The sequence below is a fragment of the Chromobacterium sp. CCUG 76385 genome (assembly GCF_059916625.1).
Map to the genome: position 1 here is coordinate 55,379 of NZ_JAUCGU010000004.1, position 57,671 is coordinate 113,049.

Genomic DNA, 57,671 nt, shown 5'->3' on the forward strand with positions numbered 1-57,671 from the left:
GATGACGGAGCTTTTCATTGGCGTTCTACTCGGCTTTGGCGTGCAGGCGGCATTTGGCGCGCTGTCCTTTGCCGGCCGCGTGCTGGATACGCAGATCGGTTTTGGGCTGGCGGGGGTGATCAGTCCGATGACCCGGCAGAGCGGGTCGGTGATTGGTCTTATGTTTGAGTTGTTGGCCGTGGCTTATCTGTATGCGGTGAACGGCCACCATATGCTGTTGCATGCGATGGCCCTGTTGCTGGAGAGCTTGCCGGTCGGCCAGGCGGCAAGTTTGCAATTGGCCGAGATGGCGGTGGCGCAATTTGGCGTACTGTTTCTGTTGGCGTTGGCCTTGGCGGCGCCGTTGCTGATCGCTTTGTTCGCTATTGATGTTGGGGTGGCATTGATTTCTCGCTCCATGCCGCAGTTTAACGCTTTCATCATGGCCATGCCGGTGAAGGTTGGCGTGGGTTTGGCGGTGCTGGCCGTGATGCTACCCCGGTTGGGGTCCTTCTTCGAGCGTTGGTTGGCGTCGGTGTTCGATTATCTGGCCAAATTCCAGGCGGGCTGAGAAATGGCCGAGCAAGAGCAGGATCGGTCAGAAGAGGCGACACCTCATAAACGCGAGGAGGCACGCAAGAAGGGGTCCGTCGCGCGCAGCCAGGACGTGTTGGCAAGCGCCGCGGCGTTGGCTCTGTTGGCGGCATTGGCCACCCTGGGGCCGCGCCTCGTCAGACAGTGCCTAAGTATTTTTTCCACGCTGTTGTCTCGTGCTGACGAGTGGTCATTCGCGCAAGATTCGCTGGCAGTCTGGCTGCGCGAATTGGTCATGGCCTTGATGCGGGCGGTAGCTCCGCTTTGGCTCCTGCTGGCTTTGGCCGCGATTTTGGCTGGCATGGCGCAGGCAGGCCTGGTGTTTTCGACTGAACCGCTCAAGCCAGACTGGCAAAAGCTGAATCCGGTCGAGGGTTTCAAGCGGCTGTTCACTATGCGCTCTCTGTTCGAGGCGGCCAAGTCCAGCCTGAAGTTCGTGTTTTTTTCGCTGGTGCTGTACGAGGTGGTGTGCAGCCTGTTGCCGGATTGGCTGTTGCTCACAGGAGCGGGGGCGGGGCAAGTTGCGGCGGCTACGGCTGACGCCGCGATGCGGGTGTTGCGTTACATGCTGCTGGCCATGCTGTTAGCGGCGGCAGCTGACTGGTTATTTGTCCGCCGGACGCTGAGCAAGAAACTCAGGATGTCCAAGCGCGAGGTGAAAGAGGAATACAAGCGGCGCGAGGGGGATCCGCGGATCAAGTCCAAGCTGAAGGAGATCCGCCTGCAGTTTCTGCAGAAAACCCAGGCCATGTCCAGGGTTAAGGAAGCTGATGTGTTGGTGGTGAATCCAACCCATCTTGCCTTGGCGATCCAGTATCGGCGCGGAGAGATGGCCGCGCCCCGGCTGCTGGCCAAGGGCGCGGGGGAGATGGCGTTGAAGATGAGGGAAATGGCCAGGCGGCACGGGGTGCCGATTCTGGAGAACAAAGCGCTGGCTCGAGGGCTGTTCAACGACGTCGGCGTGGATGAGTGGATTCCCGAAAATTATTTCGGCGCGGTTGCCAAGGCCTTGGTCTGGGCTTTCAAAGTGAAAAGGGGCGGCCCCGCCGGTCAGGCGGGCAAGGGGATGGGTGTGGTTGAATGAGTGGTTTGATCAGGTTGTTCAAGGAGGGCGCGAATATTTCGATCATTTTGCTGATGGTCGGTATTTTGTTCGTGTTGTTTACGCCGGTATCGCCACGCGTGCTGGATGGTTTGCTGCTGTGCAACTTCAGCCTGGCCCTGTTCGTCCTGCTGCTTACTTTTTATGTCCGCAAGCCGGTCGAGTTCTCTACGTTTCCATCGGTTTTGCTGATCGCCACATTGTTCCGCCTCTCCCTCAATGTATCTGCCACTCGTTTGATTTTGTCTGATGGCGATGCTGGCCATGTCATCGGCGCCATTGGCTCTTATGTTGTCGGCGGCAATTACGTAATCGGCGTAATCGTGTTTCTGATACTGGTAGTGGTGCAGTACGTCGTAGTGACCAGCGGCGCTCAGCGGGTGGCCGAGGTGGCCGCTCGCTTTACCCTGGACAGTATGCCTGGCCAGCAGATGAGCATAGACGCCGATCTCAATATGGGCTTCATCGACCAGGCTGAGGCGCAGCGTCGCCGCAAGGAACTAGAGAAAGAGGCAGGTTTTTACGGTGCCATGGATGGCGCCAGCAAGTTCGTCAAGGGCGACGCCATTGCCGGCATCATCATCATGTTGATCAACATCATTGGTGGCTTTGCCGTGGGCATGGCGCAGCATGGCATGCCATGGCAGGAGGCGCTGCAGACCTATACCTTGCTTACCATCGGCGACGGCATCGTTACCCAGGTTCCCGCGCTGGTGATCTCGGTGGGAACCGGCATCATCATCACCCGTTCGGCATCGGACGATAGGCTCAGCAGCGAGGTGCTCGGTCAGTTCACCTCCTATCCCAATATTTTGCTGATGGTAGCCGGCGCACTGGCTCTGGTGGGCATGAGCTTGGGCGCGATTTCCGGATCCCAACGTAGCGCCTATGCTGCCTTTCCTGCTTCCTCGAACCAAGCTGCGTACTGCTGCTCCGGGGTGCGGTAACCCAGGGATGAATGGCGGCGTTTTCGATTGTAAAACACCTCGATGTATTCAAAGAGGTCTTGCTTGGCATCCGCCCGCGTGGCGTAGTCTTCGTGGAAGACGCGTTCATTTTTCAAACTGTTGAAGAAGCTCTCCATCGGCGCGTTGTCCCAGCAATTGCCTTTGCGACTCATCGACGCCCGCATGCCGTATTCGGCCAGCAACGCCTGGTAATCATGACTGCAATACTGGCTGCCGCGATCCGAATGATGCAGAAGCCCAGAGGCTGGTTTGCGCCGAAAGCGCGCCATCCGCAGCGCGTCCATCACCAGCTCCCGCGTCATCCGGCCATCCATCGCCCAGCCGACAATCACACGGCTGTACAGGTCCATCACGACGGCCAGATACAGCCAGCCCTCTCGGGTCGGAATATAGGTGATGTCGGTTGTCCAGACTTGATCCGGCGCTCCCGCGTCAAATTGCCGATTCAGCAGGTTGGGAGCCACTGGCAATGCATGCTTGCTGTTCGTCGTCGCCTTATAGCGCCGCTTGTGCCTGGCGCGGATGCCGTGTAGCGTCATCAGCCGGCGGATGCGAGCCTTGCTGATCGGGAAACCGCGCGATTTCAGCTCCTGGTAAATCCTGGGTGAGCCGTAAGCGCCGTTAAACTCGGCGTGAACGCTGCGGATGAGCGCCAGAAGCTGGGCATCTGACAGCCACAGCGTCGGGCCGCCGCAGCCTTTCCAGTCGGCAAAGCCACTGGTGCTGACAGACAGCAAGCGGCACAGCGATTGCAAGGGGTAGGTGTCGCGCATCTTGTCGATCCAGGCGTACTTCACTGCGACTTCTTCGCGAAGTACGCCGTCGCTTTTTCCAGGATTTCGAGCTCCATCCTGAGGCGAGCGTTTTCGGCACGCAGGCGAGAGAGCTCCATCTGTTCGGGTGTGATCGGCTTGCCCGTGCCGCCGGTCAACTTGCCGGCCTTGTGGGCTTTGCGCCAGTTGGCGAGCGTCTGCTCGGCAATGCCCAGTTCACGCGCGACCTGGGCCTGAGGCTTGCCTTCAGACTCAACTTGCCGGACGGCTTCTTGTTTGAATTCGGCGGTGTAACTCTGCCGTGGAATCTTGTACATTGGTACCTCCGTATGCCAGTTTACCTGGCTACGCTTGGTATCCGAAATCTGCGCCCAACCTCAAACATCGCATTTCGCGAGCGAGTCCAGCTGTGGGGTTGTCAGTCCTATTATTTTCCGCCCTGGATTGCTGAGAGCATGCTGTATTCCTACCAAACCACTAGGCTATTCGATAACAGCTTTCCATATGAGCGCGGGCTCAAGTCACTGCTCAACGGAAATTCGAATGTGCTGGTCTCTGTGCCGGAACGAGCTCTACTGGAGCTGGCTAGCGATATTGGCAAGGGACAGTCGCTTGAAGAAGCGCGCAATATTGTGATGACCTTGCGCAATATCCGGCCGCAGGTGCTGGACGAATTTCTCTCGCATTGCCAGCGGGTAAAGGTAGTGAGGCTGGTGCGAGACCTAGGCTTGTGGAGTGAGTACCCCTGGGGGCGGAATCTTCAAAAGCATGTAGATCGACTTGGTACAGGAAAACGTTGGTCAAATAGGACTCGTGATGGTGAACGGCTCACTTTGAAGCCTTAGGTCTGAAATTTCTACTGAGCTACCATTGATTGCCACCGCATAGAAATGTCCAGCTACAGCCGGTATGGCTGGTCAGATTTACCGGAATCCACAGCATGGCATGCATTATCAAAAATATATTAGCAATCAGCCTATTTGTGTATTTAATGCCTGCCATGAGATAGACAAGATGACCCCGCCTCTGAGCGGTTTTTCTAGGCTGTCTACAGGTTGCCAGATTGGGATTGCATGCTCGTGCTTCTATCGGATTCTTTCCTTTGCAATTTGCCTCTTCTCTTCACAACCGTTGGTGCGAAATGCAGAGCAGCCAATGAAAGGTCCGTATTTGCTCTCCTTGAGCATTAAGTATCCTTGCCGGCATTGCGGGCAAGGTTCCGGCTTTTCAGTCTTTTCATCGAATTTCACCATATTTCGGTACTCTTTTCCTAAGAGTTCTAATACGAATGGTGAGGGCTGTTTCATTAGGGTGTAGAGGGTGACTTCCTCTTTGGCGCGGGTAAGTGCAACGTAGAAGAGCCGGCGATCTTCGGCATATAAAAAGGCTTCATGTTCCGCGAGGACTAGTGCGAGGAGAGGATCATCTTCAATCTCACAGGGAAATCCGTAGTATTGTGCTTGGAGGCTGTGTACGAGGACGTAATCAGCCTCTAGTCCTTTGGAACTGTGGACGGTATCAAGTGCTTCGAGAACTTTTTTGCCGTTCTTTTCTTTCTCTTTACGCATGATTGTCAGGCGACCTGCATAGTGGGCACACCACTCTTCAACGAGGGCCTCCGGCATTGCATCAGTAGTCTTGTATTTGTAACGGCCAAGAAGCATGACTGTAATCGTTCGATTTTCATTAAGTGCTTTTGCTGCCAGTGCCTCAAGTTTTGCTTTGATCTTCTGCTGTTGATCGGCGAGGTCGGAGAATTCAGCGACGCGTACGACGCCTTCTGTCTCTTTGCGTACCGCCTCAACATCTTTCGGTAGCTGTGCTGTATTTTCACTGACAAACTTGGCCGCGACCGTACTAATCCCTTGGTTGCTACGGAACGTCTTGCGGAGATAGTTTGTCTCAGTTTTTCCGAATTCCTCTTCAAAGTTACGCATGATTGAGAGGTCTGAGCCTGCGAAGCGATTAATGGCCTGCCAATCATCCCCAACCCCAAACAGCACCGAGTCCTGGTGCTGCGCTAGCATGGCTTGTACGAGCTTCGAGCGGCCGCGTGAAATATCTTGGAACTCATCGACCAAGATCAGCTTATAAGGGGATTCATATGCTCCCTGAGCAACTTGTGCCGCCGCTGTCCCAATCATGTCTGCAAAGTCAATTTGGTTACTTTGTTTGAGATAGGCTTGATAGCGCTCCCATATCGGGAAAAAGAGGGTGAGAAAGCTCTGTGCACGTACTTGATCACGGACACTGTTCGCGCGTGTGCGTAGTGCCTGTTCATCATACCCAGCTTCCTTGGCATGAGCTATTAATGCCCCTGTCAATCGGAAAAAATCCCCATGGGGGGCTACTTTGAGTACAGCCTCAATTTCTCCAGTAGACATGGGAGAGAAAGCCACCCCATGCGCTTTGAGCTGATCTTCCAGTTCAATAAACACCCGACCATTGCGAAAACCTGCACTCCAAGTTTCTATGAGTGCTGTCTTATGCTTTGCGTGAAGCCTCCGCTTTTCCTTGGCACCTTGGATATAGGATGCTCCAAAGGGCGAGCTCTCATCTTCCCGAAGTGCAAAGTGTTCGTGATAGAGTGTGCTACCGTCAGGGCGTGTGTAGCTGAAGTCCGGTTCATATTTATTCCAGCCAGTCTCTGCGATGTCGTGCGGATAGAGTATTTCGTACCGGTACTCCACCCCATGAACGTAGAGCCAGTTCGCGATAGCAAGTTCTTCAAAAGAACGCACATGCTCGCCACGCAATGAAGGGATGCCCCATCTTTCTTTGATTTTCGGATCACGTTTGCCCACTTGCCGGATATACGCCTCATACTCAGCAATTGAGCTAAATTCATGCACAGGCTCTGCTTTATGATGAATTGCATAATGGAGGTAAAAGTTTGTGCGGTAGTGAGCATCCTTTTGAAGTAGCTGCTCCAGTTGATTTTTGAGTGGAATAGCAGGGTGCCGGAGCAGCCCTTTTGGGCCGGTAGTCTTGAGAAGGATCTCTTTTCCCAAACTATGGAATGTTTGCGCTTTAATGGGGAGGCCTAAACGCTGCGTGAGTCGTTGTGATAGCTCTTTTGCTGCATCATTGTTAAACGCCAGAGCAAGAACTTGATGAGGTTTTACGTAATCTTTTTTGATTGCATACCCAACTTTTGCGACTAGTGTGGAGCTTTTTCCAGAGCCAGCAGCGGCAATAATACGATTACAATCTTCATGGACGATGGCACCAATTTGCTGCTCATCCGTAAGTTCTGTTTTTTCAACAGTCTTGAAATATTCACTCCATTGCTCTTTCTCTGTGATGACGAAGGCTTCATTGCGTTTTTCGAAGCCAATGTACGGCGGCGTAACGTGATAAAAAATCTCAAGTAGGAGTTGCCGTGCATCGGCATACGTATCGTGATCAAAGAAAGGGTGCGCAAGAAGTGTTTCAAGCTCTCGCAAAAGGTTAAGTTCGGACTTCCACTCGGCAAGGAAGTTAAGAATTAACGCCTTCCGAATATACCACGGCCCTTTGAGTAGGGTGTTGAGTGCAGCATTGAGCCGAGAGATAGGTTCGATCAGGCGTCTGAATTCTGTTTTGAGATGCTCTTCTTCCGCTTTGCGGAGAGCCTCTTTCTCGGCATGCAGTGTGCGTGCTACAGCATCGTCATGGAGCCGCTTAGCTTCCTTGAGAAGCTCATGAGCTCGATCATTTGTGAGGCCGGAAAGTATCTTTTTGCCAATAGTAAGGTCGGCCCAAATGAGACCTTCTACAACCCGTCCTGCTGCGATGGTTCCAGCAGTAAGGCTTGTAGGGTGCCCGGCATATGTAAGCGAAGGTGTGGGAGACGAGAAGCTAAGTGTCCAGGGCGGTGTGTTCGTGAAGAGACGACCGAAGAAGCCAGGAGAAAAAGTTGTATTCATGACTCAAGCATTTATTTGCAATTGGCATATTATACTGAACATTGCAGGTCAAATGGTAATCGCTAATCAAGTTTGCTGCTCAAAGTTCCCGCCACTACAGCCTCCCGCGGCCTAAGTCCGGAAGCCTTTGAACGCGCTTCTGCGTGAGGGAGGGATTATCTACGGTATCCGGACCAGTCAACACAGCATCATAGGGAAAACTTAGTACGTGTCTACTTGTACCCTTAGGTACGAATTGAATCGGAACGGGACATATTTTCAGCCGTAGGAAGGAAATTTATCGCCAAAAATCTGTCTCCAAATATTTATGGCACCCATATGGTCATTCTTACCGTTATAAGTCTTGCTCCACGCAAGTCGGCTCTTTTCAATAGCTGTATCAAAGCGTTTTAGTACCTCCCGACGATCCGAGTACGTCAGGTAATCATCAACAAACCCAAGCTCATGCCACAGTGGGGTTTCAAGCAGCGGTCGGGCTTTTTCGAAGAACTGGAAAACTTCCCACTGCGTATCATCCATATTTTCGTTGAAAATATTCAATGCCAAAACTTCGAGATGGTAGCTCTGAAGATAATTACTATGAATCTTATTCCAGTGCTTGATCATTTTAATGATCCGCCTGAAATTATATCCACAAGAAGAAGATTTCGATTCAATATTACTAGCATGTAGCTTTGGCCGTGAAGCAATCCATGTGTCCGTATTGCTATCAGGTACTTCGTAGTGAGAAACCGTGTTGTCATTATTGATAAACCGACTCACAGGGACAATGTCCACATTGGGCCATGTCTTGTAGTACAACGTCACAGCCTGCCCATTCTTACGCGCACCCGTCCGCCATTCAGCCAACACATTACGCACGTCTTGAAGAACCTGCGTTGGCGTCTTGCCCTTAATGTGCTTGCTATAGTGCAAAACCACCATGACATCCAAATCAGCGTGTGCCTTGAGCCCCGTGAACTTTGGGATCGATCCAGTAGAAAAAGACTCAACTATCTCGAACGTCTTAGACAGTACCGCCACAATGTTGTCGCGACGTGCATTCGCCGTTTGCCTATGATCACCACTCAAGTTAATGTTTTCATAGAACGAGTTGAAAGAGGCTTCTACGGTGTAAGCCATATAGGTTTTCCATATTCACATCGAGAAAATTTAGAATGCCACGCCACAAAGAAGGGTGAATTAAGATTAAATTCGGATTTTTATAGCCCCTCCGTTCTCAGCTTTTTTTGAGCTTCGGCCACCAATTTCTCTGTTGTGTATTGCGTGAGGTCTTCGTTTCGCGTCCGAAGCGTGCTATACAGCCAGTCGAACACGAGTGGGTTAGCCGCACGATGTCGGAAAATTGCGTCTTGCAACGCACGCGAACCAGCAGTCAGTTCACTAGACGATGCCCCGTTAAGTGCCCTCTCCCACAGCTTATCGATTTCGCCTTTTAGTGTCGTCAACATCTCGATGGTATCGTATTGCTTTCGGCTCTCTCGCAGAATAAAAGCAGCGAATGGCAACATTGGTAAATACAAGCTCAGAATTAATTCGTTTCCTGACAGATCGTGACAAAGACCCACCAACGTTAAGATCACGAAGAGGACTATCATGAAACCGGAAAGAATTCCTGCGTACGCATTACGCACACGCATATCATATGCAAAATTGGTTCGCTGGCAAATCAACCTCCCCACCGCCAAGGGGAGTCGAGAAATAGCTGGCTCATACCAGTCCAGAAGACGTTTTTGCTCCGCATCCGCCAGTGGCGTTGACGTAATGGCGCGAATATCTTCGGCATCGACTTTTCCGCCTGCGACCAGGCGATTCCAATCAAGCTTCAGCACCTCAGTATCGAACTGTTCCTGCACCTTTGCGCCTCGTTTACAGCACTCCCGTTGCTTGCGGGAGATAATTCCCACCTCTAGAAGCAATATCAAGATAGATCCGAATCCTAGAAAGGGCCGAATAGCCGGAAACCTCGTGCCAAATATCAAGCCGATTATCGGCAGTGCGAGAGCGAGTATGGAAAAAAAATTCTGATATACCTTTGCGCGGGAATAAAAGTGCCGCTGCGCACGCAGCAGTTCAATCATTTCGGGCTTATTTTGCTCAACGTCGATCTTATGTGAGGTGGAGAGGACTTCGTCTCTACTCCGCTCTATGCAGCAATCTTGTGGGCACGACTGATCAACCTGTTCGAAATCAGCAATCAACGTTTACCTCTCTTGCTCGCGAATCCCAGCGGTTTCTTCTTGCTGCAGGGTGATCCCCGCCTCCATTCCATATGCCAGTGGCAAGCCAATCCTCAAAGTACCACAGCCATTGCGTGGTCCAGGCAAGATACGTTTCAGCTAATCGCAGTTGTGGCGACCACTCTCGCTTCTTTGGGTGCCAGAGGCACAGGTGAATGCCAGGTCCCTTTCCCGGATAAATGTGGGGTATCAGCGCGTCACCCGCCAATGCAATCAAATCCGGTTTTAACACATACATTTCCGGTGCGATTGCACCAGGTTTTATGCGCAACTCACACTCGTACGTCCGACCATACTCACTTGGTATTAAATAAAACCTGTAGTGCAACCCACGCCCCGATAGAAACCTCAGGCTTGCGTCCCAAAGTTGGAGGTTACGAAGCTCCAGCGCCCGTTCGGCCAGAGTTGGAATCGAAACGAACGGATGCGTGCGCATGGTATTAGCCTCCGAAAAACGTGTGCGGGCGGGCCGAAACGCTGATAGGCATGGCTGTCGACGAAGCGAGCAAGATGGCTCGCCCGGCCTGTCGGCTACTTTCTTGACGGCCCATCTCTATTTGCTGGACAGCAGCAAACCCTCTAGATCCGAACGCGGTTTGAACGGCCTTGAGCAGCACGTCCATCCCTTGGTGGCTTTCGATCGCATCAAGGATGCGTTTGAGATCCATCAATAAACGACGGTGCCACTCGATGAACGCAACTTGTCGCGACGGATTATTCATACCAGCAGCAAGATTGTCAGTCGGGGCTGACGGATTGGGCAACTCCCACTCCTCAGATCCACTTGGCAATCTTCGGCGTACGAAGAGCGATGGCATGCGTTCAACGATGTCGAAAAGCAGTTCTAGCGGGCTGGAGTGTGGCAAGGGCGCCTCAACTGTATAGGCTATTGCAGCCAGAGTCGTTAGAAAGACCGATGTCGGAGCTAGGTCCTGGTCTTTTACGCTTCCAAAGGCAACATTTCTGTGTAATTTCAGAAGCTGGACCAGCCGACACAGCAGTCTGCCGAAGACTTCCTGTGCATCGGGTAGTGGAACGACATCTGCACGTTTTGCCAAATCAAAGGCCTCAGCGGAAATTTCCGAGAGAAGAAAGTTCGGAGAAATCATCGCAGCAAGATCAAAGTGTTTTGCGTACCCGCGCGGATTCGTCGAATTGAAAAGCCGCAGTTCACGGTCGGGGATCAGACCGTGCGTCTCCGCATGCGGACCGGAGAGCAACGGTGCGTCGATGACCGGGGCAATGTCAGCACACATTCCCCCCGCGTATTCGAGGGTGACACATCGCTCCCAACGATGTAACCGTAAGCCATGCGCGGCGGCATAACGAGAAAGAGCACTATACAGATGGTCAAGTAGAAGTACGGGCCCCCGGTCACCTTCGTACTTACGCTTCGCACTCGGGGCAAGTCGCGCGATCAGGTCAATATCGAAACCTTCGCGGGAGCCGTCTCGTGGCCGAACAATCGTCCCGAGTCGGCGCGAACCATGAGAATGGATCTGGACCAGCTGCCCACTAAATTCAGGGCATTCAGAAAGAAAGTCACCCGTGCTGTTATAGGAACGCTCAAGTGCCGCCAACTGTGACGCAGTGGGCTCGTGTGCCTGCGCAATTGCATCGACTAGATGAAAGAAGCGCGCCGACGATTGCGTGGAGGCCCTACGTTGAGGGAGAAGTTTAACTGGTTCGCGGATCATTGCAGTTCCTTACAAAGTAAGCGTCTCGACCCATCTAGCCGAGACCTTTATCTCTCGCCGGATCTACTCCCCCTCACGAGTCGGCACCAACAGGGTGCGTCCCAGCAGAGACATCCACGATTGATATCATCTTACATGATCATTTTGATCATGTAAAGCGATTGATTTTTATCCATATGACTCCGATTTCGAGTATAATTGACGCATGAATACCTTAAACACTGCTCGAGACCAAGCCCTCGCAGCACTGCCTCAAGCCCAGCGTGAACGGCTTGCATATATCGATTTCCGACTTTATTTTCTCGGCGAACTTCGACGAACTGACATTGCAGACCGATTCGGTACAGGTCCTGCGGCTGCCACTCGGGATATCGCACAATATCGCGATATAGCATCGAGTAATCTCGAGCTAGACAATTCAGACAAGACATACCGCCCAACAGATGAATTCGTTCCTCTGTTTGACCACGTACCGCAACGAGTGCTGACGGCCCTCTCTAGCGGGTTCGGCGAAGGTATTGGCGAAGAACTAGGACCCATGGTGCGATGTGAATTTCCCATTGCCTTAACCACACCCCAGATGTCAACGCTCGCCCCCATTACGCGAGCCATTCACCGAGGAAAGGCCTTGCGCACGACATATACGTCCATTGAAAGCGGGCGTACTGAGCGGGAGATCGTACCTATCGCGCTTGTAAACAATGGCAGTCGCTGGCACGTGCGAGCTTACGACCGTCGACGCAATGGATTTCGCGACTTCGTTCTTACTCGGATGGAAAATCCCGTCCTACTAGAGAACAGCCCAATATTGGACGAAGAAAGGGTTGACCAAGACGTTCAGTGGAACCGTATTATTGAACTGGAGCTCGTCCCCCATCCCAACTACCCACGACAAGAAGTGGTGATGATGGACTACTGGATGCCAGACGGCGTTTTACGAGTAAAGGTGCGTGCAGCCAACGCGGGATACATGCTGCGTCGCTGGATGATCGACTGTTCGCCCGACCATAGCTTGAAAGGCATTGAATTTGCGCTATGGCTAAGGGATCCTCTGTCGCTCTATGGCGCCAGCAGTGCCTATTTAGCTCCTGGATATAAGGATCCTAGGCGCGATGCTAAAATCACGCCAATCACAGCCATGTAGTAATAAAATTGCGACCTATGGTTGTTGTCTGCTAGGTCCGCTTACCAGCATCGAGGACGCGCGCACGAATTGTATCCAGTTCGGCGCTGATTGCATTAATAGCCGCCATGGCCGTCAACGGTGCCTTGCTCTCCAGTTCGCTGGCCAAGGCACCCAAGCGCTGCAAGGAGTCATCGATCGCGCTAGTCAGCGCATAGGCTTCGGCCACCCTGTCAAAGGTACCCAACTCTTCCCATGCCCAGTCGATGTAGACAAATAGGCTATCCACCGAGCCGTGCCCGGTAAACACCGCCACACGCTTCAAAATGGACCGGTAATCCGCTTCGATTAGGTACTGGCGATCCTTGCCCGGACTCTCCCGCATAAAGGCGTCCAGGTGGAGCGCCACCATGTTCGTGATGAAGCGATGTCGGAACATACTCATGCAAGTGCGCTGCGCGATGCCAGCGCACCGGGTAATGCGCTGAAAGTCCTTAGTCAGGGTCGCCTCCGGCATGGGAGCCCCCGTGCGGCAGGTGATGAATACGGCATCGTTCGGTGCAACATCCCGATCGCGTTGCTGTAATGCCATCACCAGGGCGGAGCGGTACTTCCGGATGAACAGTTCCAGCCGCACACACACGACACGTGCCAGCGGGATGATCCGTTCCGGATCCTCCGCCCGCCGCCGCTTCAGCGTGGTTAGGATGATTTTTCCGGTTGCCACGCAGGCCAGGCTCTTAGCCAATGACAGCCGAGCCAGCTCCCCTGGCCGGCAGCCAGTCGCATCCAGCAGGGACAGCATGAGTTCGCGCCTTGCGCGCAGGTAGTCGCGTTCAGCCAGCCATGCAGCACGCGATGGGAATCGCGCCATATAGCGGGTATTTTCAGTCGCCTCATCGCCCATCCTGGCTACGCCTTCCCACAGCTGCTGACGCAGCTCGCGCGAGATCGGACCCTTTGGATCGGGCGAGTCGGCGGTCAAACGAAACGCAAACGCCAATCGTCCCACCCACGGTTGACCATGCCTTCGGCCCGTCGTTTCCACACAGGTGATCTGCGGCCTCTGCTCTCGCGTCCCGATGATCTGCCGTTCAGGCATGATCGTGCGTTGCAGCCACAGCAGGAATTCGATCGTCTGAGCGATGACCCGGTTGATCGTATTGCGGTTTCGCTGCGGTGCAGTTGGATTGTTGACGGACCTTGGCTGCTGCAACCAGGCTATCATCTCGCGCAGTTCGTTGTCTCCAAGCTCCCACAAGTTGTGCTCGTATTGCCAGCAAAAGCGCAGCAGGTGGCTGAGATCAGCAGCGGCGACCTTGAGAGAGCCGCCATCATTTCGTCGCGTGGTCAGCCGGTACGACTTGTCGAGCAAGAACATCTCCGCATAGAGACACGGCGTCCCGTCCGGCCAACTCAGGATGAACACGGCGGGCAGCACTTGTTCGCACACCTGGGCTATGCCTAGTACGGGGTCGATGACGGTGTAGCCGGGCAGCGCCACATCACGCAGCAGACTGAACAGCTTTGCGCCGGGCTTCATGACGGAACCGGCCGGAGACCTAGCTCGACAAAGGCGACCTGATGGCGCCGTATCTTGCGTACCAGCTCAGCATCGCCACGGCCGGCCTGCTGTGCCAGCACCAGCAGATCCATATACGCGCGCATCAACAGGGCACGGCTGCGATGCACCTGATCCAGCTGCCGTTCCAGTTCATCCACCTGACACCGCAGCGCATCCTTGCTACCAGGCCGAGGAGCTAGTGAAGCCCCTCCTTCACCTGGCCGTAACTGTATGGCACGGCGCAGAGCCTCCATAGCAGTCCAGCCGTCGCTACCACCCCATGGCATACGCGCGGCGTGCACTTTGAGCGTGTTGAGGCTAATCGGCAAGATGCCAAGGTCTGGACGCTGCAGCGCGGCCAACGCCGTCTGGTTGGCACACGCTGCCTTCACAAAGCCCGGAGCCTTGCCTGGTGACTTGACCCATTTGGTCAGCAGCTTGAGGCGAGCTTCGATGCCAGGGGTGCTGCCCGTATCCCGTCCACGGCGCCTCATCATGACTTCTCTCCCTCACTGCGCCGGCCGATTCGAAATGCAATCTGCACCGCCATGTCTTCGGCCCCAATGATCGAGTACGGCTCGATGCGATAAATGCCTTGCAGGAAGGCCAGCTCCAGCCAGTCGCTCAGTTCCGGCGCCGGGATCAGACTGATCTCCCGGACTGCGAAATGAGCACAGACGGCTTGGTAAAGTTCGACGGTATTCATCGCTTCACCATATCCCTCGGCCTGAAAGTGCCATAGCTGCATTGCCGCGTATTCAGCTTCCAAATGGGGCAACTCGTCGCCGGGAAAATTTGCCTCAATATAAGCATACAGATCAGCGCCGTTAGTGTGCCCAGCGATCCATCGCGCCGCATCCAACGAGGCATAGCGGAAGCACCAGAAAAAGGTGATCAGGAAAGACTTGCGCAACTCGTGCACACGCACGTACCAGCGCCGCCCATACTCATCCGGGCTGAGCGCGACATAGTCGCAAAACCGGTTCAACAGCCGCGACAAATCGGTGGGTTCATAGAGCTTAGCCTTCAGCGAGGCATCCCGCACAAACGAAGGCAGATAGAAAATGCGCTCTCGGGCATAGGGATCATGGGAACGCAACAGTGCATCGACACCGTCTGACAATCGGACCAATGCACTCAACACCCGGGCCGTGATGGCCGGGATGGGCTTGGCCGACCGGCCATGGTGGTCGGCCACAACCGTTTTGGCAAGCATCTGCTCTAGCCAGTACCCATCGCCCGGTACGAAGCGTACAGCGTCCTTGCGCAGGCCCAGTATCTCCGACTCGCGAATCGGCTTAGTCATGCCCACCAGCACGATGGCTGCCCCCACCATGACCTGCATTACGTCATTCAAGCCAGGCCGCTCGCGCAGCTTTCGGAATGGTTCCGGCTGGTTTTTCGAGAACCAGCACGTCCAGCCGCAGATACCGAGTGGTCTGAGCGGCGCGGGACAATGCTCAACAACCCAACGATCCCGCTTTACCGACAAGACCGTATCGTGATCGACTGAGTCGGCCTGATAGCTGAACCATCCCTTGTGCTGAAATACACCGATCGCCTCAAGGTAGAATGCCACGACAACATCGGTATATTGCGCAGCCCAGCGCAAGGCTTCGCGCGTATACGCCAGGGCGGTCGTCAACGGTACCCAGGGCGTGTGCTGGCCCTTGTCTCCGGTATTAGCTATTCGGTACAGGGCAGGAAAATCCAGGGAGCTGGCCAGCTCCATGCTGCCGGAGAACTGCCGTGTCAAATCCTGTAACCTGCTCCAGACATTTACATGGTGGCGCAGGGCGGTTGCCCCATATAGCCCGCGCCGTACCTCATCAAGCGTTGGCGTTGTATGCAAGGGGGCTTCCGCCCCTCTGACGCCGCGCGCCGGTAGGAGCAGATGCGGATTCAATGCCAGCAAGTCCGGTTCGAACTGGCGGATAAAGGCGGTAAATTTCGGGCAGGAACGGAGTGTTTCCACGTCCATATGCAGGATCTGCGCCAGTTTTTTTCGGTCGACCGATCGTATTGTCTCTCCGGTCCAATCCTGCTTTTCTAGGACGTAATAGTGATTCGCCTGTAGCCATTGGCTGATGGCCTCTCCATCTGGACGCGGCACCAGAAAGTGCTGCCCCTCCATATCCGCCGGCGGCCTTCGTCCCAACGCTTCCTGATACAACCAAATCAAGGTGCGATGAGGTGCCCGCAGTACCCAGGAGACGCCGCCCTGCTTCAGCTCGCGCAAATAGTCTTCGACCGCTTGCTGATCAATGCGCTGAAACAGGCATTGGTCGGGCTGGAAGCGCTCGCCGTGCAGGTACATCCATTGCAAAATAACTTTGACATGCAAGAACAGGTGGCGATGGGTAATGCTGGAGGAAGCGTTGCTGGGCGGTAAGAACCTCATAAGGAAGACGATCTTCTTAGCCAGCATGCACATGCCGCTATGTGGTGAATCGGTGAGAGACAGCCCGTCGGCCAATGGCACCTCCCAGTCCAGTACGATATAGCCCTTCCAAGTCTCACCCACTCGCCGGGTATTCTTACTTCTAATCTGCCATAGCTTTGCCGCAAAATCGGACAGTAGCCATGGTGCCGTCCAGTCGCCGGCATAGAGATCAGCATAAAGCTGTCCGTGCTCGAGAATCACCCGTAGATCGGCACTCAGGGTGTCGCCGTGCGGAGCCTGTCGGCGGCTAGTCGACATGGCCTCTCCTCTGGGCGATCAAGGCACCCCACTTCGATTTGATGGGGTGCCCCGACAGCTCGGCCAGTGCCTGCACATGCGCTTGCCGTAAAGAGCCGTCGCTGTGTTCAGGGATTTCATGCCGTAGCAGCTCGGCAAGATTGATGAACTGTCGTGGGCAAATACCAGTAGTTTCGTCTACATAATCCATGAGCCTGGGCGACAGCCCTTCCGCGATGGCTGCCTCCTGGTACAGATATAGCGCCAACAGCGCATTTTTGGACACACTAATTGCCAACTGGTCAGCTATATCGCTAGCGCTACCTGACCGAGACGGCGAACAGTCGCCGAAACGTTCGTGCAGCACATCAGCCAAGGGAGAGGAACCCTTGGTATGCAGACGTAGCATGTCGGCGACAAAAGCGTCCAGCTCGCCACGCGTGTTGAAATCGGTAATCTCGAGCAGGAAGTCATCTGCAGCTGCTGCCACGGTAATCCAGAGGTTCTGGAAGCGGCGGATGAGTCGGGTATTCCAGATGGCAAGCAGGCATGGCGGCAGATAGTGTTGCAACACGACCATAGTCGAGTTACCGAGCCGTTTGCGCATGGCCACAACGGAACCGGTCCGGAACCATTCGAGGACGCCCTGTGTCGCGCGAACCTTGCTCAGCGTGATCGTACCAGGCGGCAGCACCTCCATCAGCTCAGGAAAAGCTTTGTAGAGCAGCGATCCACGTCCCCGCAATTTGTCCTCAACATAGCTCGGACACACCGTAGAGTAGGTACCATTGGCACTGCGTACCAGCAGCAGGTAATTCGCTGCGGGGGATTGAACGTCCTGCAAACACTGCCGTGCCACGGCACCCATTTCGTATAGCATACACACAATCTCAGCACTGGCCTCGTCGAGCATCGCCTCCTTCATTGCCCTGGCTCTCGGCTTATCCACGCGAAAGCGGAATCCCCGATCATCCAATTCAAGGTAGCGCTTGCCATCCCGATCGTTAACCCGGGCATTCAGCATGGCAGAGGGGGTGAAGTTCGGATTGCGCATAATTAACAGTGTGGCGAGTACTGTGTAATCGATAGTCGACAGCCTGCCCAGCATCCAGTCCACCCGTAGGGAACGGGGAACACCACTAAATGCTGACGGCGCGTCGGCAGGTAAATACAGATAACCGGCATAGCTATGAAGAAACGGCGACGATGCTCGTACTTTGTCCGAATGCAGGCCATCATGCTCATACACGATCACCGCTAGTTGGTTCGCCAATGTTTCCGTTGTCGCGCCATTTGTGCGCCGCTTTGTGCCGCGATCATTGGCATGGGCGATCAGCGATTGACGTAGCTCTGGCCAATCGACGGTATGGAGCAAGGCTTGACCATACACATAGTGCGCCTTGATTTGCTCCCACCAGGCGATCAAGCACCGTTCCAGCAGCTTGCTGCGGTAGATCAGTTTATCCCGGACCTCCTCCAAATAGTCGACATCGGTCCGCGACAGATCGAGCGGCAGCAACAGCTTGTCTACAGACGGTGCCGCTTGTGGCACCGCAGCCTGCCCGAGCAAGGGATACCCGTACCCGGTCGCCTCAATCGCTTCCAGTCGCGTTGGAACATGGGGAATGATTACGTTTTGCGGAATGTAGCCGCAGTGGTCCCGCATCCTCTCGAGGCAGTGTGCAAACGAACTCCAGATGATTGCCGCGGATTTGAGCCTCATTCTGGTGTCCGTCCGGGTGAAATGGTATTCATACAACCTGGAAACCAGCCCCTGCCAAGCTTCAGGGGCTTGCGGCAGGCACTCCCCCCAAGCGGTCAAGGCACCACCCAGGACAACGTTAGCGACCGTAAATGTCCTGATCTGACTGTACGGTTTCAGCGTGCTCACAATTTGCGTCAGGCAAGTGAGCAGGTGACCAGAAGGATCGCATCGCGCGAGCTTGGAGATATCGACACCATAGCTTCGCCCGTTCTCATGTCGAACCCGCGCTTTGATGCAGCCATCTATAGATTCGATGGTTACCATGATGACCTCCTGTCAGTACTACTTTGTCAGACAGTGTGTCTTCATACTGACAAATACCATGTATAGACAACCAGTTAACCAGGCTCCAGTACTTGTTTTGACAAAATTGTATTCCAGAAAACGCAGCTGCTATCAACAATTTGGGAAGTCTGAAGCTTCTGCAAGCCTTGTTGAATATTGTCGAGCGCTTGGATGCTGACGAGGAGGCGCGTGATGCCTACCAAAGCGGTGTAGAACCGGAAGCGTGGGCTGCGATGAATGCGAAGTTTGCGCCTCTATTCATTGCCAATGATCTTCGAATTGCTGACGCGCACGAAGTAATCGGCGAGAGCATGCAAAGGCTTCAGGAATTGGGTTTCGATAGTGCCAGCCTACATCAAGGGTATGGATGTGCTCTTGATTTCGTTATGGATGGAATGATCTCTGCATTTGCTGCGATCAATGAGCCTTTGGGACGTGTCTTGACACGATAGCTAAGGCAGGCAATGTGCTAGAGACATCCGTGCTCGGTCTGGATAGGGGGTAGTGTGGCAATCAAGGCAATTTTTGTTGGTATCAACAAGCATCTCAATGCGTCGATTCCGGAACTCAGTGGGGCTAGGCGCGACGCGACAGCGCTATGGGCGTTATTCACCGACACGATCGACGGGCTATCCGCGCGATTACTGCTTGATGAAGCAGCTACCCACGCAAACGTTACGCACGCCATCCTTGGCGTTCTAACGGTTGCGCAGCCAGACGATGTGATCGTCATTTCATTCGCCGGGCACGGTTCACCAGATGGCAACCTTGTCGTATTCGATACAGACCCTGCAAACCTCGTTGGCACGGCCGTGTCCATGGTTGACTTGGCCGAGGCCTTCAAGGCAACGAAGGCGCGGGCTGTCTTATGCATTCTCGACTGTTGCTTCAGTGGGCAGGCTCCCGCGCGTGTTCTTGAAACCGCCGCAAGGCCACGAAATGCCTTTGCACTAGCTGGCGTCTACGGCGAAGGCCGCATCCTGCTGGCTGCATGTGGGACCAATGAGTCTGCGTGGGAACAGCCGGGAACGGGGCACGGGTTGATGACGCACGCGATCATCGAGGCGTGGACGGGGTGCTCTGGCCCGTCGGTGAGCTTTCCAGAGATCGCCGGTGAGATCATCCGAATTGCTCGTGTCGAGGCTGAGCGTATCTGCGTCACGCAGACTCCTGTGTTTCTTGGAAGTGTGCAAGGCGGCCTAGTGTTTCCAACACTTAAGCGTGGTGATAACTACGCCGCAACCTTCCCTGCACAAGCCATACGGCAGATGTCGGGTGCATTTCCTGAGTTCGCTGCGCATGGATTCCCGCTTGAAGTCGTTGAGCAGTGGACTGCAGATTTTCCAGAGGGGCTCAACGCTCTACAGCTTAGGGCCGTGAACGAGTTCGGTGTGCTGGCCGGAGGCTCCTTGCTGGTTGTCGCTCCAACCAGTTCAGGCAAGACCATGATCGGCGAGCTGGCTGCAATTCAGGCCGTGACGTCTGGTAAGAAGGCGGCTTTCCTTCTGCCCTATCGGGCGTTGGTCAACGAGAAGTTTGAGGAATTCAGCGAACGTTATGCCGCTGCGGGTCTTCGCGTCGTACGCTGTAGTGGAGATGCGACGGACGGTATCGGCCCTGTCCTTGCAGGACGATATGATCTTGGCTTTTTCACCTACGAAACCTTCCTGAACCTTGCACTGGGTTCCCCGCATTTGCTGAACCAGCTTGGCTTGGTCGTTGTGGATGAAGGGCAGTTCATTACTGACCCGCATCGGGGTATCACGGTCGAACTGATTTATTCGCTGCTGCTACGAGCGCGGCAACGAGGCATCCAGCCTCAACTAGTCGTTCTTTCGGCCGTCATCGGTAACCTGAATAGTTTCGATCGTTGGCTTGATGTGCCCTTATTGGTATCGCGTGAGCGACCCGTGCCACTTATTGAAGGAGTGCTCGATCGGCGTGGCACGTTTCAGTATATCGATACCGATGGGATAACCAAGACGGAGGAATTGTTGCCGGCACGCCGCATCGTGCAGCGGCGCGACAAGCCCAGTTCGCAGGACGTGATCGTCCCGCTGGCGCAGCAACTTGTCGGTCAGGGCGAGAAGCTGCTCGTGTTCCGCAATATGCGTGGACCAGCCCAAGGGTGTGCAAAGTACCTCGCGAAGGAATTGGGTTTGGGGCCGGCTACTGCGGTGCTCGATGTGATGCCCACGCAGGACCTGACGGCGGCCTCACAGGATTTACGGGAGTGTTTAGCTGGGGGTACGGCATTTCACAACACTAATCTGCTGCGCGCGGAGCGTGAAGCGGTTGAAAAAGGCTACCGCAGACCAGATGGAGGCATCCACGCACTTATCGCGACCACAACCTTGGCCGCAGGCATCAACACTCCAGCCTCCACCGTGGTTCTGGCCGAGAACGAATTCGTCGGTGAGGATGGTAGACAATTCACTGTCGCTGAATACAAGAACATGGCTGGCCGTGCTGGCCGATTGGGTTTTAACGAGACTGGCAAGGCCATCATTCTGGCCGAGACGCCAATTGAGCGCGCACAGTTGTTCCAACGTTATGTCATGGGGGTGCCAGAGGATGTGAAGTCATCGTTCCAGCAGCGTGACCTGCCGACCTGGACGTTGCGACTACTCAGCCAGGTACGCGGTGTCGGGGAGAGCGAAATCCCAGGGCTCCTGGTCAATACCTTCGGGGGCTACTCGGCGTCACGCGCGAATCCTCAGTGGATCACGCTGGTCGAGCGCGACGTGGCCGAGCTGATCACTCGTCTGTTGCAGGCTGGTTTGGCCGAGAGGGAAGGAGACTTGATCCACCTGACTCTTCTTGGACGAGCCTGCGGCGCTTCGTCTCTATCGTTCGAGTCGGGCTTGCGCTTGGTAGAGTTGATGGCGCAACTTGATGTCGCCAGGACGCCGCCATTCCACATGCTCGCGCTGATCCAAGTTCTGGACGAGTTGGATGCGGTCTACACGCCAGTGATGAGGAGAGGGCAATCGGAAAGCGTGCGTTCTGCAGATGCGGGGCAGCGGTTCGGACAACAGATAGTGCAGGCATTACAGCGATACTGCCGCGACCAGTTTGAGTTCTGGGCTCGTTGCAAGCGGGCCGCGCTGTTGTATGACTGGATCGAAGGAACCGCCGTCGACGTGCTGGAAAAGCGCTACTCGACGACTCCTTTTGGTGGAGCCATCAGCTATGGCAATATCATTGGCATTGCCGATGCGACACGTTTTCATCTGCGCTCAGCACATCAGATCGTATCTACCCTGCTACCAGATCAGCCTGAGTTCTTGCAGGGGCTGGATGAAATATTACAGCGGCTTGAGTTTGGCTTACCATCTGAGGTAATACCGTTGACGAAGCTGACGGTGCCACTGGCTCGCGGACAATGTCTCGCCCTTGCCTCCATCGGCGTCAACGATGCCGCCGCGCTCAATACTCTGGACGATGATTGCCTGCGTGACTGTGTAGGAGCTGTGGTGTTTGCGATGTTGCGACCGCTGGATGACACAGTTTCTAATGCGTAAGGAGGGTATCAATGGTGCTGATTACAAATCCATTGTTGAGGCCAAATATATCAATAAGTAGTTGGGTTATACCCCTTCTCCACTAATTACTAGTAATTTTACTCATGGCACAAGAGCGCTTCTGGAAAGAGCTTTTTCAACTTAAGGTCCATCTCTACTATGTAGAAGCCCATATTCATGAGGCTGAAAAGTACGACCGACACATGAAGATGTTCATGGCGGTGTCTTCCAGCGCAAGTATAGGTGCTTGGGTAATATGGAAGGACTTGTCATTGTTGTGGGCAACGATAATTGCTATTTCTCAGGTGGTTGCGGCTATTAGCCCTCATCTTCCATTTAGAGAGCGGCTAAACAAATATTCCCCTATGCTGCACGAGTTTGAGGAAATATTTATTCAGGCAGAAGCCAAATGGCATGATGTGGCCTTGGGGAAGTATGATGAAGACGAAATAAATAAGGCCAGAACTAATTTGCGATTGCAAAAGCAAAAAATACTGAAGAAGTATCTTGCATCAACAGTGATTCCTAATGACTCGGAAAAGGCAGATACGGCAGAAAAACTTGCATCTAGCTACTTTTCTACGTTTTATCCATCTTAAAGGAAAATATATGGCAACGCCACCCAGTAAAAATGTCCCTCCATCCACTGGGCTCCGCCCGGGTCTAGAAGAGCGTGGTCTGCCTACTCCAAAACAGACGCCTCCGATGCCTAAGGTGTCGCCGCCGAAGCCGACCAAAGAGAAGTAACTGATTGGCACTGTGTGGTGTTGGCGTGTGTGTGATCAGGTTGTGATATGGCAATGCTTTGGGTACACATTTATGATACGAACCATTTTTGTATGGTGCATGGACGCAATAATTGTGTAGCGCAGATTGTGTGATTAACCACAAGCCTGTAGAGCAGATGCATTGTGACATGAGCGTTGGATCAATTGCGAAGTGTAAATTAATTTCACTCTCGTGATTAAAATGGGCAACGGTCTGAAATTCACCCGCTAGGTATTGGATAATTGGACGTGTTGAAATGCTGGCATGCTACTGTTAATTCGGCTCGGTAGGCCAGTTGAGCGAACCTTTATTGAAAGCCTTAATAACCGTTTCAGAGGGGGCTGAATCAGTTTATGTTTTACAACTCGGCATTCGCCCTTGACCGGTGGAGTGTGAAATGACGATGATCCTTGTCATTGACCTTGAAGCTACCTGTGCTGAGGATAGCAGCATACCGGTTGAGAGTATGGAAATCATTGAGGTTGGTGCAGTTTGGGCAACGTCGTCCGGGGAGGTTATTGACCAATTTCAGTCGTTTGTGCGCCCGATCAAGTACCCGCAACTTACTGAATTTTGCCGCTCACTCACTCACATTGAACAGGCTGACATCGACTCCGCGCCAAGCTGGCCTAAGGTGGCTGCTAAGTTGGCCGCGTTCGCCCAACTTCAGACTGGATACTGCTGGGGGAGTTGGGGGGCGTATGATCGGAAGCAGATTGAGCGCGAATGCACTAGGCATCAGATATCCAACCCTCTGATTGGGCTCAATCACCAGAATCTCAAGGCAGCCTTCGCAAAGGGACGTAAGATCAAGCAGGTAGGCATGGCGACAGCCTTGCAGATTGTTGGTCGGCCACTTGACGGTATGCATCATCGAGGCCTTGACGATGCCCTGAATATTGCCAGACTGCTGCCGTGCCTGAATCTCGAAAGATGAATACTTATGGGGCGTAGCAGTCATCGTATACCGCGCTTTTCTACCGTTCCTGGACGATGCCTCATGCTCCACCGATATCTCAACTACTAGCACTTCATGTTTGCAGCCATCGACGACTCTTTCTCACCTGGCGGCTTTACCTCCCTCACACTGCGGATCCATGTGCCTAGCGTTACCATTTCTGAATGAATTACGGTGGGCAATGCCGAGCTGACACCCAACAGTTGGTGCATCAACCGTATTCAGTGCACAAGCTATACGTGCCAGGTGATGCGTTAAGCGAGATGAAAAACAATATCAAACGAGGCATGGATGCCAGAATTGACTAAACAAAGTGAGCTTTGGCCGCGACATATGCGAGATGAGGAGAATTGGCAGGAGTTGCAACGTCGTCAAGAAGCCACTCGCTTTCAGATAAGAGATGATCTGCTATATAGCTGTATTACTTACGGAGATGGTGCGCCTGATGGGATGCGTTTTGGCTTTACCATTGGAAAGGGGCTTGGCTACATACTGCTGGGCTATTTTGTTCGTAAAGCTTTTAATATTCATCGCCTACCATTTTTTGAGGATAGATTATTCGCATCATTACCAAGTGGAGAGTATCGTACCAAATTTGAGAAGATCCTTCCTTTGCTAACAGACGCGCGAGTAGACGATATTTGCTGTGAGTTGCACCGTTTATATGAGCACGGTCAGCAACAGCTAGCCGCATGTGGGCTAGAAAGCGTGCAGTTGACTAGACGCGTTCAAAATGAATGTGACAGTTTCTGGGGGCGTAACAATTATGCTGATCTACTTGTACGGCTAAAGGAGGCCGCGGATTACTTTGGTTACAAGAACATCCAATTTGAGATGGACTTGCTAAATAGCTTTGGCGATGATGGGGGGTATTCATATTACCCGGTAACCATGCAATTGACCATTCCTGCTCACGATGTATTGTACTGTAGCGCTTTTGTGAGATCGCGGGAAAAGTCCGCATTGGGTGGTGAGAAAGATGCAGTTGAGCCAGGTGAGTGGGTAATCATGAATCGGTCTCCCGATGGAGTAGTAGAGGTGCCCTCGAGTTCAATCAGCTATCGAGAAGAAGCGTACCGAGTAGAATATAAAGCGACGGAACATGATCATCGACAATTCTGGGCGCGTTACCAACCATACGTTTTTCGCAGTCAGCAGTTCCTGAATATCGAGCAGTCTTATCATGGACGCTATTTAGCTAGGACATGGCCAGAACGATTGAAGGAGGCCTGGCGAGTACTAAGTTCTCCATATTAGCTAGTTCAATCATAGGGTAGGGATGCCTACAGTAGTCGAAAAATTCTAGTTCACAGCATAATAGGTGGCAAACTTAGTGTGGATAGTATTGTCAGTAAGAGGTTTTCCCACTGCTACTTGACCTTGTATTCAAAGAATTGCTCATAAACGTTCACCTTGACCTTATAGGTATTCATATGAATATTGGCTATGGTCGCTAGGCTAACGTTTCTACCTAATCGACATCTTGCGTAGCTGGCTGCTTTATGGCCCCTTGGTTCCTTGGTGAGAGGTTCTATTTATCCGATTTCTGTTCTTTCTCGATCTATACGTGGTAGCTCTTCGTTTAGCTGATGTTCTTTTAGCCCATACTTGTAAGCGTTATATTGCCATCGCACGAATTGCTCCATGAGTGCTGTGTTTGTTGATTTCAGCTCATCGATTACAGTTTGTTGACGTGCTATGCGTTGCGCTGCTACCACTAAACTACTGGGTGTTGCAGTTCTTGGGCCGTGAGTCTTTAATGTGGTTTTTTTTGCTGTGTATGCCTGCTTGATCGCCGCATGAGCGTTTAATGTTTGGCGAGTTGGCTTACCGTTGATTATTTTAGCCGCTTCATCACAAATTCTCTCCCACGTAAGTTTTTCGCTTGGCCAGCCACGAATCATATTTATGATGGCCTCCACATCTTTCGACTTCAAATGTTTAGCCAAGCCCGCCTCCTAATAGCAAGGACATTTCTGATAGCAAGTCTGCATCGCTTGCTTTTTTTTCTAAAGCTTCTGCAGCTTTTGTGCGGATCGCTCGGCGCAGATGGCTATAGTCCTTGCCATCACGCAGCTTGATCTGAGCTCCATTGGGTATTTCTGTATTTTCTAAAATATCAATTAATTGGCGTAAACGGCTGACAGTTTTCTCATGGTATTGATACCACCTGTCTGCCCCTGAAAAACCATTCTGTACAGCCTTCTTGGCTTGAGAAAAATCCACTTCTACTTGGCTAAGTCTGGCTTTGATTCGTTGTAGTCGCTCGTCTTCTCCTTTGATGCATATCTGTTCTTGGCAGTTGAGGCAATCACGAAATTTTTCACACGGGCTCATCGTATAGTCATGCACGCAAATACCGAACTCAGTGATATGTATCGGTCCACGTTCCATGAGATTAATTTCTTGAGTAGTTATTGGAGGGTGCGGTGAAACCACTCCCTGTGGTCCGAAACAAGTCAACGTGGTGTCAAGTGCCTCCGCAAGGGCGACCATCTCGTATTCGCTCATGTGATTGTAGACACGGTTTTGTTTGATGTCGGCTCGTCCTGACCACTTAGCTAACTGTTCTTGTGACAATCCTCCGCGATTTCCAATGGTGTTGAGCAGGTGTCGGGCTTGATGTGAGGTTACTTTCAGTGGGGTGCCGTCGGTAGCTTTGTATCCATGGCGTTCAAATATGCTTTTGGTGCGAAAACTACTTGCTGGTTTTTCTGAATGAAGGTCATGGTTAAATGCACCTACTTTAGGTGCCCACAAAATGAGTGGGCTAGTCCCCTTTGTTGCATTAAGAGCATTTCTAGTTAAACAGAATAATGCGTTGCTGAATTTAATCTTTTTCTGTTTGTTTAGCCAAGGGAAGCCTTTTGGCTGACGGGTCATGGCATATTGCCAAAGACTTTCTAGGGTGTGAGCTCCATCGCGTGTTGCAAGGTTAAAATTTCCAAGGGAAGAGGTGCAGGCTAACCTTGTGGAACTAGATAAGCCTAGAAATTCGCACGCTTGAAAAACCTTCAATGGGGCATTATCGAGTACGTTGGGACAATTTGCATGTCGATAAGGTTTATCTGGATGATTTTCAATCCAACATGCTAGTTTTCTTGATTCCTCTGTCAAATGCCTGATGCGACGTATAGCCTCCTTCGCTACTGGGACCATCACTACGGGTATCCACTTGATGTCCCCTTCATAGCCTTTCCCCGAGAAGAAACGCCAGCCATATCGGATTGCTCCAGTTGCATCAGGCTCTTCCACTTCACAGTCCACAGGTAGTTCTAGTATCTCTGTAATTCGGGAAGGAGCACACATCAACATCGCAAAGGTGGAGGAGGTGAAGATGTCTCTCGGATTCTGCGGGTTGTTAGCAAACAGCTCAGCGAGTGCTTCTAGGGCATCTGTGGATGGGAGCTTCTTGTTTTGAATGGCCTTTGCCTTGGGGCCAGTTTGAATGGTTACTCGGCTTGGCTGCATGATTGGATTCTTCCAGGTGCCAATGGCCGATTTAATGAGCCTATTTTCTGTAACAAATCGAGCTAAGCGGCTTATGCCATGTCCGCATGTATAAGCTGCCTCTGGAGAGTAATTTCGTCGTGCGATGCATGCAGCCTCATCCAATACAGTTATATCCAATTCCTGTATATTTGCAGTTCCTTTAACCTGTAGCAATGCAATCTCAATACTCCGGAGTGCCATCATCTCTCGCGGTGTTTTAGAGCTGTTGCAGCTTCGACTGTATCGATAGTAGGCCTTAGCAAAGTCGAGAAATGCGTCATCCATTCGGTTGGCATCATTTATTCCACGAGATCGGACACCGATTTTAGTGAAGTTTACACCCGGCCATTGCCACGCAGACCAATCTAAATCCTCTCCGAAAATAGTTAAGTCATCTCGGCACATGCGGATGAAGTCGTTCAGATTATCTGCTGCGGTGAGAGTGTTTTGGGGCATGAAGTGAATCACGTCAGCCATTATTGTCCTTTGGTCGCGCGATCTCTTCGCGGCGAGATTGGCACTGCTGAATGACCTGTGCTACCGCGAGGATAGTTTTGTCGTTTGCTGCAGCGACGACTGCATCACCCGTGATGGCAAAAATGCGCTCACGTTCCTCAAGTAGGTGTGCATGAATGATTTCATGGGGGGCATCGAGCCAGGGTTGAAAGTGTAGGCAGGAGTAGCATGGAATAGGTACATTCGCACCACAATAGCCGTACGAACCACATGTACCGGTTCCTTCTCCTTGGTGGCGGATACGGCTGTTGGGGTCAGTACTGCGACGCGCGTCAGCTTCGCGATCGACCAATGTGCCCTGAAATGCTTTGGCGTAGGGGGCTAATTGGTTTGCCACAGCCTTGTCCAATGCGGCGGCATGGTCAGGAATGTTTTTTATGTAAACGCGTGCATTTTGAATGTCTGTATGATCTAGTAACTCGGCTATTACCATAGGGCCAAATCCTTCTCGTGCAGCCCTTGTGCCAGTTGTGTAGCGAAATCGTGTCGCGGCTATTTCAAGTAGATCACCAGTGCGTTCTGAATAACACCGAGCCGACTTAACGACTTGCCGCAAGGTATTGGTGACGGCTTTTGATTGCCGGTGGAGACGGTCAGTTTCGAGTAAGGGCCGGAGTTGGTCCGCGGAAGCAATACCTTCAAATGCAGCCAAGTCCGGAAAAAGAGGAAGGAGGATTCTGTCTTTCGGATGAAGCTTGAAGCCTAATGTTCTTTCAATTGATTCAGTGCTGAGTTTTTGCTGTGCATCAAGGACTACCCACAATTCTTCGGTTATCGCAAATGTTTTTAAACTATCCCTAAATACCTCGCCACGCTGCTTTGCTCTTGGAATGTTGACGAGGTACATCGGTTCGCCCTTTTTGTTCTTCTTGGTGCCATCGAGGTCACATATTTTTATATATGCTATTTGTTTCGGCCTCCGGCCGGTGTGGCTTGTCAATAGTGAAATTGAAAGATCTGTGATCGAAATTAAACCTTGCTCGAATGCTCGAGCAGCACCTTCGTTGAATGCCAGTAGCTCAATATCAGTAAGAGGGCCTTCCGTTGGGTTAAGCCGCTTGACAGCATCGCCTTTGATATTACCTTTCAAAGTCCAGCTATTGAGCAGGTCGATAATATCACTGCTAATGCCGGGGTGGCCCAGGTCATACCATTTGTATAAAAAACCCCGTATCGTACCAAGTCTCCATTCGGTATGGCGGCCTAATGTGGCGCGATAGTTAATTAGCATTGGCGGATTAATAACTTTTGCGCCGGTTTTGTGTATCATTCCCCAAAAAAATTCATAAATATTTCGTGTGTGCCATGAAGACATACTTCTTGCGTAGTACGATAGTGTTTGTAAGAATCCTTGCTCGATGTCTTGTCTTAATATTCCGCGTATTTTTCCCAAGTTTATTGATACGTTTTTATCAAGTACCCAAATGGGATGTGTTGCTATGAAAGTATATCCAGCAGGAGTCTGGAACTGTTGAGTATTTTTAGTGGTTTTTCTGGTTGTTTCTTCTGTGTCAAAGCTAGTTGAAGTAGGCTGGGTCAGTTCATTCATTTTTCAAATTTTCCGGTACTCGAGAAATGCCTTCTTGTAGCTTGAGACTCGCCTCCATTGCCTTGGCCTTGGTAAAGCGCTTAGTGTAGATGGCTGAAGTTCCTGAACCTTCTTTCCAGCCCTGAAGATATGATCGCATCTTCTCTTGCATCTCCGGCGAAGGTGGGGCATCCAACTGGTCCATCTGTTCAGAAAATTGATTGTTCCAAGTGTGGCGCAATTCGTGTCCATGAAGATCAATTAGATCTGGTTCAACCATGGCGATTGTATTGATTACTTTGAGGTATGCAGAGCGTGAGAGTGGTTGTCCTTGGGTTGGCCCAGGTTTATGAGTGACCAGCAAATAATCATTTTTTCTTATTCCAGGTACTTTTTTTCTGCATTCGACAATGTAGCGGTGAATTTCTTTAGCCAGAGTGTCCTTCATTGGGAGCCGCCGGTCTAAGGTTTTTACTAGAGGTTGGTCGGCTCTTGGGTCGTATTTTTCGTCGGGTCGCCGAGCAATAATTATTTGGTTATTTGACCAGTCAATGTCTGATATTCGAATGTTTAGCAGTTCGCCGGCTCGAATTCCAAGATGCAACAACAATAAAATGATAAGGCGGTTTCTTGCCCGAATAGCTGGGTCATCAAAAGGATTGCTTTCGGAATTTGGGTGAATTGTTTTAAGTAGAATCACTACTTGTTCCTTGCTCAGCCCTTTTAGTTTTATTCCCTGATTTCGCCCTTTCTTGATGGGACGTCTCGACTCCAATCTTTTTTGCATCATTGCAATTTCGAGCATCGTTTGTCTATTCATAGATGCCGATAACAGGATTTCGGCTAGCCATTTAGAATATTTGCCAATGTGAGTTAATCGCATATATTCATTGGCTACACCAACGAGTTGCCTTGTTTTTTGTTTTGGCCTCTGTGAAATTAGAATTGAACTGTTCTGTTGTGGGATTCGATTTTTGGCAAAGTGCAACTGACAATAGTCTCGGATTGCATCTAACTCATTCAACGTAAAAAACTCGTTTCGGAGAAAGCGCGCTTCTAAGTCTATATTGTGCTCGTCGCAGAAGGTCAGTAGTACGTTGATACTGGAAAGTGCTGTCTCCATCGCTGAGACAGATAGGGAATTATTTCGGATCTGTGTCGTAACGTACAGATTGGGGTAGTGCAGGGGAAGTTGTGATGTCTTGTTGACCAGTAGGCAATAGCGCTCCCCACTCGCCATGACGAAGCTCTTGATCTTGTGACCCCGGTTCTTCATAGATGGTCCATTTACGGGGAAAATTTACACAAGTTCAATGTGTCACATTGCCAAGTTTGCCGTCAAATCAAAGCTTACGTTTTTTTGGGTGTGGATGTAAAAACACCCTGAAAATTCAGGGTGTTAAGCTGGAAAATTGACAAATTTATTCTGATGTACGAATTAGAACGGAATATCGTCGTCCATGTCGTCCATGCGCGGAGCCGGCTTCGGCTCTTGGCGGCGCGGCGCGGCCGGGGCTTCCTGGCGCGGGGCCGGGGCGTTGTAGCCGTAGCTTTCTTCCATGCCGCCGCCCATGCCGCCGGAGGACGCGCCCATTTCGCTGCGGCCGCCTTGCAGGCTCAGTTCGTTGACGCGCACGTCCGGGGACAGGCGCTTGTTGCCGTCCTTGTCTTGCCACTCGCGCAGCGTCAGTTGGCCGTATACGGTGACTTGTTGTCCCTTGGCCAGGTAGTTCTTCAGCGACTCACCGCGCTTGCCCCATACCTGGCAGCTGAACCAGTTGGTGCTCTTGCGCTCGCCGAAGCCGATGTCGCTGGCCACGCGGAACGACAGAACGGGCTCGCCGCTCGGGGTGTAGCGCAGTTCGGCGTCGGCGGCCAGGCGGCCGTCAAAGGTGATGCTGTTCATTCAATTCTCCGGATAAGTTCATACTGCTTGGCCTGCGCCGCCTGAGCGGCCCTGTCTTGCGCGGGGAGGGCGAGGTGGCCGCCCGCCAGCGGGTTCGACCATGCTATCCAAACCGGCGCGCCGTTTCATGATTGCGCAGGTCAAAAGGCCAGATCGACCGTCATGCGGTAGATCGGGCGCGGGCCGAACGATTGGGCGGTATTATACACGGCAATCGCGCCGGCTTTGGTATCGATCAGAACGATGGCTGTTGCGCCGCATGTCGATGGCTGGATGGCAAATTGCAATATTACCGCAAGCCGCGCGGCGCGTGATGGCGCGGTGTCGGGAACCTGCCGAGCAAGAGGCGGTCTCTTCGCAATCAGTATGAAAAGGATGAAAGCATGATCAAGAACGCGATGGTGTCTACTTTGGTGGCCGCTAGCCTGGCGGGCCTGGGTGGTTGCGCCAATATGAGCGACACGCAAAAAGGCGTGGGCGGCGGCGCGGCGATTGGCGCCGGCGTGGGCGCGGCTATCGGCGCCCTGACCGCCGGCGGACATACCGGCCGCAGCGCGGCCACCGGCGCGGCCATCGGCGGCCTGATCGGCGCGGGCGGCGGCTACCTGTGGTCGCAGCATATGCAGAAGCAGAAAGAGGCGATGGAGCAGGCGACCAAGGGCACCGGCATCGATGTCAGCCAGACTGCCGACAACCGGCTCAAGATCAATATCCCCAGCGACGCTTCGTTTGACTCCGGCAAATATGCGCTGAAGCCCAGCCTGAAGCCGATATTGGACAAGCTGGCCGCCACCCTTAAGCAGAACCCGGTGACTACGGTGAGCATCATCGGCCATACCGACAGCACCGGCAGCGATGCGATCAACGGCCCGTTGTCGATCAACCGCGCCAAGGCTACCCAGGACTATCTGGTGTCGCGCGGCGTGGCCAGCGGCCGTATCGCCATCGACGGCCGCGGTTCGCGCGAGCCGGTGGCGGACAACGGCACCGTGTCTGGACGCGCGATGAACCGTCGCGTGGAGATCTTTGTGGCAGAGCCGGCTCCGCAACAGAAGTAAGCCGTCTGTCTGGCGGCAAGAGTCAGATTGTTCAAGCAAGACTCGCCGCTGCAGCCGTTTTCAAACCGCCTGTGGCTTTTGTCGCCGGCGGTTTTTTCATGCGCTTCCCATCAGGCAGCCGTGCTGCATGAGAGGCCATGCCATGGCCGGTCCGCGCGCTCAGCCCGTCTGGTCCGGGTGCAGATGGCAGTCCAGCAGATGGTCGTTGACCACGCCGCAGGCCTGCAGATAGGCGTAGATCACCGTGCTGCCGACGAAGTTCATGCCGGCCTTTTTCAGCGCCTTGCTGATGCGGTCTGATAGCTCGGTCGAGGCGGGACATTCGGCGTGGCTGCTCCAGCGATTGACGATGGGCTGCCCATCGACGTGCGCCCACAGCCAGTCGGCGAAGCTGCCGTGTTGACGTTGCATCTGCAGAAATACTTTGGCGTTGCGGATGGCGCTGCGGATTTTCAGGCGGTTGCGCACGATGGCGGGGTTCTGCATCAGCCGTTCGACGTCATCGTCGGTCATCGCCGCCACTCGTTGCGGATCAAAGCCATGGAAAGCGGCGCGGTAGCCTTCGCGCTTGCGCAAGATGGTGATCCAGGACAGTCCGGCCTGAGCGCCTTCCAGCACCAGCATTTCATACAGCTTGCGGTCGTTCCGTTCGGGACGCCCCCATTCCTCGTCATGGTAGGCAGTATATAAAGCATCGTCGCCGCACCATGGGCATCGTTTGGTAGTTTTCATGGCATATGCAGTAGAGCGTGGATTGGCAGGCCGGCATTCTGGAGGCTGCGCGCTGCGGAAAGGCCGGTCAACGTGGATTGGAGCGAATTGGCCGGCAGCGGATTTCGCGTCAAGCGGCTAATCGCGCCGGCCCAGTCTGAAAGTGTACGCCGAGTGGTTGTAGGAGAGCCAGGCAGGCGGGCCCGGATCGTCGGGAAATTGCTGCAGCTAGATTGTTAGGGGCTGTTGACGTTTGGTGAGCGGTCGCGCCGGGATGCGTTTTGCGCCGAATCGAGGCGTTTCGCGCGCCGCATAGTCATTCTCTGCCAGCGCGGAACAACGAAGAGTCGGCGCGAAAGGCGCCCGGCCCTGCGGGTTTGGCGTAGCTCAAACGCGATCCACTCACCAAACGTCAACAGCCCCTAAGCGTTCCAATGGCAAAAAAGCCCGCTCCGGCCAGACGGCTGGAGCGGGCTTTATGGTTTGAGATCCGATCAAACCAGCTGGAAGGGATAGACGCTGCCCAAACCCAATATCCGGGTCAACTCGTCCAAGGCGCCGCGGCACTCCGTCAACAGCTGCGGGTCGGCCAGGTCGGCCGGCGCCAAGCGGTCGCGGTAGTGGCGGTCCACCCAGCCGTTCAACGCGTCGAACAGCGCATCGCTCATCAACACCTTCTGGTTCACCGCGGCCAGCTCCGCTTGATTCAAGGCCACGCGCAGCCGCAGGCAGGCCGGCCCGCCGCCGTTCTGCATGCTCTGCTTCAAGTCGAATACCCTGACTTCGTCTATCGCGCCGCCGCTGGCGGCCAGCTTCTGCAGATAGCTCCACACCCGCTCGCTATTGCGGCACTCTTCCGGCACCACGATCAGCATCTTGCCATTGGGCTTGGACAGCAGCTGGCTGTTGAACAGATAACTCTTCACCGCCTCTTCCACCGTCACCTCGGCGCGCGGCACCTCGATGGCGCTGAAACGGCCGCCGCGGGCCGCCAGCTTGCGGGCGATCTCGTCCAGCACCGCGGCCTGGTTGAGAAAAGCCTGCTGATGGTGGAACAGCACCTCGCCGTTGCCGACCGAGATCACATCGTTGTGGAACACGCCGGCGTCTATGGTGTCCGGGTCCTGCTGGGCATATACCACGCCATCCTCTGCCAGGCCATGCAGCCGCGCCACCGCCTGGCTGGCTTCCAGCATCTGCCGCGCCGGGAACTTGGCCGGCTTCGGATAGCGCATGTCGAAGGCCGCCGCGCCGAACACGAAGAACTCCACGCCCGCTTGGCCGTAGTCGGCGCAGAAACGGGTATGGTTGGCCGCGCCCTCGTCGCCGAAGTGCATCTGCGCCGGCAGCGCCTCATGCACGACGAAGCGGGCTTCGTCGGCGAACATCGCCTGCAGCACGCGGCGCGTAGTCGGATGCTCGATCGAGCGGTGGAATTTGTTGTTCAGATTGGCCGGCGTGAAATGCACGCGACCGTCGGCGGTGTCGGCCGACGGGCTGACCGTGGCCGCGTTGGCCGTCCACATGCTCGATGCGGAAGTCGCCGCCGCCAGGATGGTCGGCGCTTCCTTCGCCGCGCGGGCGATGACCTCGGCGTCGCTGCCGCCGAACCCGAGCTTGCGCAGCGCCGCCATGTCGGGCCGCTCCTGCGGGGCCAACACGCCTTGCTTGAAGCCCAGGTCGTGCAGCGCCTTCATCTTCTGCAGGCCTTGCTTGGCCGCCAGCTTGGGATTGGAGACCGCGCTGCTGTTGCTGGTGGAGGCGACATTGCCGAAGGACAGGCCGCTGTAGTTGTGCGTCGGGCCGACCAGACCGTCGAAATTCACTTCATAGGCGTTCATCGCATTCCCCTCACAGCACAATGCCCGGCGACAGCTGCGCCGGCAGCGCCAGGCTGTCGCACTCCAGCGAGGCCACCGGGTAGGCGCAGTAATCGGCCGCATAGTAGGCGCTGGGCCGGTGGTTGCCGGACGCGCCGATGCCGCCGAACGGCGCGGCGCTGGACGCGCCTGTCAGCGGCTTGTTCCAGTTGACCACGCCGGCTCGGCTTTCCAGCAAGTAGCGGTCGTACAGCTCGCGGCTGTCGGACAGCACGCCGCCGGCCAGGCCGAAGCGGGTGTCGTTGGCGATGGCGATGGCCTGGTCGAAATCGGCGTAGCGGATCAGCTGCAGCAGCGGGCCGAAAAACTCCTCGTCCGGCCGAACGGCATCGGTGGTGTCGATGATGCCCGGCGTCAGCATGGCCGCGCCCGCTTCCAGCCGGCGCATCGCCAGCAGCGGCTTGCCGCCGGCGGCGATCAAAGCGTCCTGCGCCTTAAGCAGCGCGTCGGCGGCGGCATTGGAAATCACCGCGCCGAGGAAGGGCGCCGGCTCGGCGTCGTACTTGCCGACGCGCAGCTTGCCCGCCACCTCGACCAGGCGGGCGACGAAGGCATCGCCCCACTCGCCCTGCGGGACGAGCAAACGGCGCGCGCAGGTGCAGCGCTGGCCGGCAGAGACAAAAGCGGACTGGATCACGTGATGAACCGCGCCGTCCACATCGGCCACCGGGCCGACGATCAGCGGATTATTGCCGCCCATCTCCAGCGCCAGGATCTTGTCCGGGCGGCCGGAGAACTGCTTGTGCAGCAGCGCGCCGGTGGCGGAGCTGCCGGTGAAGAACAGGCCGTCCAGCCCCTCGTGGCCGGCCAAGGCGACGCCGGTATCCTTCGCGCCTTGCAGCAAGCCGATCACGCCGGCCGGCAAGCCCGCCTCGGCCCACAGCTTGACGGTTGCCTCGGCGGTCCACGGCGTCAGCTCGGACGGCTTGAAAATCACCGCGTTGCCGGCCAACAGCGCCGGCACGATGTGGCCATTCGGCAGATGGCCGGGGAAGTTGTACGGGCCGAATACCGCCACCACGCCATGCGGCTTGTGGCGCAGCACCGCCTGGGCGTCGCCCATCGCCGCGGCGCGCTCGCCGGTGCGCTCGGCCAATGCCTTCAGCGAGATGTCGATCTTGCCGACCATGGTGGCGACTTCCGTCGTCGCCTCCCACAGCGGCTTGCCGGTTTCCTGGGCGATAATCCTGGCCAGCTCCGCCTTGCGCTCGGTCAGCAGTTCGCCGAAGCGGCGCACCACTTGGGTGCGGGCCTCCAGGCCGGCGCGCGCCCAGGCCGGAAAGGCGGCGCGGGCGGCGCGCACGGCGGCCTCCACTTGGGCGCCGCTGGCGGCGCGTCCGCTCCATAATGGGGCGTTGTCGGCCGGATTGGTCTTGGCCAGGGCTTCGCCTTCGCCGACCAGCCATTGGCCATCGATGAACAAGCTAGTCATTGCGCTGCCTCCTTCGGCGCCAACGTCACGCAGCGGACGTGATCGCCATCCTTGACATCAAGCGCCCGCGCCAACTCCGGCGTCAGGCTGAATTCGCCTTGCGGCGCCGCGGACTCCGCCAGTACGGCGCGGAAGCCTTCCAGCGCGTCGTTGCACACCAGATAGCAGGTTTTGTCGCCGTCCGGCAGCGGATCGACCACGCGCGCCGGCAGCCGCTGGCTCTCCTTCACCGCGCGGATGTCGCCGCTATACGCCTGCACGGTCGGGCCGGCGTCGAAGATATCGACATAGCCTTCGTAGCGGAACCCTTCCGATTCCAGCATCGCCAGCGCCGGCCGCGTGGCTTCGTGGGTAAGGCCGATCACCGCCTGCGCCTCCGGCGGCAGGAAGTCCACATACACTGGATGCTTGGGCATCAGCTCGGCGACGAAGGCCTTCTGGCCGATGCCGGTCAGGTAGTCGGCTTCGGCGAAATCGATGGAGAAGAAATGCCGGCCCAGCGCCTCCCAGAACGGCGAACGGCCGTTCTCGTCGGATACGCCGCGCATCTCGGCCACCACCATCTTGCCGAACAGCTGCGGGAACTGCGCCAGGAACAGGAAGCGGCTCTTGGACAGCAGGCCGCCATTGCGCTTGATGCGGTAATCCGGGTGCAGATACAGCGTGCACAGCTCGCTGTAGCCGGTGTGGTCGTTGGACAGGAACAGCGTTTCGTGACGGCTGTACACGCCCAGCTCTTCCGACGCATGGACGATGGTGCCGACGCGATAGTTGTACCAGGGCTCCTTCAGGCCGACGGCGGCCTCGATGGCGCAAATGCCGGCGACTTTGCCGTTTTCCGAATCCTCCAGCACGAACACATAGCCGTGATCGGCCCGGTCCAGCTCGCCGGAAAACGACAGCACCGAACGGGCGATGCGCTTCTGCAGCCGGTCTTCGTTGATCGGCAGCGAAGTCAGCCCCACGCCGCCGCTGGCGGCGCTCCTGGCCAGATCCATCAGGCCCGGCAAATCCTTGTGTGCTACGGGACGAATAAACATCATGGCCCGCTCTCCTTATGCTTGCTGCAAACCGGCCACGCGCACCGCGTCGCCGCTGGCCACGCCCAGCGCCTTGGCCGCGTCCGGGTTGAGGAAGGCCACGCCGTCCACCACCGCCACGCGGGCGAACGTGGCGGCAAAACCGGCCAGACGATCATTGCTGAGCAATTGCAGGCTGGCTTGCGCCGGCAGGCTTGCCTGGATTTCCACCGGATAGACCCGGCTGTGCTCCACCGTTTTCAGCCGGTCCAGCTCGGCGGTCAGCACCGCGCCGCCATCGAAGATATCCAGATAGTTGTCGGCCTCGAAGCCTTCCTTGCACAGCAGCTGGCACACGCGCTCGAAATTCGGATGGATCTGGCTGATCGATTGCTGCGCCTCGTCCGGCAACAGCGGCACGTAGATCGGGTAGCTCGGCATCAGCTCGGCGATGAAGGTCTTGCTGTGGCTGACGAAGGCCTGCTCCACCTGCAGGAAATCCATATTGAAGAAGCGGCGGCCAATGGCGTTCCAGAACGGCGATTGGCCGGCATCGTCGTGGATGCCCTGCATCTCGGCGATGATGCGGCGGCCAAAGCGCTCGCGCTCGCCGGCGATGAACAGCAGGCGCGCGCGCGACATCAGCTCGGCCGCCATCGCCTCCAGGCCGCTGTCGACATAAAAACCGCACAATTGCACCGTGCCGGTCAAGTCGTGGCAGATGTTCAGCACATGGATGCGGTTGTGCACGCCCAGCGTGCGCGAGGCATGCACGGCGGTTTCGCTGCGATAGCTGTAAAACGGCTCGTCGAAGCCGGCGGACGCGCAGATCGACGCAGTGCCGGCCACCACGCCGCCCTGCTCCAGCACAAACATGTAGTAGTCGCGGCTGGCTTCGCCGGTGGCTTCGTGCTCGAAAGCGCTGACCGACTGCTGAATGCGCTCGAACAGTTTCTCGCGGTTGCTCGGCAGACTGGTGACGCCGATGCCGCTGGCCCGGGCCAGCCGCTCGATGGCCGGCAGGTCCGAAGTGCGGACGGGACGCACAGTAAACATGGGACTTCCTCCCTGGGTTGGCGCAGCGCCGCGAAATTCCGGCGCAGCCGCAGCCGCAACCCGGCGCCAGGCGGGGTCGTGACTGCAAAATCGGGGGTAAGACCGCCGCGCGGGAATGCCGCGCGGCGCGTCATCACTTGGCGGACAGCAGGTCGGCGATGGCGGCGTCGAGGCGCTTCAGGCCTTCGTCGATGTCGGCGTCGCTGATCACCAGCGACGGCGCCAGACGCAGCACGCTGAGGCCGGCCACCAGAATCATCAGTTGCTGCTTCTCGGCGGCCTTGAGGAAATCGCGTGCGCGGCCATTGTATTCATCAGTCAGCACGCAGCCGATCAGCAGGCCCTTGCCGCGCACCAGTTTGAACACCTTGTGCTTGGCGTTGATCGCTTGCAGACCCGCCACCAGACGCTGGTGACGCGCTTCCACGCCGGCCAGCAGCGCCGGATCGCTGATCAGCGACACCACCTTGTGCGCCACCGCGCAGGCCAGCGGATTGCCGCCGTAGGTGGAGCCATGAGTGCCGATGCCGAAGCTCTTGGCCACTTTCTCGGTGGTCAGCATGGCGCCGATGGGGAAGCCGCCGCCTATGCCCTTGGCCGAGGTCAGAATATCCGGGGTCACGCCGTATTGCTGGTAGGCGTACAGTGCGCCGGTGCGGCCCATGCCGCTTTGCACTTCGTCAAAGATAAACAGCGCGTTGTGCGCGTCGCACAGCTCGCGCGCGGCCTGAAGGAAGGCCGGATCGGCCGGCATCACGCCGCTTTCGCCCTGGATGGGCTCGATCACCACCGCGCAGGTCTTGTCGGAGATGGCGGCCTTCAGCGATTCGATATTGTTGAATTCGATATGGCCGATGCCGCCCGGCACCGGGCCGAAGCCTTCGGTGTATTTGGGCTGGCCGCCGACGCTGACAGTGAACAGGGTGCGGCCGTGGAAGGAATTGAGACAGGACAGAATCTGGTTCTTGTCGGCGCCGAAGTGGTCATGCGCATACTTGCGCGCCAGCTTGAACGCGGCCTCGTTGGCCTCGGCGCCGGAGTTGCAGAAGAACACGCGCTCGGCGAAGGTCTTTTCCACCAGCAGGCTGGCCAGATTCAGCGCCGGCTCGTTGGTGAACACATTGGACACATGCCACAGCTTGTTGGCCTGCTCGGTCAGGGCCGCCACCAGTTCCGGATGGCAATGGCCCAGCGAGTTGACGGCGATGCCGCCGGCCAGATCGACGAATTCACGGCCGTCCTGGTCCCAGATGCGGGATCCCTCGCCGCGCACCGGGATGAAACCGGCCGGGCCGTAATTGGGAACCATGACCTGATCGAAGTCCGCGCGGGTTACCGAATTGCTCATTGATGGTTTTCCTTCCTTGTTCTGTCGTGCGCCGGCGCTGGTTTCTGCCGGCTGTTTTTAGTTGCTCGATCGATTCTAAAGGATGGCGGCGAGAAGTCACTATCCTGTTTGCGACACCAGCGTATAGAAAGGGACGCAAAACCATAAAATTTTGTCAAACAATGAACATCAAGCACTCAGCCTCTCTCCCCCATGCCATGACGCAACAAGCCCATCACGCCAGCCAAGGCCAAAATGCACATACCCATGGCATGAAACGACTGTTTATCCAGCCAAAATCATTATCTGCCCAGCCAAACCAGACTTAGCGCCGCTCCCCACGATCCTGCCTTGCGACTCTTTGCCGCGCGGCTGGCACGGTCTGCTGACGTCTTGTTTGCGCCGCTCAGCTCGGCAGATGGCAAAAAGACGGCCTATCCAGTCAACCATTGATAATGATTTTCGTTTATCAATTCTGAAACTGTCTGCCGCGCTGATAAATCCAGCGTCCGATACAGAACAGCCTCGCCTCGCCGCAATAATGAAAACGATACGCATTACTTAAAACATGAATGTTCAAAGGGAGATGTGACACTGTGAAACGAAGCCCACCACCCCATCCGCGCCGGCTGTTGGCCTGCGCCATCGCCACGGGCCTGCTGCTGGCCGGCACAGTGCATGCCGCGCAAGCCGAAACCAGCGACGTCAATCCGGCCGAGCTGCCGGAAGCCGACCAAACCATCAAGGCCCAACCGGATTCGCAATGGACCGGCTGGTGGAACCGCTCCACCTTGCTGGGCGACGTCGGCGGCTTGCGCTCCGCGCTGAGCCGCAATGGCATCACCCTGGGCCTGACCGAAAGCAGCGAGTATCTGCGCAACGTCAGCGGCGGCCTGCAATACGGCGGCCAATATCAGGGACTTTCCACGCTGACGCTGGGACTGGACACCCAGCGCGCCGGCTGGTGGAGCGGCGGCAGCTTCAACGTCAGCATGCTGGACATCCACGGCAAGCCGTTCAGCGCGCAATACGTCGGCAGCATCCAGAGCGCGAGCGGCATCGAGGCCGACCGCGCCACCCGGCTGTGGGAAGCCTGGTTCCAGCAACAGCTGAACGGCGATAGGCTGGACCTGAAGATTGGCCAGCAGAGTCTGGACCAGGAGTTCATGGTGACGCAGTACGGCGGCGCCTTCATGGGCACCATGTTCGGCTGGCCCGCGCTGCCGTCGGCGGACCTGCCGGCCGGCGGCCCGGCCTATCCGCTGTCCGGCCTCGGCGTGCGCCTGCGCGGCAAGATAGGGGACAATTTCATGCTGCTCGGCGGTGCCTTCGCCGGTGACCCGACCCGCGACGTCAGCCAGAATCCGGGCGACCCGCAGCAGTTGAACAAGCACGGCACCACCTTCAGCCGCCACGGCGGCGCGCTGTTCATCGGCGAGCTGCAGTACGGCCGCAACCTGCCATCCAACGGCGCGCTGGAAACGCCGCATGCCGGCAACGGCATCGGCCGCCTGCCCGGCACGTACAAGATCGGCTTCTGGTATCTGAACCAGAAAACCGCCGACACCCGCTGGGACATCAACGGCCAAGCGCTGGCCGTCACGCAGGGCAACCCGCAGACGCACAACGGCAACTACAGCATCTATGCGGTGGCGGACCAGACGATCTGGCGCCCGGCCGAAGACAGCACTCAGACGCTGAACGTATTCGCCCGCGCCATGGGCGCGCCCGGCGACCGCAACCAGATCAGTTTCTCCGCCAACGCCGGCGTGACATTGACCGCGCCGTTCGCCGGCCGCGACAACGACGTCGCCGGTCTCGCCTTCGGCTATGCCAAGGTGGGCAATCATCTGGCGGCTTACGACAGGGATGCGGCGGCCAATAACAATAATCCGCTGTACCCGGTCCGCAGCGACGAGATGCAGATCGAAGCCAGCTACCAGTACCAGTTGACGCCATGGTGGCAATGGCAGGCCGACTTGCAGTACGTGCGCAACGTGGGAGCCGGCGTGCCTTTGCCAAATGACGCGACACAAACCCAGCGCATTCCCAATAGCTGGGTCGTGGGCTTGAAAACCACCCTCACCTTCTGAACAAATGCCGCAGCGGAGGCAAGATGCGGACTATGCTGATAATAATTCACGTTAGCGTTCGCAATGGCCTCCCATGGAGACTTCAACAATGAGAGCGAACTTCACGCAACGCCGCCTGGCGGCCGCCCTGGCCGCCCTGCTCGCACTGGCCGGCAGCGCCCATGCAGCCGACGTCTTCCTCGCCGGCATCAAGAAACATACGGTGCTGGTCAACACGGTGCCGGACAACGGCGACCAGAACCCCTACGCCATCGCCGTTTCGCCGACCACGGCCGGCAAGTTGAAGACTGGCGACATGCTGGTGGACAACTTCAACAACGCCGCCAACCTGCAAGGCATGGGCAGCACCATCGTCAACTACCACCCGGACAGCAAGCAGATGTCGCTGTTCGCGCAGATCCCGCGCACGCTGGAGCAATGCCCCGGCGGCGTGGGCCTATCCACCGCGATGACGGTGCTGAAGAGCGGCTGGGTCATCGTCGGCAGCACGCCCAGCAACGACGGCACCACCGACACCAAGGGCGCCGGCTGCCTGATGGTGCTAGACAGCGAAGGCAAGCTGGCCGATGTGTGGTCCGGCCCGGACATCAACGACCCATGGGGCAATATGGCGGTGATAGACAACGGCGACAAAGTCACCCTGTTTGTCAGCAATGCCGGCTTCGGCGTCGGCAGCGCCAAGGGCGCGCCGCCGGTGGTCAACCTGGCCACCGTGCTGCGGCTGGAGCTGGAGATTCCGGCCGGCAAGCCGCCCAAGATCGTGAGCCGCACCGTGGTGGCCAGCGGCTTCGGCGAGCAGGCCGACAAGGGCGTGTTCCTGATCGGCCCCACCGGCCTGGCCTACGGCAAGAACGACAAGCTCTACGTATCCGACGCGCTGGGCAATCGCATCAGCGAGATCTGGGACGCCGCCAGCCGCACCACCAGCGCCGGCATCGGCCGCACCCTGACCCACGACGGCCTGCTGCTGCGCCCGCTGGCGCTGACCGCCACGCCGCAGGGCCACCTGCTGGCCACCAACGGCTCCAACGGCAAGGTGGTGGAGATCGACCCGGCCACCGGCGAACAGCTGGCCGCCCGCTGGCTGGACGCCAACAAGGCGCAAACGCCGCCCGGCAACGGCGACCTGTTCGGCATCGCCCTCACCCCGCAAGGCGACGGTTTCTATTACGTGACCGACGACAACAACAATCTGGTGCTGGCCAAATGAGCAATCGCAAGACGCCCCCGCAACCGTCGCGCCGCGGCTTCCTGCTGGCCGGCGGCGCGCTGGCGCTGGCCGGTTGGCTGGGCGGCGCGCCCGGCGCGCTGGCCGCTGTCGGCGCTGCCAAACCGGCCGCGGCGAAGCTGCCCAAGGACATGGAGCCGTTTTACGGCCCCCACCAGGGCGGCATTCTCACTCCGCAACAGCAAAACAGCTATTTCGCAGCCTTCGACGTGGCGGACACCGCCAGGCGCGAAGACCTGATCGCGCTGTTGAAAGCCTGGACCGACGCGGCGGCCCGCCTCAGCCGCGGCCAACCGGCGCGCGCGCAGTCCGGCCAAAGCGACAAGGCGCCGCTCGATTCCGGCGAAGCCGTGGGCCTGTCCCCTGCCCGCCTGACGCTGACCTTCGGCTTCGGCCCCGGCCTGTTCAGCAAGAACGGCGTGGACCGCTTCGGCCTGGCGGCGCGCCGGCCGGAAGCGCTGGTGGATCTGCCCAAATTCAACGGCGACCAACTGGTGCCGGAGAGGAGCGGCGGCGATCTGTCGGTGCAAGCCTGCGCCGACGACCCGCAAGTGGCCTTCCACGCGGTGCGGCAACTGGCCTCGCTGGCCGACGGCGTCGCCGCCGTGCGCTGGGCGCAGACCGGCTTCGCCAGCGGCGCGCCCGGCGGCGGCACCCCGCGCAATCTGATGGGTTTCAAAGACGGCACCAACAACCCGTCCCCCCAGGACCCGGCGCTGATGAACCAGTTCATCTGGGTAGGCGGCGAGGGCGGCTGGATGAAGGGCGGCAGCTATCTGGTGGTGCGCCGCATCCGCATCGCGCTGGAACACTGGGACAAGACCGAACTGGGCTTCCAGCAGGAAGTCGTCGGCCGCTACAAGGATAGCGGCGCGCCGCTGGGCCAGCGGCATGAGTTCGAGCCGATGAAGCTGAACGCGGTGGACAAGGACGGCAACCCGGTGATTCCGGAAACCGCCCACTCGCGCGTCGCCTCGGCGCAGGAGAACGACGGCGCGCGCATTCTGCGCCGGGCTTACTCCTACAACGACGGCGCCAACTTCACCGCCGAGCGCTGGCCGCCGTGGCATCAGGGCATTGAATACGATGCGGGCCTGTTCTTCATCGCTTACCAGCGCGATCCGCGCACTGGCTTCATTCGCATCAACAAGAAGCTGGCCAGCCTGGACATGATGAACCAGTACACCACCCACGTCGCCAGCGCCATCTTCGCCTGCCCGCCGGGCGCGCGCGCCGGCGGCTATATCGGCGAGGCGCTGTTCGCTTCGCCGTAACCCATTGAAAAAAAGGAAAAAGACAAGATGAAAACGAACAAACTGCTCACCGCCCTGCTCGCCGGCGGCCTGCTGGCGGCCAGCCAGCTCTCTGCCGCCGCCAGCCTGGTGCTGTACAACGCCCAACACCCGCAAACGGTCAAGCTGCTGACCGACGACTTCGAAAAAATGAGCGGCATCAGCGTGAAGGTCCGCTCCGGCGAAGGCCCGGAGCTGTCGGCCCAGCTGCTGGCCGAGGGCAAGGCTTCGCCGGCCGACGTCTATTTCGCCTCCAACTCGCCGGAGCTGATGCTGCTGGAAGGCAAGCAAATGCTGGCCAAGCTGCCCGCCGCCACGCTATCGCCGATCCCGGCGCGCTATAGCTCGCCGCAGGGCGAATGGGTGGGCGTGACGGCGCGCGAAAACGTGCTGGTCTTCAACAACAAGCTGACCGCCGGCATGGCGATGCCGGCTTCGCTGATGGACCTGGCCAAACCGCAATGGAAGGGCAAGCTCGCCATCGCCCCGTCCGACGGCGACTTCCTGCCGCTGGTCAGCGCCGTGCGCGCGCTGAAGGGCGATCAGGCCGCGCTGGCCTGGCTGAAGGGCCTGCGCGACAACGCCCAAACCTTCGACGACAACGAAGGCGTAGTGGCGGCGGTGAACCGCGGCGGCGTGGCTGTCGGCATCATCAACAACTACTACTGGACCCGGCTGCAGGCGGAACTGGGCAGCAAGGGCATGCACAGCCAGCTGTATCACTTCGGCAATGCCGACGTCGGCGCGCTGATCAACGTGTCCGGCGCGGGCATCCTCAAGAGCGCGCGTAATCCGGAGGCGGCGCAGAAGTTCCTGGGCTATCTGGTGAGCCCGCGGGCCCAGCAGCTGATCGCCAAGAGCAATATCACCTTCGAGTACCCGCTGCTGCCCAGCGTGGCTCCGGCCCCGCAGCTGAAGCCCTTCAGCCAGTTGAACCCGCCTCCGCTGGATATGCAGAAGCTGGGCGACAATAGCCAGTCGGCCAAGCTGCTGCGCCAGGCAGGGCTGCTGTAAATGAGCATCGCCGCCTCAAGCCTGGCCGCCGGCGGCGGCCGGCGGCCGCTCGGCCTCACAGCTTGCGCCGCGCTGGTGGCGCTGCTGGTGCTGCTGCCGCTTGGTTTCACCCTGTGGCAGGCGGCCAGCGTCGGTGGCGGCGACGCCGCCGAGCTGCTGTTCCGCCCCATCGTCGCCCGGCTGGCCGGCAATACCGCGCTGATCATGCTGGCCAGCACCTGCAGCTGCGCCATCGCCGGCACCGCCTCGGCCTGGCTGGTGGAGCGCACCCAGCTGCCCGGCCACAAGCTGTGGGCGCTGCTGTGCGTGGCCCCGCTGGCCATCCCGCCGTTCATCACCAGCTTCGCCTGGGTGTCGCTGAGTCCCGACCTGCAAGGCTTCTGGGGCGCATGGCTGGTGCTGACCACCGCCTACACGCCGCTGGTCTATCTGCCGGTGTCGGCGGTGCTGCGCAATATGGACCCGGCGCTGGAAGAAACCGCCCGTTCGCTGGGCTTGTCGCCGTGGTCCTGCTTCCGCCGCGTGACCCTGCCGCAACTGAAGCCGGCGCTGCTGGGCGGCATGCTGCTGGTGGCGCTGTCCACCCTGTCCGAGTTCGGCGCCTTCATGCTGCTGCACTTCCATACCTTCACCACCGAGATCTACGCCGAATACCGCGCCGGCTTCGACAGCGCCGGCGCCTCGTTGCTGGCCAGCGTGCTGATGGCGGCAGGCATGCTGATCCTGCTGGCCGAACTGCGCGTGCGCGGCCACGGTCGTTACCAGCGGCTGGACCGCGGCGCGCGCCGCGCCGCCAACCGGCTGGAATTGGGCTGGAAACGCTGGCCGGCGCTGCTGTGGCTGGCGCTGCAAGGCGCCGTCACCCTGCTCGCGCCCATCGCCACCATCGCGTACTGGACGCTGCAGCCGGGCGCGGACGCGGTAACGCCGGCCGAGGTCTCGCCGCAGCTGCTGTTGTCTGCCACCGCCGCCTCGCTGGGCCTGGGTCTGTCCGCCGCCGCGCTGACCACTTTGCTGGCGCTGCCGCTGGGTTATCTGCTGGCGCGCCATCCGGGCCAGCTGGCCCATCTTTTGGAGCGCGTGGTGTATCTGGCGCAGGGCGTGCCCGGCATCGTCATCGCGCTGGCCCTGGTCAATCTGGCCATCCAATGGCTGAAGCCGCTGTACCAGAGCGCGGCCATGCTGGCGCTGGCCTACGCCATCATGTTCCTGCCGCTGGCCCTGGTCAGCGTGCGCAGCGCCTTGATGCAGGCGGAGAGCAAGCTGGAAGAGCTGGCGCGCTCGCTGGGGCTCAACTGGTGGCAGGCGCTGTGGCGCGTGGTGCTGCCGCTGGCCGCGCCGGGCCTGGGCGCAGCCGCCAGCCTGGTATTCGTCTCCGTCATCACCGAGCTGACCGCCACGCTGCTGCTCGCGCCCATCGGCACCGAGACGCTGGCCACCCAGGTATGGGCCGACACCGCCGCGCTGGCCTTCGCCGCCGCCGCGCCGTACGCCGCCATTCTGATCGCGCTGTCGCTGTTCTCCACCTGGCTGTTGATGTCCTGTCTGGGACGCGGCGCAGTGCTGGGCGCGCAGACGCAAGCTTGGAAATCACAGGAAACGCCGCCATGTCGGAACTGAAAATTGAAAAACTGGGCAAGCGCTTCGGCGAGCACCGGGTACTGGACGACATCAACCTGACCGTCGAACAAGGCTCGCTGCTGGCGCTGCTTGGGCCATCCGGCAGCGGCAAGACCACGCTGCTGCGCCTGCTGTGCGGCTTCGAACGCTGTGATGCAGGCAGCATCCGCATCGGCGGCATACTGGTCAGCAGCCCGCAAGTGCATCTGCCGCCGGAAAAACGCCAGATCGGCTATGTGCCGCAGGAAGGCGCGCTGTTCCCGCACCTGTCCGTGGCGGAAAACATCGTATTCGGCCTGCCGCGCCGCGAACGCCGCGAGCGCCGCCGCGTCGCGGAACTGCTGGACATGGTGGGCTTGCCGGCCAGCTTTGCCGAACGCGCGCCGCAGCAGCTGTCCGGCGGCCAGCAACAGCGGGTGGCGCTGGCCCGCGCCCTGGCGCCCAAGCCTGCCCTGGTGCTGCTGGACGAACCGTTCTCGGCGCTGGATGCCGCGCTGCGCGCCGAAACCCGCCAGGCCGTGGCCGACGCGCTGGCCGCCAGCGGCGCCACCGCGCTGATGGTGACGCACGACCAAGCAGAGGCCCTGACCATGGGCCGCCAGGTGGCGGTGCTGTGGCAAGGCCGGCTGCTGCAAGTGGCCGCGCCGCAAACGCTGTATCAGCGCCCAGTCAGCCCGGAACTGGCCGACTTCGTCGGCGACGCCGTGCTGCTGCCCGGCCGCGCCCAAGGCGGCGAGGCGCAGTGCGCGCTGGGGAGGCTGCCGCTGCTGGAAGGCATGCCGCAAGGCGAAGTCAATGTGCTGCTGCGGCCGGAACAGATCCGCCTGCTGCCGCCCGCATCAACCGGCCAGGCGCCGCAAGCCAGCGTGCTGGATGTCAGCTTCAGCGGCCACGACGCCTGCGTGCGGCTGATATTGGAAAACGGCAGCCCGCTGGCCGCCCGCGTGCCCGGCCATAGCTGCCCGCAACCGGGCCAAACCGTCGCGCTGCAAGTAGAAGGCGCCGTGGCGTGCTTCGCCGCGCCCGGCGGCTCAAGCAGCGCAGGCGGCAGCATCGCCGCCACCCGCCAGCAACACAGCCCGGCCTTGTTTCGGCAGGGGCGTTGAGTGGTCTCCTCTCCCCCGCAAAGGGGGAAAGGTTGCCCGCTTCAACTCATACAGCGGCCAAGGCCGCTTGCAGCTCTTGCTTGTTAAGCGGCTTGCAGTAAGCAGGCGTGCCTGGTTCGAATCGCGCCCCTTCAGACAACACGCCGGCATCCACGACATCAAATCCGAATTGTTCATAAAGCATGGCTAGCACCGCCTTGTCGCTTTCAAGATCGCCAGCAACGGGTAGTGCGCGGCGCTTCGGTGTTCCGACAGGCTGGCCGTCATTTTCCAGATCATTCATTGGGATGGCGTTAAACGCCTTAACGACCCGTGCTTGCGGAAAATAGTTGGCAATCAACTCGCTCGAGCTTGTCTTCTTCAAGTCCAACTCCTCAATGCATCCGTCCCGCTCGGGATAGTAGTTGCAGGCATCGACCACCAGCTTGTCAGCTAGCAATGAAGGCGGAAGGGTGTGATAGGCATACAGTGGCACTGCCAGTACAACCATGCTGCCAAACTGCGCAGCTTCTTCCACGGTACCCAGCGTGCAACCTGTGGAATAAGGCAGGCTAAACATAGACCTCGGACCGCGCGAGTTGCTGACCATCACCTCATGGCCGGCGTTGACCGCTAGTTTGGCTAAAGCCCGGCCAACCACGCCTGCACCAATGATTCCTATCTTCATGACGAGCACTCCATATGAAATTGACATTTGGAGTATATTTGCCCATTCCTGGGAGATAAATAGTCCAAAAATTGGATAACAAACAACTCAGAAGAGAGAATCATGAACAAGTTGACCAGCATGGCGGTCTTCGCTAAGTCTGCTGAACTGGGTTCATTCGCAGCAGCGGCACAGGCGCTTGAAATGTCATCGCAAATGGTGGCAAAACACGTCGCGGCACTGGAAACCAGCCTGGGCATCACATTGCTCAACCGGACAACCAGACGACAAAGCCTGACCGATATCGGCCGCGCCTATTACGACCGCTGCAAAATGGTATTGGCCGAAGTCGATGCCGCCGACTCCCTCGCCCAGGAAATGCACTCCCAACCCAAGGGCTTATTGCGCGTTAGCGCACCCATGACTTTTGGATCTTTCAGCCTGGCGCCCTTCGTCGCACGCTATTTGGCTCGTTACCCGGAAGTGAAAATAGATTTGTCTCTCAGTGATCGCTATGTGGACCCGCTGGAGGATGGATACGAAATCCTGATACGCATAGGAGAGCTTGAGGACTCATCCCTGATCGCCCGTCCCCTGGCCCCATACAGACTGATTGCCTGCGCCGCGCCGTCCTATCTGGCTCGGCACGGGGCGCCAGAGATACCGGCAGACTTGTCTCTTCACGATTGTCTTGCATATACCTACGGAGCTTCAACGATTCGCTGCCGCTGGATATTCACACAGAACGACATGACTCATGAAATAGAGGTAAATGGACGCTTGCGCAGCGACAACTGGAAAGCGCTGCTGCATGCGGCCACTGAGGGCTTCGGTATTATCTTGGGGCCCGAGGATGTAATGGAACCCGAAATAAAGGCTGGGCGATTAGTCCGCATCCTGCCGGACTATGTGGGTCCATCTCGTCCTATGCATGTGCTTTACCCGTCTCAACGGAAGCCATCGACAAAAATACGCAGCTTCATTGAAGCACTGATAGACGAGTTCGGAACGGAATGCCTTGCTCGAGAAGCATGATGCGTGGTTTGAATGGAGGCCCAGTCAAAACCAAGCCCTCCCGGATGGGGAGGGCTTGCTCTGCTTGGGGCCGGCGGGATCTCAGTGCTGATGCCCGTGCTCGCCATGCACATGCTGGTGGGCGATTTCCTCGGCGGTAGCCTCGCGCACGTCCATCACTTTGAGGGCGAAGCGCAGGGTTTTGCTGCAGAGCGGGTGGTTGCCGTCCAGCAATACGGTCGGGCCCTTGATCTTGGTGACGAAATAGTAGCGCGGCTGGCCATCCGGGCCCAGGCGTTGGATCTGTCCGCCTACCTTGATGCCAGGCGGGAAGTCGGCCTTGGGCATGGTGGTGACCAGGGCTTCGTCGCGGGGGCCGAAGGCGTCTTCGGTAGCAAGCTCCACCGTGGTTTGAAAACCGGCTTCCTGGCCTTCCAGCGCGGCTTCCAGTTTGGGGAAGAGATTGTCGTAATCGCCGTGCAGGTAGGAAACCGGGTGTTTGCCATCGTCGTAAACCAGGCCCTGGCTGTCGGTGACTTTCATGCGCAGGGTGACGGCGGTGTTGGCGGTGATTTTCATGGCGGGAAATGGCAAAAAAATGGAAGCCCGAAGGTTGGCAGTTAAGCGAATCAGTGTCAACTTAATCGCCCCTGGCTTGTCGGATGCATATTGAGAAAGTAGCCATTTCCCATGCGGCACTCGTTTCCCTTTTGCCAATCCAGCCACCTAACCTGGCCATGCTCTTCAAAGCACGCGCCAAAGAAAACAGCGGACCAACCGGCCCGCCGTCTTTTGCCAATCCGACACCGCGCCGTCAAGCGCCGCATGCCCGCTCACTGCCCGGACACGGTCTCCGCCCGGCCCACGCGGCTGCCGTCCTGGCTCACGCCGCGCCAGTAATTGGCCTGCACCTGCCGGCCTGGCTGATAGGTTTGCCAGCTGTGGCCGTCGGTCGAGTATTGCAGCCGCGCGCCCGGCCATTCCGTGGCGACGGCATACGGCCCGCTGCCGGGCTGCACCGCCGGCATCGGCAGGCGGTATCGCACGCCGGCTTTTTCCAGCTTCGGCGCTTCGCGCCAGCCCAGCACGGCGGCAAACTGCTGCCAATCGGCGTTCAGCGCCGCCTTGTCCACCAGATGGGTGACGCCCAGCTGGTAGGTTTCGCCGGCCTGGTATGGCCGCTCCCACGCCGCCTTGTGCCAGGCGCGCTCGGCCAGCGCCAACATGCGCGGGTAAACGCGCTGCTCAAACTCGGCGTCGGTTCGCACGATCTCGCTCCACGCCTGTCCTTGCATGCCGGCAAAACGCGCCGGCGCGGCAGAGCTGGTCACGGCAAATGGCTTGCCTTGGCGGTCCGGCATCACTTCGGCGTTCTGCGCCAGGTTGTCCGGCGCGAAGCTGAACACCTTGTAGCTGTCGGTATCGCGCGAGGCCCAGTAGTAGCCGTGCTCGCGCGGGTTCAACTCATAGGGGAAGTCGAAGTACAGATAGTCCGGCATCGCCAACACGGTCTTGAACCCCTTGTTGGCCAGATCGCTGGCCGACTGCGCGGCGCCCCAATACAGGGTGTCCCATTCGGTGACCAGAGTATGGGCGGTGGCGAAGTCCGACGCGCCAGCCGCGCCGTGCACGCCATCCTGCCAGGCGCCCATGGCGGCGATGCCCTGGCCGGCCACTATGCCGCTGGCCTGGCGGGCAAACCGCAGCGGCAAGTCGTCCACGCTCTTGATCTGGCCGCTACTGACAAGCGCCTGGCAGGCCGGCGAGCGGCCCCATGGCTTGTCCTGTTGCGCCATTTTTACCTTGCCCTTGCCCGGATCGCTGCCGCTGACATCCTGAAAACCGCCGCCCAACAGGATGTTCTTGGCCTCGTCGCCGCCAAAGTGCCAGGTCTGCAGCGGCTGGCCGGCTTCGCGGTGCATGGCCGCCACCTCGGACACCAGCTTGCTGACGAAGCGCTGGCTGCCCGGCACGCAGGGGTTCAGGTAGGTGTGGCGGTCGTAAAACTGCACCGACAAGGTATTGGATTGGTCCTGCGGATCCAGCAGGCGGTATTCATTGGCGGCCTGCGGCTGGCCTGCCGCCATCAGCTTGCGGTAACGCGCCTCCATGGACACCACGGCGGCGCGGGCGTGCGCGGGCATGTCGAATTCCGGAATCACCTCGATGAAATGCGCCTGGGCGTAACGCACCAGATCGATGTAATCGGCGCGGGTCAGATAGCCGCCTCCGGATTGGTTGTCCGGGCCGGAACCGAGTTGCGGCAGCAGGCAGCGGGTTTCGCTCAAATCATGGCAGCGCCGCGCGCCGACGTCGGTCAGCTCCGGCAGGCCCGGAATCTGCACGCGCCAGCCTTCGTCGTCGGACAGGTGCAGGTGCAGCTTGTTGATCTTGTAGGCAGCCATCTGATCGATCAGCCGCCGCACGGTGGCCAGTTGTTTGAAGTTGCGCGCCAGGTCCACCATCATGCCGCGATACGCATAGCGCGGCGCGTCCTCCACCGTCATCGCGGGGATGGCGCCGCCGCCTTGCGGCACCAGGCCCAGCAAGGTTTGCACGCCATAGAACACCCCCGCCGCATCATAGCCTTCCACCTTGACACCCTGCTGGCCGATGGACAGTCGGTAACCGCCGGACACGGCGATATCTGCCGGCAGCTTGGTCCCGGCCACCATCCCCGCCACCGGCGCCCCATTCGCGCGCAGCCCCAACTGCGCCGCGCGATCGGCCAACGCCTGCCGCTGGGCAGGATCGAGCCCGGATAGATTCAGGCTGAGCCCGCTGAACTGCACCTGACCGCTGCCCGCTTGCTGCCGCATCACCGCGGGAATGGTGCGTTTGGCCACCTGCGCGGCTGACAGCTGCAGCCCGCGCGGGACGAAGGTGTGATAGCGCTGTTCCGGCGTGGCCAACGGCCGTTGCTCGCCGGCCGGGTTCTTCCAGTTGTCGCCGGTCAGCGGCAGCAGGTAGCTGGCATCGTCGCTGCTGTCATGCTGCAGCAGGGCTGGCGGCTGGCCCTCCACCACCACATAAGGCCGCGGCAGCACGTCGCTTTCCTGCAGCAGCCAGTATTCGTCAATCAGCGGCAGTTCCAGCTTCTGGCCGGCGGCCAGCCCCTGGAAGCCGGCGGTCGGCGTGAGCTGGTACAAGTCGCCAGTGATATGGCGGATGGCGAAGTCTGGCGAATCCAGCTGCAGAATGCGGCGGATGCTGTGCAGATACAGGCTCCATCCGCTGCCGGCCGGCACGGCTTCGCCGCCGCGGTTCTCCAGAATCAGCCGGCCCTTCAGGCAGGAGGCCCAGTCCGCTCCCAGATCGGCGCAGGGCGCGCCGGCAGCCGCGCCTTTATTGGTATCCACCGCCATTTTCAGCGACAGGCTTTGTCCCAGCGCCGCCGCATCCGGCGCCGACCAGGCCGCGGACGACAAGGCCGCCAGCACCGCCGCGCCCAGTAATCGTTTCAGCTTCATTTCCCTCTCCTCCTCCACTGCCGAGCAAAGCCGAGCCATTATTCAACGGCGCGGCAGGAATATTCCCAGCGCCACCCATTCCAGCGCCATTTGGTATTAAATTGGTATTATTGATGACATGCAATAGGTATTAACAACGCTGCTTGATGCAAGACAAATTGCCCGCGGCTCAGATGGCCGCCTGATGCTTGGATTTTCTGGCTCAATGCACAATTAATATTGATTCTCATTAATATTAAGTGCTAGCATGCGCCTGCTTCGACAGGACATCCGAATTCGCATTCGGCGCCGGTCCAGCCTTTGTCATCCACATCGCCGCTTACCATGAAAAAATCCCCCATCCTCGTTGATTTCAGCCTGCTCAGGCTCAATCCGCATTTCCGCTGCATCTTCATCGCCCGCCTGATCTCAGTGTTCGCCTTCGGCATCCTGATGGTGGCGGTGCCAGTGCAAATCCATCAATTGACCGGCTCCCCGCTGCAGGTGGGCATGGCCATGGCGCTGGATGGCATCGGCATGTTCGCCGGCCTAATGTGCGGCGGCGTGCTGGCGGACCGCATGGACCGCCGCCGGCTGATTCTGCTGGGCCGCTCCTCCTGCGGCCTCGGCTTTCTGGCGCTGGCGGCCAATGGCTTTCTGGAGCAGCCGTCGCTGGCCGCGCTCTACGCGGTATCGGCTTGGGATGGTTTCTTCAGCGGCATCGGCATCACCTCGCTGATGGCGGCCATTCCGGCCATCGTCGGGCGGGAAAACCTGCCGGCGGCCGGCGCGCTGAGCATGCTGACCATGCGCCTGGGCGCGGTGCTGTCGCCGCTGCTGGGCGGCGCCGTCATCGCGGCCATCGGCGTCAACTGGAACTACCTGCTGGCCGGCCTCGGCACCTTGCTGACCCTGGTGCCGCTGACACGCCTGCCCAGCCTGCTGCCGCAAGGCGGCGAGCCCGCCCATCCCTTGCGCGCGCTGCGCGAGGGTTTCGGCTTTCTGCTGCAGGACAAGGTGGTCGGCGCGGTGGTGGCGGTGGGCACGCTGCAGGCTTTGCTGGCTTCGGTGCGGGTGCTGTATCCGTCGCTGGCGGAGGATGGCTACGGCGGCGGCGCTTTCGCCGTGGGCCTGATGTATGGAGCGGTGCCGCTGGGCGCCATGCTGGGCGCCTTCACCAGCGGCTGGGTGGCCGGCTTGCGCCGCCCCGGCGCGGCCATGTTGGCTGCCCTGCTGGCTTCCGCGCTGGCCTTGGCCTCGCTGGGCTGGATCCCTCACCTGGCAGCCGCGCTGGCGGCGCTGGCCGTAGTGGGCTACTTCGGCTCCATCGTCTCTTTGCTGCAGTTCACGCTGGTGCAGGGCCGCACGCCGGACCACCTGCTGGGGCGCGTCAACAGCCTGTGGAGCGCGCAGGACGTGACCGGCGACAGCCTGGGCGCTTTCGGCCTGGGCGCGCTGGCTAGACTTTTGGCGCCGATGGCCGCCACCGCCGCGCTCGGCCTGAGCGCGGCCGCAGCCGGGCTGGCGATGCTCGCCGGCTTTGGCCAACTGCGCCGGCTGCGGCATGGCGCGGGCAGCGAATCCCCAGCGCCTAAAACGGCTACGCAGCAGAGCTGACCCCAGCGTCGTTGCGTCCGGCCGCGCGCGATAGAAACCAGGTTTCTGCACGCGGCGGCGCTTTATTGCGAATGATAATGCAAACAATTCCTATTTACATTAAGATCGATTGGTGCGAGAATACGTCAACCATTTGACATTGATTGCGCAAATATACCGTTGGCTTCAATAAAACCTTGCCACAGCGCCGCATCAGCCAAGTGGACAACCGTTCCGTGATGAACTCTGGGTTTAGACAATGAAAAACAATCGCCTCCCACGCCAGGGCTTCCGACTGGCGCTGCTCTCTGCTGCCGTCTGCAGCCTGCACCTCCCCGCCGCCCACGCCGCCGAAGCTGAATTGCCGACCGTGGTCGTCACCGCCACCGGTTACGAACAAAAGATCAAGGAAGCGCCGGCCAGCATTTCCGTGATTACACGAGAGCAGCTGGAAAAGAAGCCGTACACCAATTTGACCGACGCCATCAGTGATCTGGAAGGCATCAACATCAATGGTTCTGGCCCGGGCGACAAGGACATTTCCATCCGGGGCCTGCCAGGCGAATACACGCTGATCATGGTTGACGGCCGCCGCCAGAACACCCGTGAAGCGCGCAGCCGCGGCACCGGCGGCTTCCAGCAGTTCCAGATTCCGCCGCTAGAGGCTATTGAACGCATCGAAGTGGTGCGCGGCCCGATGTCTTCGCTGTACGGCTCCGACGCGATGGGCGGCGTGGTCAACATCATCACCCGCAAAGCGCCGAAGGAATGGCATGGCTCGATGACGCTGGGCGGCACGATCACCGAGCACGCCAACGAAGGCAATACCGGCCAGAGCAGCTTCTGGGTCGGCGGTCCGCTGGTGAAAGATTTGCTGTCGATGCAACTGTATGGTGCCCTGAGCAACCAGGCGGAAGACAGCATCTACTACGCCAACAGCGGCGACGGCGGCAAAGTCGGCACACACCTGGGTGACATTAATGCCAAGCTGAGCTTCACCCCCAACAAGGATCACGAGATCACCTTCGAAGCCGGCCACAATGAGCTGCGTCAGACCACCACGCCCGGCAAGAGCGTTGCGCTTAATGACACCAAGGACGATTATTTCGACGTCCGCGACCACTGGAGCCTCAGCCACAACGGCAAGTACGGCAATATCCGCTCCAACCTGGCCCTGTATCAGGAAATCGAAAAGCCCAGCCACCGCGAAAATAATGTGGACGACGGCAAAGGGCTCAAACTGACCAACACCACGCTGGACGGCCAGCTCACCTTCCTGTTTGATCGCCACACCTTCAAGCTGGGCAGCCAGATCGGCCAGCAAGCAGGCGACAACATGGCCGCGCAGGAAGCGTTGCAAGCGCCGCTCAAATACACCGGCGCGCCGAACCCCAACAAGGTCACGGTAAACACCTGGGCGCTGTTCGCCGAGGACACCTACGACCTGACCGACACCCTTAAACTGACCGGCGGCGGCCGTCTCGACCATCACAGCGTATTCGGCAGCCATTTCACGCCGCGCCTGTATCTGGTGGATCAACTGAATGCCAACTGGACATTAAAAGGCGGCGTCGGCAAGGGCTTCAAGGCGCCGACCATCCGCCAAAGCACCGACGGCTACTGCATGCGGACCGGCAGCCAAGTGGAAACCGGCTTGCTGTGCGGCAACTCCAATCTGAAGCCGGAAGAGAGCACCTCCTACGAGGCCAGCTTGCATTTCGATAACAACCAGGACCTGAGCGCCAACGCCACCCTGTTTTATAACCGTTTCAAAAACAAGGTTGTCAGCTACGGAACGGATCAATTCTCTACCAGCTTGATCGGCAAAGGCGGAAAACCTGCCCGAATCTATGTCTACGACAACGTAGACAACGTAGACATCCATGGCCTGGAATTCTCCGGCAGCTGGCGCTTCGCGCCGCGCTGGACCGTATCCGGCAATTACACCTACACCAAGTCCAAACGCCACGGCGGGAAGGAAACCAGCTACTCCGGCCAATCGCTGGAAGGCATGCCGCTGGACAAAACCCCTGAGCACGCTGGCAACGTCAAGCTGGCTTGGAACCCGGTGGAAAAACTGGACGTATATAGCCGCCTCAACTTTGAGGGCAAGCAGTACTACACCGGCTTCCGCAACGGCGCCAATGTCACACGCACCCGCGGCGGCTCCAGCACCTGGGATCTGGGCGGCACCTACCAGATCAACAAGACCTTCGACGTCAACTTCGCCGTGCTGAACGTAGGCGACCGCAAAGTCGCCATCGACGACCGCGCCCGCAATAACGGCCTCGATGGCAACTGGATGGTCGACGAAGGCCGCCGCTATTGGCTGACCCTGACCGGCAAGTTCTAAACCCCGCCCTTCCCGTCCGCTTGGCTCAAGCGGACGGGAAGCCGCGCACGGCAGTTGCCGGACCCTTCAGGTCCGCCAACTGCCTGTTCCCGTTTATGCAATAGGAGAAATCAAGATGCTGAGCAGCCGCGCTTCCCTCACCACCGCCCACGCCGACAAGGTGCTGTACAAGCTGTGCAAGCACTACGCGCTGAAAGTACCGGTGGATTTCGACACCCATCGCGCCCATGTGCAGTTTCCCATCGGCACCTGCGACATCCAGCGCCAAGGCGACACGCTGGACATGGTGTGCGCGGCGGACGCGGCCGACAAGCTGGCCAAGATCGAATTCATCATGGACGAGCACCTGGGCTTGATGGCCAAGCAGCCGGAACTCAAGCTCGACTGGCAGAAGTAAAGGATTGCCG

At 57.8% G+C, this 57,671-nt stretch carries 46 protein-coding genes (1 of these 46 cut by a window edge); 21 read left to right on the plus strand and 25 right to left on the minus strand.

Annotated features, from left to right (window positions below; all coding sequences use genetic code 11):
• The 3 genes in view from QUG01_RS04910 to QUG01_RS04920 are tightly spaced (at most 3 nt apart) and all read left to right on the plus strand, a layout consistent with a single transcriptional unit that may run on beyond the window.
• Nucleotides 1-550: the 3' portion of a flagellar biosynthetic protein FliR gene (locus QUG01_RS04910; RefSeq protein ID WP_500829138.1), read on the plus strand. It extends 212 nt beyond the left edge of the window; 550 of the gene's 762 nt are visible here — the last part of the coding sequence; its start codon lies beyond the left edge, outside the window; it ends in the stop codon at nucleotides 548-550.
• Between the two features lie 3 nt (nucleotides 551-553).
• Nucleotides 554-1,657 carry an EscU/YscU/HrcU family type III secretion system export apparatus switch protein gene (locus tag QUG01_RS04915; RefSeq protein WP_500829139.1) on the plus strand — a complete coding sequence of 368 codons (1,104 nt, stop codon included), beginning with the start codon at nucleotides 554-556 and terminating at the stop codon, nucleotides 1,655-1,657.
• The gene (locus tag QUG01_RS04920; RefSeq protein ID WP_500829140.1) at nucleotides 1,654-2,622 is read left to right on the plus strand and encodes an FHIPEP family type III secretion protein; all 969 of its coding nucleotides are present in this window, start codon (nucleotides 1,654-1,656) and stop codon (nucleotides 2,620-2,622) included. Before QUG01_RS04915 ends, QUG01_RS04920 begins: the two co-directional genes overlap by 4 nt.
• Here QUG01_RS04920 and QUG01_RS04925 read toward each other — a convergent pair.
• Nucleotides 2,562-3,733, minus strand: a protein-coding gene (locus QUG01_RS04925; RefSeq protein WP_500829141.1) for an IS3 family transposase whose coding sequence is annotated in 2 segments (ribosomal slippage) — nucleotides 2,562-3,475 and nucleotides 3,475-3,733 — 1,173 coding nt in all. Because the reading frame shifts where the segments join, the coding sequence is not laid out codon by codon here. The genes QUG01_RS04920 and QUG01_RS04925 overlap by 61 nt on opposite strands.
• 12 nt (nucleotides 3,734-3,745) lie before the next feature.
• Here QUG01_RS04925 and QUG01_RS04930 point away from each other — a divergent pair.
• Entirely contained in the window at nucleotides 3,746-4,261 is a 516-nt protein-coding gene (locus tag QUG01_RS04930) for a type IV toxin-antitoxin system AbiEi family antitoxin domain-containing protein (protein ID WP_500829142.1), read from the plus strand.
• 240 nt (nucleotides 4,262-4,501) lie between these two features.
• On the opposite strand, the gene QUG01_RS04935 is transcribed toward QUG01_RS04930, so the two are convergent.
• The 5 genes from QUG01_RS04935 to QUG01_RS04955 form a co-directional block, all read right to left on the minus strand.
• Nucleotides 4,502-7,324 carry a UvrD-helicase domain-containing protein gene (locus QUG01_RS04935; protein ID WP_500829143.1) on the minus strand — a complete coding sequence of 941 codons (2,823 nt, stop codon included), beginning with the start codon at nucleotides 7,322-7,324 and terminating at the stop codon, nucleotides 4,502-4,504.
• A gap of 258 nt (nucleotides 7,325-7,582) precedes the next feature.
• Nucleotides 7,583-8,446, minus strand: coding sequence for an SMODS domain-containing nucleotidyltransferase (locus QUG01_RS04940; protein WP_500829144.1), 864 nt, complete (start codon nucleotides 8,444-8,446; stop codon nucleotides 7,583-7,585).
• Between the two features lie 80 nt (nucleotides 8,447-8,526).
• Nucleotides 8,527-9,525 carry an S-4TM family putative pore-forming effector gene (locus QUG01_RS04945; protein ID WP_500829145.1) on the minus strand — a complete coding sequence of 333 codons (999 nt, stop codon included), beginning with the start codon at nucleotides 9,523-9,525 and terminating at the stop codon, nucleotides 8,527-8,529.
• Complete coding sequence (locus QUG01_RS04950; RefSeq protein ID WP_500829146.1) at nucleotides 9,515-10,000, minus strand: type II CBASS E2 protein; 486 nt, start codon at nucleotides 9,998-10,000, stop codon at nucleotides 9,515-9,517. Before QUG01_RS04950 ends, QUG01_RS04945 begins: the two co-directional genes overlap by 11 nt.
• 4 nt (nucleotides 10,001-10,004) lie before the next feature.
• Nucleotides 10,005-11,261: a nucleotidyltransferase domain-containing protein gene (locus QUG01_RS04955; RefSeq protein ID WP_500829147.1), complete on the minus strand. Its 1,257-nt coding sequence runs from the start codon at nucleotides 11,259-11,261 to the stop codon at nucleotides 10,005-10,007.
• 205 nt (nucleotides 11,262-11,466) lie between these two features.
• Here QUG01_RS04955 and QUG01_RS04960 point away from each other — a divergent pair, with 205 nt between their 5' ends.
• On the plus strand, nucleotides 11,467-12,405 hold the full coding sequence (locus tag QUG01_RS04960) for a WYL domain-containing protein (protein ID WP_500829148.1): 939 nt from the start codon (nucleotides 11,467-11,469) through the stop codon (nucleotides 12,403-12,405).
• Between the two features lie 31 nt (nucleotides 12,406-12,436).
• Here the strand turns inward: QUG01_RS04960 and QUG01_RS04965 are convergent, their stop codons facing one another.
• The 4 genes from QUG01_RS04965 to QUG01_RS04980 are packed head-to-tail and all read right to left on the minus strand — an operon-like array spanning nucleotide 12,437 to nucleotide 18,657.
• On the minus strand, nucleotides 12,437-13,927 hold the full coding sequence (locus QUG01_RS04965) for a tyrosine-type recombinase/integrase (RefSeq protein WP_500829149.1): 1,491 nt from the start codon (nucleotides 13,925-13,927) through the stop codon (nucleotides 12,437-12,439).
• The gene (locus QUG01_RS04970) at nucleotides 13,924-14,445 is read right to left on the minus strand and encodes a hypothetical protein (protein WP_500829150.1); all 522 of its coding nucleotides are present in this window, start codon (nucleotides 14,443-14,445) and stop codon (nucleotides 13,924-13,926) included. Before QUG01_RS04970 ends, QUG01_RS04965 begins: the two co-directional genes overlap by 4 nt.
• Complete coding sequence (locus QUG01_RS04975; RefSeq protein ID WP_500829151.1) at nucleotides 14,442-16,649, minus strand: hypothetical protein; 2,208 nt, start codon at nucleotides 16,647-16,649, stop codon at nucleotides 14,442-14,444. The genes QUG01_RS04970 and QUG01_RS04975 overlap by 4 nt, the downstream gene beginning before the upstream one ends.
• Nucleotides 16,639-18,657 (minus strand): hypothetical protein, encoded by a 2,019-nt coding sequence (locus tag QUG01_RS04980; protein ID WP_500829152.1) that lies wholly within the window; start codon nucleotides 18,655-18,657, stop codon nucleotides 16,639-16,641. Before QUG01_RS04980 ends, QUG01_RS04975 begins: the two co-directional genes overlap by 11 nt.
• Before the next feature lie 170 nt (nucleotides 18,658-18,827).
• Between QUG01_RS04980 and QUG01_RS04985 the strand changes: the two genes are divergently transcribed.
• The 5 genes from QUG01_RS04985 (at nucleotide 18,828) to QUG01_RS05005 (ending at nucleotide 25,185) form a co-directional block, all read left to right on the plus strand.
• Nucleotides 18,828-19,130: a hypothetical protein gene (locus QUG01_RS04985; RefSeq protein ID WP_500829153.1), complete on the plus strand. Its 303-nt coding sequence runs from the start codon at nucleotides 18,828-18,830 to the stop codon at nucleotides 19,128-19,130.
• A 54-nt stretch (nucleotides 19,131-19,184) separates the two neighbouring features.
• Complete coding sequence (locus QUG01_RS04990) at nucleotides 19,185-22,202, plus strand: DEAD/DEAH box helicase (RefSeq protein ID WP_500829154.1); 3,018 nt, start codon at nucleotides 19,185-19,187, stop codon at nucleotides 22,200-22,202.
• 104 nt (nucleotides 22,203-22,306) lie between these two features.
• Nucleotides 22,307-22,801 carry a hypothetical protein gene (locus QUG01_RS04995; protein ID WP_500829155.1) on the plus strand — a complete coding sequence of 165 codons (495 nt, stop codon included), beginning with the start codon at nucleotides 22,307-22,309 and terminating at the stop codon, nucleotides 22,799-22,801.
• A 566-nt stretch (nucleotides 22,802-23,367) separates the two neighbouring features.
• Nucleotides 23,368-23,907, plus strand: a complete 540-nt coding sequence (locus tag QUG01_RS05000; protein ID WP_500829156.1) for a 3'-5' exonuclease — start codon at nucleotides 23,368-23,370, stop codon at nucleotides 23,905-23,907.
• A gap of 312 nt (nucleotides 23,908-24,219) precedes the next feature.
• The gene (locus QUG01_RS05005) at nucleotides 24,220-25,185 is read left to right on the plus strand and encodes a hypothetical protein (RefSeq protein ID WP_500829157.1); all 966 of its coding nucleotides are present in this window, start codon (nucleotides 24,220-24,222) and stop codon (nucleotides 25,183-25,185) included.
• A 278-nt stretch (nucleotides 25,186-25,463) separates the two neighbouring features.
• Here QUG01_RS05005 and QUG01_RS05010 read toward each other — a convergent pair whose 3' ends face one another.
• The 6 genes from QUG01_RS05010 to QUG01_RS05035 all read right to left on the minus strand — a co-directional run bounded on the left by QUG01_RS05010 (nucleotide 25,464) and on the right by QUG01_RS05035 (nucleotide 31,657).
• Entirely contained in the window at nucleotides 25,464-25,877 is a 414-nt protein-coding gene (locus QUG01_RS05010) for a hypothetical protein (protein WP_500829158.1), read from the minus strand.
• Nucleotides 25,870-27,897 carry a hypothetical protein gene (locus tag QUG01_RS05015; RefSeq protein ID WP_500829159.1) on the minus strand — a complete coding sequence of 676 codons (2,028 nt, stop codon included), beginning with the start codon at nucleotides 27,895-27,897 and terminating at the stop codon, nucleotides 25,870-25,872. The genes QUG01_RS05010 and QUG01_RS05015 overlap by 8 nt, the downstream gene beginning before the upstream one ends.
• On the minus strand, nucleotides 27,890-29,485 hold the full coding sequence (locus QUG01_RS05020) for a site-specific integrase (protein ID WP_500829160.1): 1,596 nt from the start codon (nucleotides 29,483-29,485) through the stop codon (nucleotides 27,890-27,892). Before QUG01_RS05020 ends, QUG01_RS05015 begins: the two co-directional genes overlap by 8 nt.
• Complete coding sequence (locus tag QUG01_RS05025) at nucleotides 29,478-30,740, minus strand: site-specific integrase (RefSeq protein WP_500829161.1); 1,263 nt, start codon at nucleotides 30,738-30,740, stop codon at nucleotides 29,478-29,480. The genes QUG01_RS05020 and QUG01_RS05025 overlap by 8 nt, the downstream gene beginning before the upstream one ends.
• Before the next feature lie 162 nt (nucleotides 30,741-30,902).
• Nucleotides 30,903-31,370, minus strand: a complete 468-nt coding sequence (locus QUG01_RS05030) for a single-stranded DNA-binding protein (RefSeq protein WP_043628890.1) — start codon at nucleotides 31,368-31,370, stop codon at nucleotides 30,903-30,905.
• A 140-nt stretch (nucleotides 31,371-31,510) separates the two neighbouring features.
• Entirely contained in the window at nucleotides 31,511-31,657 is a 147-nt protein-coding gene (locus QUG01_RS05035; RefSeq protein ID WP_500829162.1) for a hypothetical protein, read from the minus strand.
• Between the two features lie 96 nt (nucleotides 31,658-31,753).
• On the opposite strand from QUG01_RS05035, the gene QUG01_RS05040 reads away from it, so the two are divergent.
• Nucleotides 31,754-32,428, plus strand: coding sequence for a YiaD family glycine zipper/OmpA-like lipoprotein (locus QUG01_RS05040; protein WP_500829163.1), 675 nt, complete (start codon nucleotides 31,754-31,756; stop codon nucleotides 32,426-32,428).
• A gap of 159 nt (nucleotides 32,429-32,587) precedes the next feature.
• Here QUG01_RS05040 and QUG01_RS05045 read toward each other — a convergent pair whose 3' ends face one another.
• The 6 genes from QUG01_RS05045 to QUG01_RS05070 form a co-directional block, all read right to left on the minus strand.
• Nucleotides 32,588-33,160 carry a DNA-3-methyladenine glycosylase I gene (locus tag QUG01_RS05045; RefSeq protein WP_500829164.1) on the minus strand — a complete coding sequence of 191 codons (573 nt, stop codon included), beginning with the start codon at nucleotides 33,158-33,160 and terminating at the stop codon, nucleotides 32,588-32,590.
• Between the two features lie 473 nt (nucleotides 33,161-33,633).
• Nucleotides 33,634-34,980, minus strand: coding sequence for an N-succinylarginine dihydrolase (astB, locus tag QUG01_RS05050; RefSeq protein ID WP_500829165.1), 1,347 nt, complete (start codon nucleotides 34,978-34,980; stop codon nucleotides 33,634-33,636).
• 10 nt (nucleotides 34,981-34,990) lie between these two features.
• The gene (gene astD, locus QUG01_RS05055) at nucleotides 34,991-36,451 is read right to left on the minus strand and encodes a succinylglutamate-semialdehyde dehydrogenase (RefSeq protein WP_500829166.1); all 1,461 of its coding nucleotides are present in this window, start codon (nucleotides 36,449-36,451) and stop codon (nucleotides 34,991-34,993) included.
• Nucleotides 36,448-37,494 carry an arginine N-succinyltransferase gene (astA, locus tag QUG01_RS05060; RefSeq protein WP_500829167.1) on the minus strand — a complete coding sequence of 349 codons (1,047 nt, stop codon included), beginning with the start codon at nucleotides 37,492-37,494 and terminating at the stop codon, nucleotides 36,448-36,450. Before astA ends, astD begins: the two co-directional genes overlap by 4 nt.
• Before the next feature lie 12 nt (nucleotides 37,495-37,506).
• On the minus strand, nucleotides 37,507-38,526 hold the full coding sequence (aruF, locus tag QUG01_RS05065) for an arginine/ornithine succinyltransferase subunit alpha (RefSeq protein ID WP_500829168.1): 1,020 nt from the start codon (nucleotides 38,524-38,526) through the stop codon (nucleotides 37,507-37,509).
• Nucleotides 38,527-38,659: 133 nt separating this feature from the next.
• Nucleotides 38,660-39,874 carry an aspartate aminotransferase family protein gene (locus QUG01_RS05070; protein ID WP_500829169.1) on the minus strand — a complete coding sequence of 405 codons (1,215 nt, stop codon included), beginning with the start codon at nucleotides 39,872-39,874 and terminating at the stop codon, nucleotides 38,660-38,662.
• 575 nt (nucleotides 39,875-40,449) lie between these two features.
• Here QUG01_RS05070 and QUG01_RS05075 point away from each other — a divergent pair.
• From QUG01_RS05075 to QUG01_RS05100, 6 genes are all read left to right on the plus strand, one after another.
• Nucleotides 40,450-41,946: a carbohydrate porin gene (locus QUG01_RS05075; protein WP_500829170.1), complete on the plus strand. Its 1,497-nt coding sequence runs from the start codon at nucleotides 40,450-40,452 to the stop codon at nucleotides 41,944-41,946.
• A gap of 88 nt (nucleotides 41,947-42,034) precedes the next feature.
• Nucleotides 42,035-43,156, plus strand: coding sequence for an NHL repeat-containing protein (locus tag QUG01_RS05080; RefSeq protein ID WP_500829171.1), 1,122 nt, complete (start codon nucleotides 42,035-42,037; stop codon nucleotides 43,154-43,156).
• Nucleotides 43,153-44,448, plus strand: coding sequence for an iron uptake transporter deferrochelatase/peroxidase subunit (efeB, locus tag QUG01_RS05085; RefSeq protein WP_500829172.1), 1,296 nt, complete (start codon nucleotides 43,153-43,155; stop codon nucleotides 44,446-44,448). Before QUG01_RS05080 ends, efeB begins: the two co-directional genes overlap by 4 nt.
• A gap of 27 nt (nucleotides 44,449-44,475) precedes the next feature.
• Entirely contained in the window at nucleotides 44,476-45,480 is a 1,005-nt protein-coding gene (locus QUG01_RS05090) for an iron ABC transporter substrate-binding protein (RefSeq protein WP_500829173.1), read from the plus strand.
• Nucleotides 45,481-47,100: an ABC transporter permease gene (locus QUG01_RS05095; RefSeq protein ID WP_500829174.1), complete on the plus strand. Its 1,620-nt coding sequence runs from the start codon at nucleotides 45,481-45,483 to the stop codon at nucleotides 47,098-47,100.
• On the plus strand, nucleotides 47,088-48,206 hold the full coding sequence (locus QUG01_RS05100) for an ABC transporter ATP-binding protein (RefSeq protein WP_500829175.1): 1,119 nt from the start codon (nucleotides 47,088-47,090) through the stop codon (nucleotides 48,204-48,206). The genes QUG01_RS05095 and QUG01_RS05100 overlap by 13 nt, the downstream gene beginning before the upstream one ends.
• A 46-nt stretch (nucleotides 48,207-48,252) precedes the next feature.
• Here QUG01_RS05100 and QUG01_RS05105 read toward each other — a convergent pair whose 3' ends face one another.
• Nucleotides 48,253-48,873: an NADPH-dependent F420 reductase gene (locus tag QUG01_RS05105; RefSeq protein ID WP_500829176.1), complete on the minus strand. Its 621-nt coding sequence runs from the start codon at nucleotides 48,871-48,873 to the stop codon at nucleotides 48,253-48,255.
• 102 nt (nucleotides 48,874-48,975) lie between these two features.
• Between QUG01_RS05105 and QUG01_RS05110 the strand changes: the two genes are divergently transcribed.
• On the plus strand, nucleotides 48,976-49,887 hold the full coding sequence (locus QUG01_RS05110) for a LysR family transcriptional regulator (protein WP_500829177.1): 912 nt from the start codon (nucleotides 48,976-48,978) through the stop codon (nucleotides 49,885-49,887).
• A gap of 81 nt (nucleotides 49,888-49,968) precedes the next feature.
• On the opposite strand, the gene QUG01_RS05115 is transcribed toward QUG01_RS05110, so the two are convergent.
• The gene (locus QUG01_RS05115) at nucleotides 49,969-50,445 is read right to left on the minus strand and encodes an FKBP-type peptidyl-prolyl cis-trans isomerase (protein ID WP_500829178.1); all 477 of its coding nucleotides are present in this window, start codon (nucleotides 50,443-50,445) and stop codon (nucleotides 49,969-49,971) included.
• A 254-nt stretch (nucleotides 50,446-50,699) separates the two neighbouring features.
• Nucleotides 50,700-53,336, minus strand: a complete 2,637-nt coding sequence (locus QUG01_RS05120; protein ID WP_500829179.1) for a family 20 glycosylhydrolase — start codon at nucleotides 53,334-53,336, stop codon at nucleotides 50,700-50,702.
• A 324-nt stretch (nucleotides 53,337-53,660) separates the two neighbouring features.
• Here QUG01_RS05120 and entS point away from each other — a divergent pair, with 324 nt between their 5' ends.
• The 3 genes from entS to QUG01_RS05135 all read left to right on the plus strand — a co-directional run bounded on the left by entS (nucleotide 53,661) and on the right by QUG01_RS05135 (nucleotide 57,661).
• On the plus strand, nucleotides 53,661-54,932 hold the full coding sequence (gene entS, locus QUG01_RS05125) for an enterobactin transporter EntS (protein WP_500829180.1): 1,272 nt from the start codon (nucleotides 53,661-53,663) through the stop codon (nucleotides 54,930-54,932).
• A 238-nt stretch (nucleotides 54,933-55,170) separates the two neighbouring features.
• Nucleotides 55,171-57,264 carry a TonB-dependent receptor domain-containing protein gene (locus tag QUG01_RS05130; RefSeq protein ID WP_500829181.1) on the plus strand — a complete coding sequence of 698 codons (2,094 nt, stop codon included), beginning with the start codon at nucleotides 55,171-55,173 and terminating at the stop codon, nucleotides 57,262-57,264.
• Between the two features lie 115 nt (nucleotides 57,265-57,379).
• Complete coding sequence (locus QUG01_RS05135) at nucleotides 57,380-57,661, plus strand: DUF2218 domain-containing protein (protein WP_103317024.1); 282 nt, start codon at nucleotides 57,380-57,382, stop codon at nucleotides 57,659-57,661.
• The last annotated feature ends 10 nt before the right edge of the window (nucleotides 57,662-57,671 follow it).

Coding starts and splice junctions, on each gene's coding strand:
- QUG01_RS05070 (WP_500829169.1), bottom strand. CDS start 39,874: ATGAGCAATTCGGTAACCCGCGCGGACTTCGATCAGGTCATGGTTCCC.
- QUG01_RS04940 (WP_500829144.1), bottom strand. CDS start 8,446: ATGGCTTACACCGTAGAAGCCTCTTTCAACTCGTTCTATGAAAACATT.
- QUG01_RS05095 (WP_500829174.1), top strand. CDS start 45,481: ATGAGCATCGCCGCCTCAAGCCTGGCCGCCGGCGGCGGCCGGCGGCCG.
- QUG01_RS05015 (WP_500829159.1), bottom strand. CDS start 27,897: ATGGCTGACGTGATTCACTTCATGCCCCAAAACACTCTCACCGCAGCA.
- QUG01_RS04920 (WP_500829140.1), top strand. CDS start 1,654: ATGAGTGGTTTGATCAGGTTGTTCAAGGAGGGCGCGAATATTTCGATC.
- QUG01_RS05030 (WP_043628890.1), bottom strand. CDS start 31,370: ATGAACAGCATCACCTTTGACGGCCGCCTGGCCGCCGACGCCGAACTG.
- QUG01_RS05000 (WP_500829156.1), top strand. CDS start 23,368: ATGACGATGATCCTTGTCATTGACCTTGAAGCTACCTGTGCTGAGGAT.
- QUG01_RS04970 (WP_500829150.1), bottom strand. CDS start 14,445: ATGATGAGGCGCCGTGGACGGGATACGGGCAGCACCCCTGGCATCGAA.
- QUG01_RS04995 (WP_500829155.1), top strand. CDS start 22,307: ATGGCACAAGAGCGCTTCTGGAAAGAGCTTTTTCAACTTAAGGTCCAT.
- QUG01_RS04980 (WP_500829152.1), bottom strand. CDS start 18,657: ATGGTAACCATCGAATCTATAGATGGCTGCATCAAAGCGCGGGTTCGA.
- QUG01_RS05105 (WP_500829176.1), bottom strand. CDS start 48,873: ATGAAGATAGGAATCATTGGTGCAGGCGTGGTTGGCCGGGCTTTAGCC.
- QUG01_RS05130 (WP_500829181.1), top strand. CDS start 55,171: ATGAAAAACAATCGCCTCCCACGCCAGGGCTTCCGACTGGCGCTGCTC.
- QUG01_RS05100 (WP_500829175.1), top strand. CDS start 47,088: ATGTCGGAACTGAAAATTGAAAAACTGGGCAAGCGCTTCGGCGAGCAC.
- QUG01_RS05110 (WP_500829177.1), top strand. CDS start 48,976: ATGAACAAGTTGACCAGCATGGCGGTCTTCGCTAAGTCTGCTGAACTG.
- QUG01_RS05025 (WP_500829161.1), bottom strand. CDS start 30,740: ATGAAGAACCGGGGTCACAAGATCAAGAGCTTCGTCATGGCGAGTGGG.
- QUG01_RS04930 (WP_500829142.1), top strand. CDS start 3,746: ATGCCAGTTTACCTGGCTACGCTTGGTATCCGAAATCTGCGCCCAACC.
- QUG01_RS05115 (WP_500829178.1), bottom strand. CDS start 50,445: ATGAAAATCACCGCCAACACCGCCGTCACCCTGCGCATGAAAGTCACC.
- QUG01_RS04960 (WP_500829148.1), top strand. CDS start 11,467: ATGAATACCTTAAACACTGCTCGAGACCAAGCCCTCGCAGCACTGCCT.
- QUG01_RS05045 (WP_500829164.1), bottom strand. CDS start 33,160: ATGAAAACTACCAAACGATGCCCATGGTGCGGCGACGATGCTTTATAT.
- QUG01_RS04955 (WP_500829147.1), bottom strand. CDS start 11,261: ATGATCCGCGAACCAGTTAAACTTCTCCCTCAACGTAGGGCCTCCACG.
- QUG01_RS05080 (WP_500829171.1), top strand. CDS start 42,035: ATGAGAGCGAACTTCACGCAACGCCGCCTGGCGGCCGCCCTGGCCGCC.
- QUG01_RS05020 (WP_500829160.1), bottom strand. CDS start 29,485: ATGAATGAACTGACCCAGCCTACTTCAACTAGCTTTGACACAGAAGAA.
- QUG01_RS05040 (WP_500829163.1), top strand. CDS start 31,754: ATGATCAAGAACGCGATGGTGTCTACTTTGGTGGCCGCTAGCCTGGCG.
- efeB (WP_500829172.1), top strand. CDS start 43,153: ATGAGCAATCGCAAGACGCCCCCGCAACCGTCGCGCCGCGGCTTCCTG.
- QUG01_RS05135 (WP_103317024.1), top strand. CDS start 57,380: ATGCTGAGCAGCCGCGCTTCCCTCACCACCGCCCACGCCGACAAGGTG.
- QUG01_RS05120 (WP_500829179.1), bottom strand. CDS start 53,336: ATGAAGCTGAAACGATTACTGGGCGCGGCGGTGCTGGCGGCCTTGTCG.
- QUG01_RS04965 (WP_500829149.1), bottom strand. CDS start 13,927: ATGAAGCCCGGCGCAAAGCTGTTCAGTCTGCTGCGTGATGTGGCGCTG.
- QUG01_RS05090 (WP_500829173.1), top strand. CDS start 44,476: ATGAAAACGAACAAACTGCTCACCGCCCTGCTCGCCGGCGGCCTGCTG.
- astD (WP_500829166.1), bottom strand. CDS start 36,451: ATGACTAGCTTGTTCATCGATGGCCAATGGCTGGTCGGCGAAGGCGAA.
- astA (WP_500829167.1), bottom strand. CDS start 37,494: ATGATGTTTATTCGTCCCGTAGCACACAAGGATTTGCCGGGCCTGATG.
- QUG01_RS04915 (WP_500829139.1), top strand. CDS start 554: ATGGCCGAGCAAGAGCAGGATCGGTCAGAAGAGGCGACACCTCATAAA.
- aruF (WP_500829168.1), bottom strand. CDS start 38,526: ATGTTTACTGTGCGTCCCGTCCGCACTTCGGACCTGCCGGCCATCGAG.
- astB (WP_500829165.1), bottom strand. CDS start 34,980: ATGAACGCCTATGAAGTGAATTTCGACGGTCTGGTCGGCCCGACGCAC.
- QUG01_RS04935 (WP_500829143.1), bottom strand. CDS start 7,324: ATGAATACAACTTTTTCTCCTGGCTTCTTCGGTCGTCTCTTCACGAAC.
- QUG01_RS04975 (WP_500829151.1), bottom strand. CDS start 16,649: ATGTCGACTAGCCGCCGACAGGCTCCGCACGGCGACACCCTGAGTGCC.
- entS (WP_500829180.1), top strand. CDS start 53,661: ATGAAAAAATCCCCCATCCTCGTTGATTTCAGCCTGCTCAGGCTCAAT.
- QUG01_RS05005 (WP_500829157.1), top strand. CDS start 24,220: ATGCCAGAATTGACTAAACAAAGTGAGCTTTGGCCGCGACATATGCGA.
- QUG01_RS04950 (WP_500829146.1), bottom strand. CDS start 10,000: ATGCGCACGCATCCGTTCGTTTCGATTCCAACTCTGGCCGAACGGGCG.